Origin of the sequence: Aporhodopirellula rubra, from assembly GCF_014192335.1 — a bacterium.
Classification (GTDB): Bacteria; Planctomycetota; Planctomycetia; order Pirellulales; family Pirellulaceae; genus Rhodopirellula; species Rhodopirellula rubra.
Genome location: NZ_JACHXU010000026.1, coordinates 57,672 through 115,342, shown reverse-complemented (window position 1 = coordinate 115,342; position 57,671 = coordinate 57,672). Strand labels below are relative to the sequence as shown.

Here is a 57,671-nt window from a genome sequence, read left to right as displayed (position 1 = left end):
CGCTAAGTCCAACAGACACGACGGTGCGGTCGACGCTGATTGCTCCCGCTACCGAAACCTTCGCCGGCCACGTAGCGGGTTCTTTCCCGTGTTCAGACCGGTTTGGACCGCTCGAAGTGACGGTCTTTTCTTTCGCCAATTCGAAGGCATCTGCTTTCGCTCACGTCACACGACGTTTCTCTGCGAGCTTCCTGGATTGGGCTCCTTGGCGACAGACTCGCGATTTTCCACTCGCGTATCAGTTTGGTGCGATTGCGTCTTTGGATCCCATGGAAACCCGCTGCTTCCTCACAACGAATCGAGCTCGTTTAACGAGTTCGGAACGGCATTCGCTTTCTAGTATCCGCATCGCCTGATTCTGGGTCATTCGATGCCAAGGTGGCAGTCGGTTGCGTTCAAAGGTGGAAGTAAAAATGTTGATTCGATTATTTGCTGCGTTCATTCTGATCCCATTCGTTGAGTTAATTCTGCTATTACGTATGGCGGATGCAACGAGTTGGTTAACGACTCTCACTATCGTGATCGTGACTGGGATCATCGGCTCCATTCTGGCTCGCCGCGAAGGCCTTGCAGCGATCGCCAGGTTTCGCACCGCACTTGCCGAAGGCCGCATGCCGGGACGCGAGATCCAAGATGGCATGATGATCGCATTTGCCGCAGCATTATTGCTGACACCCGGTTTGATCACCGACTCGCTCGGCTTTCTCTTACTGACTCCCTTCGGACGACAATTCGTAGGTGGTCATCTGCGACGCCGTTACGGCGGCAGATTTCAAGTTCACGCCTCGGGGTTCGGCACCAGAACCGGTCCCGATTTAGAGCGAGACTTCGAACCATCGGGCGCGCCGCATACCCAATCCAACGGCGACCGATACACCGTGGATTCCCCAAGCTTCGGCCCTAAACAAAGCCAGCCTCATTAGGTAATCGGGCACGCGTGCCCTCGGACAGTGTGCACGCGTTGCGCTATGCCATAATCCTAGACGACATATCAGTGGGCCCCAAATCCCAGGCCACCTCACACCATCTTTCTTGGCCACTAAATCCTTGCTTGCTGAACTTACCGGAGTGCTAACGACGCTCGTTCCCAGAGCGATCGAAAGAACGCTCGGCGTTGGACGGTCTTCTGAGTCCGTAATAGGCATCTTGAGTTATCGATGTGGTTGCCTCTGCGGGTAGACACCCCCAAAGAAGCCTCGTCCTGGTGGAGCGGACGACACACACGCGGCGACGCGAATACGATAACCTTCGGTGGTGATTAACAAATACGCAAACATCACTCGATGGTCTAATACCTCGCGTTTTTCAAGACTCCTGTCCTGGACATGATCCATTGAAACCGATTTTCAAACGCCCACGTTTTGGCACCACGTCCACCGCATTTTGGGCCGCGACAATCGGCCTCCTGCTCATCATCGCAGCGGTGGCGGGTTGGCCGAATCCGGTGATCTTTGTGATGGGTGCTATTCTACTTGCAACAGGGCTATTGATTTGGCAGGAAATTACTGCCGGTTTATGGATCGGTTTAAGCGTTTTTGGACTGTTAACGGTACTACACCTCACCAGAGCAGCTACCTACTTCCAATTGAGATATCTGATCTACAGTCTCGCATTCGCGCAATTGGGATATGAATGCTGGCGTGGGCTGCAGCGGACGCGAGATGGCATCGACTCTGAAGACATCGATGACGAAAACGGTGACGGAGAAGAGGACAAACCGATGATTTCGTTGGTGCTGTTGCAACGCCAACCGAAATATCTCGAAAACATGATTCTGACCAAAGTAGTCGAATCAGCATGGGGCGGGGATTACTCAAACAGTGACGCCCAAAGCGATGACGATGCAGATGACGGCGACGGATTTGTCGTCGGCGAGAGTCCAATGTTCGTTATCAAAGCCCCTGCGGGAATGTTCTTGGTTCACAATTTCGACGTGCCATACTGGGACAACAAAGACGAAGTCGTTGAGGCAATTGGCGAACTCAGACTCCGCAACGCCGTTGAAGAACACACCGCTTGGCTCTCGGTCGACATGCTCACGCCCGGAGATGAGGAACCGGACTTGAACGAAGCCTACCTGCTCGTTGCGAAATTGCTGACCGCTCTCGCCGATGAAGATACCCTAGCGGTGGTTCGTCCCGAATCGTTGGACCTCAATGTTTGGTCGGACGATGTCGTCGCCCGCCTCCTCACGCCCGGCGCATACGAAGAGCTTTCTCTTCCAGACAATGCTCCCGTTATTCCCATCGCAGACGACGCTCCAGAGATGCGGGCAGCAATCGCGACCGCTCAACAACGATGGCCGGAATTTGCCGACGCTTTTCAGCAACGAGCCAGTCATGACAAGGCCGACGATGGACCAAGTTTTGTCGTCAAGGCAAAGATCACTGCTGGCGACTCGACCGAGTTCATTTGGGTGGACGTGATCGGACTGGAACCCAAATTCGTTCACGGTCATCTCGCCAACGATCCAGTCGCACTCGGCGATCTAAAACTCGGCAGCCAAGTCGAGTTTCCCATCGAAGATGTTTGCGATTGGTGTTATGAAAAGGACGATGAACCGGTCGGTCTATTCAGCCTCGAAGCGATCCGGCAGATCCAAGAGGCTCAGCAAACAAACGAGCAATGAGAATCGGACGTCGGCAGGCGACGTCGATTCCGCACTCATCTACCTAGCACTTCACATGGTGCCGATCATGGATTCAACAATCCTGCGGCAGTGTCACACAACGATTTTGCTTTCGCCACCGTCTCGGCTTCTGCGATCATTCGCACAATCGGTTCGGTATTACTGCCCCGAACGAGCAACCAACTGTCGTCCCATTGCAACCGCAGGCCGTCACCGGTTTGTGCCTCGGCATCACGAAAGTGTTCTTGCAACCTTTCAAAGATTGCAGGTAACTGCTCAACCGAAATTTCCGCTTTGTCCTTATGAATCGCCAGTTGAGGCAATTCATCGGCGAGCTGACTGAGCGGTTTTCCGGTTCGAGCCATCAAGTCAAGCACCTGAGCCATGCCGACGAAACTGTCACGAACGTACCCGACGGTTGGATCGATTGGCCCTCCGTTACCTTCACCTCCGTACGAAGCTTCGTTAGCAATCATCATGTCCGCGACGTTTGCTTCGCCAACAGCGCTTCGTAAGGTTTTGACGCCGTGCTGCGCGGCAACTAGCCCGCTCATCGAACTGGTGGCCCCGTTGATCACAATCGGTCCGCTGGTGCGACCGACCATCATCGCGCGAGTCACACACAACGCGAGCGTTGCCTCTTCTCCGATATAGCGACCGTTCTCATCGATCAACGCCAATCGATCCGCATCGGGGTCTTGGCAAAAACCGATCGCACATTCGCTTCCGGCAACGCGTGAGGCGATCTCAGTGAGGTTGTCGGCGGTCGGTTCAGGAACGTGTGCGAATAAACCGGTCGGCTCATCACCAACGGCTTCCACCACGCATCCGAGCGAATCGAGAAGCCGTTTCCCAAGAATGCCTCCGGCGCCGTGATTGCTGTCAATCAGCACATGAAATGCTTTCTTTCGAACGAGATCAACGTCGATGGTCGCAAGGACTTTTTCGAGGTGCCCTGCGTGGGGGTCGGCATCGCGACTCGTCGAACCGATCGCATCGAACGCGCACCATGCGGCCGTACCGTTGAGATATCCGTCACGAATTTTTGCCCCTGATTCGGCGTCGAGTACGCGTCCACTCGCACCGAACAGCTTGATCCCGTTGTAGGGCGGCGGGTTGTGACTGGCCGAAATCTGCACCGCCCCCGCGGCCGAACGTTCACGTACCATGACGCCGATCGTTGGGGTCGCGGCGACGCCCGCATCGATCACATCACGTCCACATGCATTCAAGGCTGCCATGATTGCGGCGCCGAGCATTGGCCCCGTGGTGCGTCCGTCACGCCCAACAACAATCGGGCCCGGTGGAACCGATGCAGCAAAACTGGCGACAAAGCGACACGCGACGTCCGGTGTCAACGTTTCTCCGACGACGCCGCGGAGTCCGCTGACGCTGATGATCAATTTGCTCATGAAAATCGTAATTAAAGGGCAACATTGGAAGTACTGTCGATCGCTCTTCGAGAGGTCTCGCCGCACTACCCTAATCACTCAAACTCAACGGGAAAATGAGTGGCAGGTCGTTCCCTCGAACAATACGACGTCAATCCACGGTGGCCTACTGATCCCGGTAAGATTGTGTGATAATCGCAACACAAATCCAATATTTCGCGACCACAGCTCCCACCTTCACCCCTTAGGCCCATGCTGACCCGTATCCGTGGCAGTCGCTTGATCGATCCCAAGCTGGCAGACGGTCCGAGTGCGTCACGCGAAGCCAGTGATCTATGGTTTCGGGACGAGACGATTGCGAATCCGCCCGCGACCCCCACAAAGCCCGATTTGGATATCGACGCCACCGGGTGCGTCACGATGGCGGGCGGGATCGATCTGCACACGCACATCGGTGGCGGCAAAGTCACACTCGCGCGAATGTTGCTGCAGGACCAAATGCCACCCTGGCGAGAAGCTCGTCCCGAAGGCGCATCATCGCCCGCGTTGTCTCAATTCTTGCCCGCGGCCGCGACAACCGCGTCACGATATCTTGACATGGGTTACACGACGTGCCTCGAACCGGCGATGATCCCCTGCAACGCACGATCAGCGCACGCTGAAATGGCTGACGTTCGCGGAATCGACACTGGTGGCTACTGCCTGTTGGGCAATGACGACGTGCTGTTGCAATTGATTGCGGAGAACGCCGATCAACGAATCATCAACGCCTATGTCGCGTGGATGGTCATGGCAACCCGCTGCATCGCGGTCAAAGTCGTTAACCCAGGAGGCATCAATGCATTTAAGTTCAACACCAGGTCCTTCGATGTCGACACTCCGCATCCAAAAAACGGCGTGACCCCAGGTCAAATTATCCGTGTACTCAGTCGAGCCGTTTACGAAATCGGTTTAGCTCACCCACTCCACATCCATTGCAGCAACCTTGGCGTCCCCGGCAACATCGCCTCCACGCTCGCCACCATCGAAGCCGCAGACGGATACCCGATCCATCTGACGCATGCACAGTTCCATTGCTATGGCACCGATGGTCCGTACAAGTTTTCGTCTGCCGCCTCGCAGCTAGTCGACGCCATGCGAAAACACTCAAACGTCACCATCGACGTTGGGCAAATTCAATTCGGTCAAACGGTCACGATCAGTGCCGATGCGATGCATCAGTATCAAAACATCAAACACGCAACACCTCGCAAGTCGGTGCTGGTGGATATCGAGTGCGAAGCCGGTTGCGGAGTGGTGCCGTTTCGATACCGTCGCCGTCAATTCGTCCATTCATTGCAATGGGCAATCGGGCTTGAGTTGTTCTTGATGGTTGACGACCCGTCACGTGTGTTTCTAACCACCGATCATCCCAACGGTGGCCCTTTTACCGCGTACCCTCATCTGCTCGCGCTGCTCGCGGATCGAAGCCTACGAGAAACCGCGTTGGCGGAAATCAACTCAGACGCGGCCGCCTCGAGTTCGCTCAAGGGAATCGAGCGAGAATACACACTCGATGACATCGCAACGATGACTCGCACCGCACCGGCGAATATCCTCGGACTCAGCGACCGAGGCACGCTCGCCCCTGGAAAGATCGCAGACGTCGTGGTTTACCGAACTCAAAACAATATTGAAAACATGTTTCGAATACCCGAAATGGTTTTCAAAGCGGGCAAATTGATTCGTCAAAAAGGGGGCAACGTCAACAGCATTCGTTCGATCGACCGAACGCTCGCTGCCGATTTGCAAAACACGACGATTGAGTTCGAATCCAATCAGATCGCGGATTTTCGGTCTCGCTATGCCAAAAACGGAACGTTCGCGTTGGACCGTCTGTGGATTAACGAAAACGAAATGGAAGAGGTTCTCGGCAGCCGACTGCAATCGGCCGGATTGCGTTCTACAAGTGAAGGGGCCTCTGCATGATCGACGAGGGAGCCGAACACGACAACGCAAACCACTGGATCGAGCACGCGCCGCTGCGAATTGACGGGGTGCCAATCCAAGCGACCTTTGCCGAGGCGTTCGACATGAAGATGACGCGACTGGTATTAACGGCCGCCGATCGGCAGTGGTGCCATCACGCCGCCGCAGCGATGGTTGGCTTTGGGACCAGCGTGATCGCGTGCGGTGTCGAAATTGCCGTCGAACGCGAACTCTCCGCTAAAGAAACCCCTGACGGCCGCCCGGGTGTCGCCATCCTCGCCTTTGCGGTGTCTGGCAAAGAACTCGAAAAGCAGATCCCGCGACGGGCCGGCCAATGCGTATTGACCTGCCCAACGACGGCACTCTACGCAGGCCTTGAAGGGGATCGTAATGTCTACCCCAACCGCGTCCCTCTCGGCAAAACCCTTCGGTACTTCGGGGACGGGTTTCAGATCAGCAAACAAGTCCAACATGAACGAGCCGACGGCCACTGCGAAACGATTCGATATTGGCGAGTTCCTGTCATGGACGGCGAATTCGTTTGCCAACATGACGTCGGTCGTACCGAAGCAATCGGCGGAGGTAACTTCATCCTGCTAGGGCGATCGATGCAATCGGTATCGAAAGCCTGCCGCGCCGCGATCGACGCGATCAAACCGATGCCCGGCGTGATCACACCTTTTCCCGGTGGGGCAACGCGAAGCGGTTCCAAGGTTGGGTCTCAATACGCTGCCTTGTTCGCGTCAACGAACGAAGCGTTTTGTCCTAGCCTTCGAAAAATGACCAATTCGGAATTACCTGCCGCTGCTTCCGCGGTCCTCGAAGTCGTCCTCGACGGCGCGAATTTTGAGCAGATATCCGATGCGATACGAGCCGGAATCAACGCTGCGTGCGAAAGCGTCGGCGAGGCAGGTTTGGTGGGGGTCACAGCGGGTAACTACGGTGGCAAGCTCGGCCGGCACCACTTCCATCTCGACAAGATCATGACGGAGCGTCCCTCATGAAAGAGATCACACTAACAGTACGAAGCCTCCAAATCGAACCGGTCGATGTCTCGGATCTCAAACTCGATCAGCTAATCGAAAATTCTGCCAACGAAATTGCGAAGCTTTCCGTACGATCGGCGATCTACGACTTCGAACTCGGAGATCTGTTCGACGTCGATTGCCGTTCAATCGACCACGAAACACCGAGCCTCATCTTGCGAGGCGATTGCAAATCGATTCAACGACTCGGACATCAACACTGTTTCGGCATAATCCGTGTGGAAGGTGACATTGGCGACAATTGCGGTACCTGCATGACGGGCGGCAAGATCATGATCAACGGCAACGCCGGAGACCAACTTGGCGGCCCCAGCGGTGCACGAAACATCGGTATGAACGGCGGGATAATCGCGGTGTCCGGCAGCGCCGGTCGATTCGCAGGTCACCGAATGCGTCGGGGAGAAATACGAATTGCGGGCGAGGCGGGCGACTCACTCGCCGCTTGGCAGGTCGCCGGAACGATTTTTGTCGGCGGCACGGTCGGCAACCACTTGGCGTACGGGATGCGCCGGGGCACGGTCATCCTGGGAACTCCGGCGCAACTACCGCCATCCCGCTTTAGCCTCCCCGTCACGCTCGAAAGCCCTTTCGAACAGATTCTCCTCGGCCGCGCCGAACTGAAACACGACGTTCCCCTACTCGACCGCAAGAAACGCGAGCACGACTTAGGAGAAAACCCCTGGTGCGTCAGTCGAGGCGACCGAACGATTGGTGGGATCGGAGAAATCTGGCAACCGCGTATTTGATGCAATGCGATCGCGTCGCCAATCCGATCAATTATTCAACCGAAGCATCGTCCTGCTAGCTCCTACAAGCCGGTGGCTCGCAAGACTTGCTCAGCCAATTCAGCGTCATCGTCGGATTCTTTCGTCCAATCGGTTTGTTTGACGATCTCACGAGCCTCGTTACTGATCGGGAGTCGCCATTGATCGACGAACAGTGGCGATAGATCCTGTTTCGCAGCACGGCACGCCGCCAACATCCAGGTCACGGATTGGCGTTTTGCATTGGTCGGCTTGTTTCCGCGTTCGTTCTCGCCATACTCGGGCATCTGGTGAAGCGTGTGGTAAAACCGTTTCACGAATCCATCACCCCCAAAGTCTCGCCTCAAACGCAACATCGCCGAGGCATACATCACGGGTTGATCGCACGGTCCATCATACGGACGAATGCGAGCTTGTTTCTCACTCAACGATCCAGAATGCGTCATCGCGGTGATGAAGTCGAGGTCGGATTGACTGTAGGCATCGATCGCATTTTCAATGGCCCGGCGAGTTGAACGGTCGTTGTCGATCAATTTCAACTCGTCCATGCAGCAATAACTCATGAAGACCGCGTAGCCGGTAACAAAGCAATCATGCTTCTTGCCAAAAACGTAGTAGTTACGTCCCATTTCGTAGAAGTAGTAGTGCGGCATCGCCTGAGCATTGGCCTGCACTTCTTTCCAATCCGAGGGAAACTTCCCGACCTCGATTCCTGTCCCTCCCACCATTCCACAACCCAATCCACACGTCAGACTCGCGTTCGGAACCGCCGCGATCGTCGGCTTGCCCGCGTACATCTTGTACGCTCGAGGCTGCGTGCCGGTGATCTCGTGATAGAACGCCCAACCTCGATCGAGATGACCGAGAAATGTTTCCATCGTCTCCGGTGCGTGGTTTTGCTGCGGCGTTAACAAAACAACTTCTTTACCGTGCCAGGGATACATTTCACCTGAGACGTTTTGCTGATTCCATCTCTCCGGGTAAAAGGCCATCGACTGGTAATCGACGACGTCCGTCGGAACATCCACTGCCTGGGCAGGGGCAACGGAGTAGACAGGAACCACGACAAACGCGAACAGTGTCGCGCAAATCACAAAAGCGTTTTTCATAGAAGGAGCGTTTCGTCGATTTCGGTGGATACGGCGGTAACCGTCGACACACACACCCAGCTATGCGGTGAGCTGCTCGATCAAAGCGGCGTGCAGTTGGGGCGTCGCGGCGACACAAAACTTGGGTGACCAATCGTCAAACTCGTGACCATCATAGCCACTGAGGGTCGCCCCCGCCTCGCGCGCGATCACGGTCCCGGCCGCCGAATCCCATGCGGCCACATTAGTGGCCCAGTATGCGTCCAAACGGCCGTCCGCCACATAACACATGTTCAGCGCACACGACCCGAGACGTCGCAATGACCGGCATCGTTCGAGCACTCGAACAAACCTACCCACCTCCGGCGAATCCGACGTGACACCGGCGCGGAAGCTACACGCAACCAAACTTTCGTTGAGATCAACGGCATCACTCGACTTCATCGGCCGATCGTTACACATCGCGCCTTGGCCATCGATTGCGGTAAACCATTCGTCACGGGTCGGATCATAGATCACGCCGAGACGCATTTTTCCTTTTGCATAGAGCGCGATCGAAACCGCGAAACTCTGCAAGCGATGCACATAGTTGACGGTGCCATCGAGCGGATCGACCACCCAACACGGCGGTGCATCCTCGGCGCCTTCGCGAACCGACGGGAGCGGTTCCGTTTCGCCCTCCTCTTCGCCGACAAAGGCGTAGTCGGGATAACTCGCCTCAAGGATTTTTCGGATCGCGGCTTGGGCGGCTAAGTCGGCGTCAGTAACAAGATCCTTGGGACCTTTTTCACTGACCACCCGGTTTTCATAACGGGCCATCAATTCTCGCGCGCCCGCACGGGCAGCTTCGACGGCGACGTGCAGGTGTTCGTTATCCATGAAATCAGTCGTTCTCAAGATGTCGCAGCTCTTCGAGCCAATGACGAATGTCATTGTCGTACTCCGTCGACATGTTACTGAGAGTCAACTGACGATGGAACGCCGCCGCACCACCTTGTTCCACATGTTCGGCTTCTTCGGCACTGACAAATCGTCGCGTCGGGTCCGGCGCGATCAAACCGCGAAGAAAATTCATCAACAATTGATTCCGCAAAACCTCTTCAGGCAGGATTTTGTCGAGGTTCTTCGGCAACTCCCATTTGGCTTTCAAAAAGTCCGCCAAACTGGTCAGGCCCGAACAGGGGTTCACACCCGCGAGCAACTCGATCAACACGTAACCGAGACTCGCCAAGTCGCTGCGAGGCGTTGCCGGACGGTTCTCGAGCACTTCGGGTGCAGCATAGATCGGCGTGCATTCGCGATCACTCGGCGGATTGCGGTAGTCAATTGACGATCCCATATCGATCAACTTCGCGTGCCCACTGCGTTTGAGCATGATGTTCGCGGGTTTGACGTCCCCGTGGACGATCCCCTCACGGTGCAACGCGGCCAAGGCGGCGAGACACTCTCGCACGATCGCCACGGCAACACCGGCTTTGAAGCGTGACTGCTCCACACCCTCGGTCATGATCACATCGTTGATATATCGCCATCGCTTTGGATGGACATAGTCCCGCAACAACTCGAGGCACTGCGGCATGACCAATTGCCGCAAATCGTAGCCGTCGATCCACTCCATCAACATCACGCGGATGCGATCCCGCTCGAAAAAGTTCTGCACGTCGAGCAAGTTGTCATGCTGGATCATTGCCACACGGGCTGCGATCGATGCCACACGCTGCATCGCTTCATCGTACGCTCGGGCGTCTTTAAAACGCTCCGGCGAAAAGATTTTCATCGCGACCGGAACGGTGAAACTGTCCGTGCCGCGATATTCGGTCAGATAGACCTCGCCCTGACCGCCACGACCGAGCATCCGCAACAAACGATAATGCCCAGTCCAGGAGACCTTGCGGTCGCGGGTGAGCTCATCGTAGCGGTTAACGAGCTTCGGGTCGCTCGTTTGAGATTGAGCACCGAGGTAGGTGATCGTTGGAGTTGGTTCGTAACGCGTAGTCGCTGGCATGGCTAATGGCCGATTGTGGCGGCTTCCCTGACACCTTGATTCGATATGCAACCGGTTGCAGGCTCTCCGAGGAGCGGAACAGGCGGCATATTGCGGGGAGATGATCATAATCATTAAACGCGTGCTTCCGGATCATAATCCGCAATCACTCCCCAACACAGCGAGCAGTATAGTCACACCAACCGTGTAAGACGAACCAACGTTCACGTAAGCAAATTGATCACTCGCCCCATATCGGCGGGTAAGGGTGCCGTAAACGTCATTTCCTTCTGCGTCTGAGGATTCACCAGCGTCAACTGGTGTGCATGGAGGGCCTGACGATCCAATATCACTTCATCACACCCCCCATCCAAGGAGTCTTCCTCCGACGCCACGAGCGTTTCGCCCGAGGCTCTTGCCAAGCCCGCCCGAGTCAGAACCGAATGGCCAGCATAGAGCCGGTCACACAAAATGGGGCAGCCGATGTGTGCCAGGTGCACGCGAATTTGGTGCGTCCGACCGGTCTTCGGGGAGACCTTCACTTGAGTCACTCGCCCGTGCCGGCTGATCACCTCATAGAACGTCGAAGCAGGTTTGCTCGTCTCGTGATTCTCGCGAATCGCCTGTTTGTCGCGCTGATACGGATGACGTCCGATGGGCGCGTTGATCCAATCCCGGTCCCGATCCAGTCGCCCCGCCGTTAAAGCGAGGTAAGTTTTTTGCACCTTGCGATCGTGCCACTGAGCAGACAAATGCAGGTGAACCGCGTTGTTCTTCGCGACCACAATGACGCCACTGGTGTCTCGGTCGAGACGGTGGACAATCCCGGGCCGCGTAGGGCCACCGACGTCAGACAACGACTGAAAACGAAACGCCAACGCGCTGGTCAGGGTTCCCGTCCAATTCCCGCGAGCCGGGTGAACGACCATTCCTGCTGGTTTGTTGATGACGACCATTCCGTCGTCTTCATAGAGAATGTCTAGCGGAATGTTCTCAGGAACTGTGTCGTCACTGACGACCACCGGCAATCGAAAACGAACATTCTGCCCGGCGCGAACCTTGAAGCTCGGGCGAACCACCCGGCCATCGATCTCAGCACCATCGTTCTGCACGGCGAGCCGGATTTGCGACCGGCTGTAACCGTCGCAAACCTGAGTCAAAAACAAATCGATCCGAATACCATCCGCGGTTTCCGGAACGACGAACGAGCGAACGGCCTCGCCGGTGTCTTCGAGCGGATTACTCGGCAAATGACCGTGCTGCCGAGCATCGCCATCGTCGGGTGTCGCGTTCAAGAATTTGACGGAGCGGGCGATTCATCACCCGCACCGCTTTCTTCACCGCTAGAAGGTTCGGGGGCTGATTCTTCAGTGGTCTCCGGCGATGGAGTCTCGGTTTCCGAAGACGCGCTATCCTCCGCGGGAGTCTCTTCCGCTGGCGTATCCTCTGCCGAAGCTGAGGCTTCTGTTTCCGCAGCCTCTTCGTTCATTTCCGCGGCTGGCTCCTCGGTCACGGTCTCTTCAGTCATCGTTTCCTCGGAATCGGCGTCCTCTACGGTGACTTCTTCCTCATCCATGTCAGCTTCGATTTCGGGGAACTCGAGGTCTGGCAAGTCCGGCAACATTTGGTCAGACGGCAGCGACGGTGGCAAGCTCGGGTCTGCGGGCGAGAAGTCTTGCTCACCGAACCAAGCCAAAAACTCACCAGCGGCAGGATTCGAGAGAATTTCGATCCGATTCTTAGCTTCCGTCACCATCGCATCCGATTCGCCCGCCGCCATGACAGCTTCGTAGCTGGCGATCGCCTCGTCGGTGTTACCGAGCGATTCGGCGATTCGAGCGAGCCCAAAATTGGCACGAGAGAGGATCAGCGTATCTTTGCTCAACGAAATCGCTTCCTTGTAAGCCGTAGCGGCTTCGCCGAGCAGTTCTTCCGCCTCATCGCGGCTGTTGAAGAGGGCGTTCATGCCAGCACCCATCTTCTGACTGCCTTGATACAAACGTGACCAAGCCGCCATCGGTGTGTTCGGATAGCTCGCCGCTACCGCCGCCAAGATTTCGCTGTCGCCTCGAATCGACCCTTCGATCAATTGGTACGTCGCGTCACTGCGTTTTTCGGATTGAGTGCTGGAATAGAATCCCCACCCGAGCAAGCCGATGAACCCAGCAGCGACGGCGGCAGCGATCGGTTTGGAATACGGATCGATCTTTTTGTTGATCTTATCGAGGGCGCTAGCTAGCTCGTTCTCCTGGAGTTCATGGCGTCGCTCGCTATTCATGGGTGATCGGTCCAAAGCCGTTAGGGGAAAATTCCGTTAAATCGGCGCGCGCACGACGCCGTGAGTGGTGCGGGAGTATAGAAACGTCGCGAAGTAAGCGTCAAGGCAATCATGACGGTCACGCCGATTTGTCGCGTTGCGCACGATCTGAGGCCTCGGGAGCAGACAGACCTTAAATTCACGCCCGTTACAACGGGGGCACGCTCAGTATGTGCGGCAATTTGTGATGTAGGTTTCCTGTAAGCCGATTCGTTCGATCCACTCTACACGTTCGCCAAAGCGACACGCGGGCAATCTCATGTCTCAATCTCCCACGACTCGTAACAACGACCGCAAGGATCACTTTCCTGACGGCACGATGATGACCGAGATCGTGGTGGCTGTCGTGATTCTAGGAGTAATCACCGCGATCGCTGCCCCGCGGCTCTTTGGCGCTATCCCTTTTTGATCGAGAACTCCATGCCATATTCCAACCCGCCCTCCATCCTCGTTGCCGAAGACGACCCCGTTTTCCGTCGTTTGATGCATTTCACGATCGAGCAGGCAGGATATCGAGTTTTCACCGCTCCCGACGGCGAACAGGCATGGCAACGACTCCAAGAAGGCGATATCGACCTGCTCGTTACCGACCACCAGATGCCTCGCTGCAGCGGAATTGAACTACTTCACCGAGTTCGGGATGCCGCGTCGGAAGGACAACCTCTCATTTCCACCGCTGTCCTGTGCACGGCAAAGGGATTTGAGCTCGATTGCTCCCAACTGCAGGACGAATTTGGACTGCTCGCGGTAATGGGCAAACCTTTCAGTCCAAAACAGTTGACGCGATTGATTGATGGCCATTTTACCCCCACAATGGCGGCAAACACTGATTCCCAATCACCGATCGCACATCAGTCTTGGGGGGTGTGGAACGAGACTTCTACCCTCTAAACCACCCCTTCCGGGGATCCCAACGATCCAATCGATGTCCCCAAACGGCAAACTTCGCCACTTCTGGCAATAAAAGATCAACAAACCCCCCGCCAGGGGGTGTGGCGTCGATTCTCGCGTAGCTACATTGTGACTCACGTCAATCACACCAGGCTCTCCTTCGGGGGGTTCGACATGAGTGGTGTTTTCAGGGAATCCCGGTGCCGTTTTCGGATCCGCCCTGATCGCGAGTCTCACAGGCTCGCAACACCAATCCGAACGGATCTCTTGGGTGGGAGTGATTGCGTGCGTGAGACTGGAAATCACTGATCTTTGAAAGTTGGATGTCTCCCTGATGTGCTTGCTAGCTGTTCAGTATCGTTTGGTCCCCGAAAGTCCCATTCTTGTCGCGGCCAACCGCGAGGAGTACGTCGATCGACCGAGTCAAACTCCGTCGATTCAATCGGGTAAACCTCGCGTACTTTGTGGAATCGATCAAAAGGCCGGTGGCACTTGGTTGGGTGTGAATCAAAACGGGCTGTTTGTCGGCTTGACGAATCGAGCCACGGCAACGCCTCTCTTCGGCCAACGTTCACGTGGCCAACTCGCGATGGACCTCCTGCGATGCACTTCTTCGCGGCGAGCACTCGAAAAGGCTCAAACCGAATTCGCGAAAAATCGCTACGAAGGTTGCAATATTATCATCGCTGACGCGAAAGCGGGATACGCCATCCACGCCGACGAACGCCAGGAAGTCGTGGAGTTGCAAGAGGGTCTGAACATCATCGGTGCTCGGAACCTCAACGACCCCGACGATCCACGCGTCCAACTTGCCCGTCGTTTGCTGACACTCCAGACGCTCGACTCGCCGGTCAAGTTCCTGGCCGTCGCCAGCAAAGTCTTCGCCCGTGCACCAGTCGGTCCGGGACGCCCGAGCATGGTCGTTCGCAACGGCGACTACGCAACGGTATGCAGCACTCTGATTGCACTCGGTGTCAAGCCTCGCGATGCAATCTACCAGTTCAGCAACGGTGCACCCGACCGTAACAAGTACGAAGACTACTCGCCAATGCTACGAGACATCCTCAGCCGTGGCTTGCGGGAAGCTCGCACCAAAGCGAAGGTCTCGTAACAAGACCTGGCCTTACCGACGGAACGTCAAAACTCCGTCGAATCAAGACAACGCGAAGCGGTGAGAACCCTTCGCGTCCCGACTGCACCACTTTTGCTGACTAGCCAAAACGCTTTACTGCCCCCTTTGTCTTTCGACCGGGCAGAATGCGAAAACGTATCGACATCGCTTGGCCACGATGATCACTTCTGCAGCCGCGCTTTTGCCGCCTTGAGCAAGTCTCGCTCTTCACGTTTCTTGTAAAACGGATCGAGCGGATAGCAGCCACTCACAATGCCTTCTCGCGGCGCCGTCGTGCAATCACTAAACGTGCGACACACCTTCTTTCGCTGCCAATCCCGCCCACCAATCACGTCGGCAGGTAACTCGGGATACGACAACACCATCCGCCCCAATCCGATCGAATCAGCCATTCCGCGCGCAACCACCGCTTGCCCCACGTTCGGCAGATAGTCTTGCAAGTAGGTGTACCCGGATCCGATGAATATCATCTCCGGATGCTGCTTCTTGAGCTGCTCAACAGCAGCGACTTGACGCGACACGCCAACCAATGGATCCTCCGGAGGCTGATACCCGTCGCTCGGCGGAAAGAATGCGGGGCGCTGGATATGTGGGTTGTAGTACGGACTGCCAGCGGTTGTGCAGACCATCCGAATCCCGATCTCCTGCATCAACTCGATCAACCGCGACGGCTCAGCAAGGTCCATGCCGTCGCCGGTTGAGTTGCCTCCGAATGTCTTCCGGGGCTCACTACCGGGCTCCGCGATTCCAATGCGATCTTCACCTGGACAGTAAGGAACGAAATCGAACACGCTCAGTCGAACACCGATGTTCATCTCGTTGGTAGCGGCCTTAATCCCTGCAACGATATCCCTCAAGAATCTCGTTCGGTTTTCAAAACTCCCGCCGAACCGCCCCGGTCGATCCACTCCCGCGAGTAGTTCATGGCCGAGGTACCCGTGACAATGCTTGACGTCAACAAACGTGAACCCGGCCCGCTCCGCCAAAACCGCAGCGGCGATGAAATCGTCAATCAATCGGCTCAATTCATCGTCCGTCAATATCGCGGAGTCATCCTCCACTCCGACGCGACGGTCGAGTACCACATTTCGCTGAACCACTCGTGGTTCCGGACGCTTCTTATCGTTCGGTCGCGCGTATCTCCCTGAATGCGTTAGCTGCAACCCGATCATCAGATCGCTGCTATCATCGAAGTGCTCTTCATGAGTGCTAACGAGTTCCTCGCGCAACGAAGCAATCTCGCCGCAGTTGCCTTCGTTGATCATCAACTGATTCGGATTCGCCCGGCCGTCGCGACGCACCGCAACCGCCTCTCCACCCCAAATCAGTTTTGCTCCGCTGAGCCCAAAGTTCCGCCACCGGCGACGGGTCAAATCAGTGGGCTTACCATCGGACGTCCCGTCCCATCCTTCCATAGGCAAGATACAAAAGCGGTTACCGATCGTTCGACCATGCACCTCCAACGAACGCCCCAGCGGAGATTCCGCTCCGGTTTGAACCTCCTCATCGAAGGGCAATTCAATGGACGAATCTGAAAGATGGCGACAAAACGATTCGCCGTTCTTCAAGCTGGCAACGCGCGGGTAGCTCATAGATGAGGTTCTGCAGAAGGGGAATAGCTACGTAATCAATACAGCACGAACATACCCTACTGCGTAACGCCCCTAAAGTGACCCTACCGAATTCGTCAGCAAACTGAAGCGCGTGGCCCGATGAACGCAACAACCTCTAATCGCTACCGGCGTTCTGCTCCTACTCAGCTCAACAAACACTCAGCTCATCAGACAGTGATTTCGAATCGTCAGTCGCGTCGATCGCCTCAAGAATGCGACGAGCCGCTTTCTGGCCACTATCGATACACCCCGGAACGCCAACACCGTTGAGTGCATTTCCCGCCAACGCAAGCGAGGGATAGTTCTGCAATCGCTCATCAATGCGTTCAACGCGAGCACGGTGCCCCACGTGATACTGCGGCATCGCGTGTGTCTGACGCGTGATGTGCTGCATCAGAGGCTCACCAGAGACATCGAGCAACTTCGCAACTTCCCAGCGAGCCAACTCGAGCAATTCCTTATCAGGCAATCGCAGCAAACCACCCTGGCAGGCACCGCCAATAAAGACTCGCATCAAGACGGTCCCTTCCGGCGCGCGACCTTCGTATTTCTCACTCGAGAAGCTACACGACAAGATTAAGTGATCTTCGATTTGAGGAACAACAAAACCGAACGAACCGAGAGGATGTCCAATCTGATCTCGTCGAAATGCGAGCGACACAACCGCACAACTCGCGTATTCGATCCCGCCGAGATCCTCTGCAATCGCCGCATCAACATGGGTCAACATGCTCGAGGCGTGACCGGCAGGCGCCGCAACAATAACGGCATCGGCATCAACTGATCCGACCGAAGGATCTTTCATCCGGAGACGCCATCTCTGGCCGCGACGGTGAATGGATCCGATCGCAGCGTTGAGGTGCACCGAACCTTCCGGCAAACTGTCATGCAAAGCGTTGATCAACTTGGACATGCCTCCACGCAGCGACATGAACTGACTGTATCGTGCACCGCCCGCTTTCTCCGCACGCTTACCACTCGCCTTACGTCCAGCCAACATGCCACGGATCAAACTGCCGTGTTCGCGCTCCATCTCGAGGAATCGCGGCATCGTCGCCGCCACACTCAAGCGATTCGGGTCGGCGGTATAAATCCCTCCGACGAGCGGCTGAACGAGACGCTCAAACAACTCTTTGCCAAATCGACGACACACAAACGATTTAAGTGATTCGTCCTCAGTAACCTTCTTGCGCGGCACGAAGACTTCCAATCCCGATCGAAGCTTGCCCCAGGGACTCAAAATCCGCGTCGACAACAAAGGCCAAATACGAGAAGGCGCCATCACCATAAAACCTGATGGAATCGGCTCGAGACGGCCGTTTGACAATACATCCGCACCACGCCCGTCTGGGTTGGTGCCGATCAAATCATCGGCTAGACCGAGGTCCTCGCACAATTCAATCCCTCCCGGAATGGAAGTAATGAAATTATCAGCGGCACCTTCAATCAGAAAACCATCTTTACGAACGGTTTGAATGACTCCGCCGACACGCGGGCCAGCCTCGTAGAGCTGCACATCCAATGTCGGATCTTGTTTGATAAGTTGATGTGCTGCGGCTAGACCGGATACACCGCCACCGACGATAGCTACACGACGTCGCATTTCTGTGCTCCTTGGACGGGTTTGGGGATGTAACTGCAATCTGGCTCGGCGGAAAACATGTTGCCCGTTACCGCGTAAGCACGCGCTCGCGAACCACCACAAACTTGACGAAATTCACACTGACCGCACTTGCCTTCGAGCCGCTCGGAATCTCGTAACGCGCGAAACACCGACGACTTTTGATAGATGTCAACGACGTTCTGCGCGGGGAATGTGCCGCATACCACAGGCAAGAAACCAGCCGGATAAACCACACCAGTGTGACTGACAAACATCACGCCTTTCCCGTCATTTATCCCCGCCGTGATGAACGGTGGAGGAGCGGGTGCCTTCTTGTCGACCGTTGCTGAATCGACGGCATCACGCCGATGCTGGATCATGTAGCGACGATAGTGCATCGCCTCGGTTGTCTTCACCAAGTACGGTTGCTTGCGAGACTGAGCAAACAAGCGCGCGAACGTGGCTTCGCACTCATCCGCATTAAGCCTCGACGATTCCTCAGCGCGACCAACTGGAATCAGGAAGAAAGACGACCACATCGCGATGCTATACTTCGCGAACAAGTCTCCCATCGCTTCGATCTGATGCACATTATTCGGCATGATCGTGGTATTCACTTGCGTCGGCACGCCGAGCTCTTTCGCGTCTTGGAGAATCTCCAAACAGCGGGCAAAGCTGCCCACGACTCCACGATGCCGGTCATGGGTTTCTGCATCCGCCCCGTCCACGCTCACTGCGATTCGCGATATCCCCGCATCGCGCAACCGGGCAATCGCTTCACGAGTCACCAAAGGCGTCGACGAAGGCGTGATCGAAACGGCCAAGCCTCGATCAACTGCATACTCGACCAACTCGAACAAGTCAGCTCGCTTGAAGGGGTCACCACCGGTAAGAACCAACATCGGCGGATCAGGGAACCGCGTGAGCTGATCGATCATCTGCTTCGATTCCGCAGTCTTCAACTCCGCCGGATCTCGCTTCGGCTGAGCACATGCCCGGCAGTGGAGACACACCAAATCGCACGCCCGTGTCAACTCGTAGAACACCAACATGGGGCTGTGGTCGAACGACTTTCGCGTCCGACGCGCCATTGCAGTCGCACCGCCCGGCGCTGAGGCACCTTGTGCTGCCAATCGATTGGCCCCCGCAGGAGGAACGCCAAAAGTGTCACGGTTGGCGGAAGTGATCATATCCATTCACCAGCAGTATCAACGATTCGTTTGAAACTCAGGCGGCGGACAACAGGCTCGAGGATTTGCGATCACGGGGCACGGTAATCCACCGCCGACCACACGATTGTATCGAAACATGCACTGCCGAGTATAGAATATTTCCCGCCAAAACCACCGTGTCAGATTGTCACGCCCGGCACAACAAGGACGCAACTTCACTGATCTCGCACACTTAACGAAACTACCTTCCCAAGAAATCCAACAACGCATCAAAGTGCTTTTCGAACTCGTAGCAACTTTGATATGTCTCCAACGCGTTCACCTGGTAAGTATCTCGATCTGACAAAATCGCACGAACCGCGTCTTCGATTTCCCCTACACGGTCGACCCCAATACCGCATCCACGATCTTCCAACACACGAGCGATACTCGGATTGTCCACGCTAATCACGGGAACTCCGCAACGAAGATAATGTGCAAGTTTCCCTGAGGCGCCGGCGAGCAACTGAAAATTTGGCCCCAGCGAGCTGTCATAAATCACCACACCGACATCGGCCGAGGCCATCAATCCATCCAGTTCGTCATAGGCCACTGGTTGCGTCGAGATCAACACCTGCCCATGTCCGCTCTCAACGATGTCACGATAATAGTGCGTTTGCAAATTAATCGGCGTATGGCTGTGAAAAATCAATCGACAATCACTCGGCCATGTCGCAGCTGCGGCAGCCAAATCGCTCGATCTCATTCCTTCGCAAATCGATCCAGCATGGAGAATCACACAAGCGGATTTCTCCAGATCGAACTGCCGATGAAATCGATCACGGCAAACGTCTGGACTCACTTCACCACGAGGTGAATTAGGGATGAAAATCACTGGGCATTTCCATGCACGGTTTTCATCACACAACGCTCGCTGGCGTTCGCCATCCTGAATGACAAGCAAATCAGCCGACTGGTGATAGAGTCTCTCAAGACGCTTGCTTCGTCGCCTCGCAGGCGACCAGAAATCATGCAAAAACATGATCTCAAGAGACCAAAAAACTAAGACCGCCTTCTTCTCTTTTGCCAGTTCGTACCCTGCTGCCAAACCAAGCGTATCCACACCAATCACTGCATCATATTGCCTATCGACTGCTGCTGCTTTCACATCACGCACAAAATCAGATCGAGCGTTCCACGTAGCAGGATGCAAAGCATCAAGGATCAGATCCTTCTGGCTTCGAGCTGCCTCCATTCGCTGCACAAGCCACGCTGGTAATGCATCACGCAAACGAGATTTCCACGTCACCGACGGTTTCGGCACTCCCGTATCGACACCATATTCAATCGCCCCTCTTCCGCACTCGGTGTCCGACTCTTCTTGCTGCTCTGCACCGTCGCTAGCACCAATCCCAACGTGCACAACCTCGACATGGGTTCCGAGTTCTGGAGGCTGAGCGAATTCATCAGAGGAATCTCGCATCAACACGTCGACGGCCCAACCATTTTCATCAAACAGCCTCGCCGCGTTGATGAGGCTGGGAGCACAGCCAAGGTAGGTCTCGAAGAAAACAATCGCGACTCGCTTGCGTGGGCGGTTCATTGCCATGATGGTTCGCTAAACCGACACCATGATGTCATGAACTGCTTCGGCGACGAGATCGATTTCCTCATCGCTCAACCCCAATCCTGATGGAATGTATAACCCGCGTTCGGCGAGCTTCTCTGCGACCGGATAAGTCTCGCTTTGAAACAAACCTTGCTTTTTGAAGACCGGCTGTTGATGCATTGGGAAAAAGAACGGCCGCGTACCGATTTTTTGCTCGGCAAGTCGAGTCATGATGTCGGCAGGCGAAAGTGAACAATCGTCTTTCACTAAGACACCAAACACCCAAAAAATGCTCTTCGCATGTTCAGCTTCAACCGGCGGTAACACCAAGCCAGGAGTGCGTGAGAGCCGCTCCAAATAGCGTTCTCCGATCTGGTGTTTACGAAGAACGTGCGCATCCAATTTTTCGAGCTGCGCCAGGCCCACCGCGGCCTGCATATTTGTCATTCGATAATTCCAACCAAGCTCCTCATGCACGAAACGCCGCTGTGGCTGAAAACACAAATTCCGATATCCACGGCATTTTTCTGCGATCGTCTCATCATCCGTTACCACCATTCCGCCTTCCCCGCAGGTGATATGCTTGTTGGGGTAGAAACTGAACGTGCTGATCAACCCAAAGCTGCCGCACGGCCTATCATGAACAAACTGCCCATGCATCTCAGCCGCATCTTCGATGACGATTAGATTGTGGCGACTTGCAATCTCCAGAACCTTAGTCATATCGACGGGCAAACCATAAATGTGCACGACAAGAATGGCTTTTGTCGCCGGCGTGATCCGGCTCTCGATTTGCGCAACATCCATGTTCCACGTGTCGAGCGAACTATCAACGAGCACGGGTGTTGCCCCAGCACGAACCACCGAGGCGGCGGGCGAGATAATCGTGAAAGCAGGCATCACAACCTCGTCGCCGGGTCCAATACCAGCAGCGGCAACCGCGATGTCCAATGCCCCCGATCCGTTCGCACATGCGATCGCATGTTGCCGGCTGACCGCAGCCGCGAATTGATCTTCAAAACGCTTAACGAAGGGCCCCTCGCTACTGATCCACCCCGTCTCGATGCATTCCACCAAGTACGCTTGTTCATTCCCATCGAGCAAAGGCGTGTTGACGGGAATCATGAGAAACCACCTTGCGATGAGAGGCCAATAACGACGCCAATGCAGCCAGCCGATCGCAAGCTTACGCTGAGGCGGCTTTCTTCTTTGGTTTGAAGATTTCGGTGGCGGTACCGAAGTAGACTTCGCCGGCATTCATCAGCGTTTCGCTGAGTGTTGGGTGAGGGTGCACAGACTCGGTGATGTCGGTCACTTCGCAACCCATTTCGATTGCCAGAACAGCCTCGGCGATCAACTCACCCGCACCGGTTCCAACGATACCACAACCAACAACGCGATTGGTCTCAGGATCGATCAACCATTTAGTCAGACCGTTGGTCAGGTTGAGTGCTTGAGCACGTCCGCTCGCAGCCCAAGGATAAACCTCAACGGTGACCTTACGGCCTTCACGTTTGGCTTCCTCTTCCGTGATACCTGCCCAAGCAATCTCGGGATCGGTAAAGACGACCGCAGGGATCGCGATTTTGTCAAACTCAACCTTCTTACCGGCGATGACTTCCGCAGCCACGCGGCCCTCGTGCGTTGCCTTGTGGGCGAGCATCGGATCACCCGCGACGTCACCGATCGCAAAGATATTCGGATCGGCAGTACGCTGCTGCAAATCACAAACAACGAAACCACGGTCGTCCACCACGACTTTCGTGTTTTCCAAACCGAGCCCGCGAGTCACCGGACGGCGTCCGACACTGACGAGAACACGATCGAAACGCTCATGCCCAAATTTATTGGGACCTTCGAAGGTGACTTCGATCTGATCGTCAACTTCGCAGACCGATCCGACCTTCGTGTTCAGGAAGACACGTCCTTCGCACATCGCATCGACGCGTTTGGCGAGGGGTTTGACCAAGTCACGGTCGGCACCGGGCAGCAAGCCTTCGGCCAACTCAACCACGCTTACTTTCGAACCGAGGTTCGCGTACACGGTTCCCATTTCGAGACCGATGTATCCGCCACCGATCACCAGCAACGTCTCCGGGATATCCTTCAAATTCAAGGCCCCCGTGCTGTCCATCACACGGTCGCTGCCGATGTTGAAACTCGGCGGCATCGCAGGAACGCTGCCTGTCGCCAAGATGCAATGGTCAAACGTGATCGTGCCACCCTCAGGAATCGACTCATGGTCGCCTTCGAGCTTGATCTCGTTCGAGCTAATGAACGAACCGCGAGCCTGGATGATTTTCACACCGCGACGCTTGGCAAGGTTTCCCAAACCACTCGTCAGATTGGTGATCACTTTTTCTTTCCGAGCCCGCACCGTATCGACGTTGATTTTCGGTGCGCCCTCGTATTCGATTCCCCAATCTTCCTTCAGCTCTTCGACTTCGCTGATTACTTTCGCGACGTGCAATAACGCCTTCGAAGGAATGCAACCACGCAACAGGCACGTGCCGCCCAAACGGGGTTCGGCTTCAACGATGGTGACCTCAAGGCCTTCATCGGCCGCAAGAAACGCGGCCGCATATCCGCCGGGGCCACCACCGAGAACAACTACTGGACTGTGCATGGTCAATTCAAACGGTAGACGAGATTAACGTGACAAGAATTCGACGACGCTGTTAGCGTCGACGGGGAGGCTGATATCGACGGGTCCGGGCAGGCTCAGGACGGTCGCACGCAATCCTTCGCTGTCGAACGAAACCCAATCGAGTCCGTCTGGTGGCGAGTTAGCGATCACACCACGGTAGAGGTTCTTCAAGTTCTCACGACCGCGGACTTCGATAATATCGCCCGCACGCAGCAAATAACCAGGCTTGGTGACCTTCACGCCGTTGACGCAGAAGTGACCGTGACCGATGCCCTGACGAGCTTGTGGGCGAGTTTTGGTGAACCCGACGCGGCGAACCACGTTGTCCAACCGGCTTTCGCAAAGCAGAAGCAACAATTCACCGGTGTTGCCCGACTTACGACCCACATTATCAAAGTAACGACGAAGCTGACGTTCGCCCAAACCGTAATAGTGCTTGATCTTTTGCTTTTCCATCAACGCCAAACCGTAGTTACTCGGTCGGCGACCCCGCACGTGCATCCCCGGAGGTGTGTTGCGGCGATCGAGGGCGCGGGTGGCACCTGCGGTTTCGTAAAGCAGGGTACCTAAACGACGGTTAATACGGGCTTTCGGGCCGGTGTAACGTGCCATGTTTTCTCGTTTCAGAGGATGAAAGTGGGCGGCGAGATCCGAGAGACAGGGGCAGACGGTTCGCCCCAGACGTTCTCGCCTGAATTCGGGATTGTTTCGGAAAAAGCGAGCTCTTTCGAAAATTCGAGCGGGGATTGTGAATGGACTACCCAGAATTTTCAAGGGGAAAGACGCGTTCTAAACTTTTCTTCCCACCGGATAACTGCCCAAAACCGCCACCCGCTGCGTCTGCTGCCCCAACGTCGTCAGCATGTTCGCAACAGGAGGATCTAGTTGATGGCCCGGAAACTCCACGATGAAAAAGTACTCATTCGGCCGTCCGGGCTGCGGAAATGACTCAATCCAGGTCAAATTCAGCTCGCAATCTCTAAAAATGCCCATCACATCAGCCAACGCCCCTGGCCGATGCTCAACCTCAAATAACAGGGTCGTCTTGTCGTCTCCCGTCGCATCCGGCTGGCCAGAACCCAGCACCGCGAATCGGGTCACATTATTCCGATTATCCTCAATCGACGCCTGAACCACCTCGAGCCCATAGCGGGTTCCAGCCGCCAAACTCGCCACTGCCGCGATTCCCGGGGTCGTCGAAGCAGCTTCTGCCGCCGCCGCGGTCGAGGCCGTTTCCACTAACTCAACTCCGGGCATGTGTGCGGCCAGCCAACCACGGCACTGTGACAACGCCTGCGGTTTGCTGTGTACCTGAGTGATTTTGTCGCTCGCACTGTGCGAGAGCAGGTTGTGGTGAATCGCCAACAACAGTTCGCCGGTTATGTTCACTTCGCCATCGGCCAACTTTCCGAGCGTGTCGACGATGCGTCCATCGGTACTATTCTCGATCGGAACAATTCCATACTGACAGTCGCCACGCTCCACCGCGTCAAAAACCGCACCGATGCTCGACACCGGCGTCAACTGCATGCCGTCGCCGAAATACGCTAACCCCGCCAAATGGCTGTAACTATCGACAGGCCCCAGAAACGCAACCTGCTCGGGCCGCGCCGCTTGGTAGCACGCAGAAACAATGTGCCGCAGAATGGATTGCTGTGCCGATGAACTTAGCATCGCATCTTCGCGGTCAACAATTGCCTCCGCATCCACGAGGGCCTCTTTGAGCCCGTGTGATTCACCGTTCCGATGCAACAACTCAGCAACGAGACGCTGACGCTGATTGATCAGATCGAGAATTTTCCTGTCCAGATTCGCGAGGTCAGTCGATTCATTCATGGGTGCAGATTCCTGTTGCCGGTCAAAGGCATGTGTTGTTTTCGCATCGCCAGTTTCGCATTGAACGGCCGCTGGATCGCCGTGTTGTCTTTAAAGTGATTCAACAACCAACGCCGTTACTCCGCTACCGGTTCATCGCATCCTAGAACGACTCGAAACCGTACCGAAAGAGCCCAGGAACCTGTCAAAACTGCCGAATTGACACGCCGCCTTCTTGGCCGAACACCCCGAATTCCGACGTCTGCCAGTTTGTTCCCGTAAACTTTTCTGAAGCCGCGTTGGACGCAAAACACGCGGAAAAACACGAGGTTTTAGCTGCCGTGCCGTTTTGACGCGAGCCGAAAAACTCGCTCTGGCACAGTTCTTGCCTTTCACTGCTCACGCCAGAAAAAGTCTGACATCCTCATCAACCAGCCATCCCGGATCAATCGGGCTAGCTGAAAACGAAATAAACAATCCCCAAATCACTGACAAAAACGCCCCACTTCCGGGGCCACACCCAGCGGAGAAATCATCATGGCACAAGGCGAAAGAATCATCGGTATCGACCTCGGGACCACGAACAGTGTGGTCGCGATTATGGAAGGTAGCGAACCCAAGGTCATCCCAAACCCTGAGGGCAACCGGCTCACGCCAAGCGTTGTCGCGTTCACTGACAAAGAAGAAACGATCGTCGGCGAACCCGCCCGACGTCAAGCCGTCACCAACCCGAAACGGACCGTCTACTCGGCCAAACGTTTTATGGGTCGTCGACACAACGAAGTCGAATCGGAAGAGAAGATGGTGCCCTATGGCATCACCGGTGGTCCTGGCGACTACGTGAAAATCCAAGTCGGCGATAGCGAATACACACCGCAAGAAATCTCGGCTAAGGTTCTTCGCAAACTGAAAGAGTCCGCCGAATCTTACCTCGGTCACAAAGTCAACAAAGCCGTCATCACCGTGCCGGCCTACTTCAACGACGCACAGCGTCAAGCGACCAAGGACGCCGGCCAAATCGCCGGTCTTGAAGTCGCACGGATCATCAACGAACCAACCGCAGCGGCACTCGCTTACGGTCTCGACAAGAAGAAAGATGAGAGCATCATCGTCTTCGACCTCGGTGGTGGTACGTTCGACGTTTCCGTTCTCGAAGTTGCCGACAGTGGTGATGAAGACCAAGAAAGTCGCGTCTTCCAAGTCATCTCGACTTCGGGTGACACTCACCTCGGTGGTGACGACTTCGACGAAGCGTTGATCCACTACGTCGCCGATGAGTTCAAGAAAGAGAACGGCATCGACTTGCGCAACGACGCGATGGCGCTGCAACGGCTTCAAGAAGCCTGTGAAAAGGCTAAGAAGGAACTCAGCACGCTGCCCGAAACCGACATCAACTTGCCGTTCATCACGATGGACGCCTCAGGTCCAAAACACCTGACGATGAAGATCACGCGTGCGAAGTTCGAAGAACTGATTGACAAGCTGGTCGACCGTTGCCGTGGCCCTGTTTTGCAAGCACTCAAAGACGCCGGAATGAGCCCCAGCGATATCGACGAAATCGTTCTCGTCGGTGGTAGCACCCGGGTGCCCAAGGTTCGTCAAGCAGTGAAAGAGATCTTCGGCAAGGAGCCTCACCAAGGCGTTAACCCTGACGAAGTCGTTGCAATCGGTGCCGCAATCCAAGGCAGCGTTCTGGCCGGCGACCGGACCGACGTGCTCTTGCTCGACGTGACGCCACTGACGCTCGGTATCGAAACCGAGGGCGGTGTCATGACAGCATTGGTCGAACGTAACACCACCGTTCCTGCGGAAAAGAAAAACGTGTTCAGTACGGCTGCGGATAACCAAACCGCCGTCACCGTTCGCGTGTTCCAAGGTGAACGCAAGATGGCAAACGCCAACCGCTTGCTCGCCGAGTTCAATCTCGACGACATCCCACCGGCACCACGAGGCGTCCCGCAAATCGAAGTCAAATTCGACATCGACCAAAACGGAATCCTCAGCGTATCGGCTAAAGAACTCAAGACGGGCAAAGAAGCCCATGTTGAGATCAAGGATAGTGGTGCGTTGTCCGACGACGATATCGAACAAATGCGCAAAGACGCTGAGGCAAACGCCGAAGACGACAAGCGACAATTCGAACTCGTCGAAGCACGCAACAAAGCGAACCAGCAAGTCTATCAACTCGAGAAGTTGATGACCGAGAACGCCGACAAACTCACCGATGCCGACAAGGCACCGATGAACGCAGCAATCGAGAAAGTCAAGAAAGCCGCCGAAGGCGACGACTTGGCCGCCATGAAAGCCGCATCGGACGAACTCGACGCCGCTTCGCAAGCGTTCAGCAAAGTCCTCTATGAAAAGACGGATGCCGCTGAGAAAGCCGGTGACGGTGCCGCCGCAGGTGCTGCCGCTTCCGGTGGCGATGACGACGATGCGATCGACGCAGAATTCGAAGTCAAAGAATAGAACCTCGCCTCAACAGGCGTAAATCCCTTTTAGGCGAGTCTTGCTGTGTCACGTTTGGCACCGCAAGTGCTCGCCTTTTTTTTGAAATGATCCAACCCTGATCAGCATCGTGCGAGTGCCCATTTCGCACACCAATGTTAGTAACGATCCTCTTCCTTCGGTCTCGCATCGTTGCTGCACGTTACCTCCCCACCGTTTGATGCAAAGAGCTGACTCCCATGGCCTTTCGAATCGATAAACTGACCACGCAAGCCCAAAACACCGTTGCCGAAGCGCAAGCCCAAGCAACCGCTCAAGGCAACGCTGAAATCATGCCGTTGCACCTGCTCGCGGCTGCTCTGGCGCAGTCCGGTGGTATCACGAAACCGATGCTCGAAAAGCTGAAGGTCGATACCGGCGCACTTCAATCGATGATCGCCAGCGAACTAGAGAAACTGCCACGCACCAGCGGCGGTGGCCAACCTCGCGTCAGCTCAAAACTGCAAGAGGTTTTCCAAACAGCCGACGAGGCGGCAAAGTCTCTCAAAGACGAATACATCAGCACCGAACACCTGTTGCTCGGTTTGGCAAGGATTGAAAACAAAGCCAAAAATCTTCTCTCCCTTTCCGGCGTGACCGCCGACGATCTGCTCAAAGCCGCCAGCGAAATCCGAGGCTCCGCCCGCGTGACCGATCCCAACGCCGAATCAACCTACCAAGCACTCGAGAAATACGGGATCGACCTCACCGCGCTCGCCGAAACGGGCAAGCTCGATCCCGTGATCGGCCGTGACAACGAAATCCGACGGGTCATCCAAGTCCTCTCGCGACGAACAAAGAACAATCCGGTCCTGATCGGCCAGCCTGGTGTGGGGAAAACCGCGATCGCAGAAGGTCTCGCACTTCGCATCTTCGAAGGCGACGTTCCGCAAAGCCTCAAAGGCAAACGCGTCGTGTCACTCGACATGGGTGCTCTCGTTGCCGGTGCAAAATTCCGCGGCGACTTCGAAGAACGACTCAAAGCCGTTTTGCGTGAAGTCAAAGACTCAGGCGGCGGAGTCGTCTTGTTTATCGACGAACTCCACCTCGTCGTCGGCGCAGGTAACGCCGAAGGTTCCGCCGACGCCGCGAACCTCCTCAAACCTGAACTCGCACGCGGGTCGCTGCGATGCATCAGTGCGACGACGTTGGATGAATATCGCCAGCACATTGAAAAGGACGCGGCACTCGAACGTCGCTTCCAACCCGTCTTCGTTGGCGAACCCAACATCGAGGACACTGTCGCAATCCTTCGCGGACTCAAATCACGCTACGAATCGCACCACGGGGTTCGCATCACCGACAGTGCACTCGTGGCCGCAGCCAACCTATCGAGTCGCTACATCGCCGATCGATTCCTTCCCGATAAAGCCATCGACTTGATCGATGAAGCCGCCAGCCGCTTGGCCATGGAAAAGGAATCGGTTCCTGAACCCATCGATCGTCTGCAACGACGACTCCGACAACTCGAGCTTGCTCACCGGCAACTCGTCGATGAATCCGAAGCCTCCGCGGTCGATAAACGTACCGAAGTCGAAGAAGAAATGGACGAGGTGAAAGCGGAACTCGCGAGCCTGAGAGAACAATGGGACGCGGAAAAAATGGGCCTCGACGATGTCCAGTCGATCCGTCAAGAAGCCGAAGAACTGCAACACCAGTTCGCGAAACTCGATGCCGAGGCCAAAGAGAAACAACTCCGCGGCGAAAGCCCCGAAGATCTGTATCGCGAAATGCTGCAGGTCCAAACGCGACAACGCCAACTGCAATCTCGCATCGATGAAATGGAATCATCCGAATCCAACACAGATGACTCCGGCGCAGAACATGGCACCTCTGATGAAAACGCGAAACCAGATCGTGACCAACGCCGTTTGCTGCGAAAGGAAGTGACCGAAGAGGAAATTGCAGAGGTCGTCAGCACGTGGACCGGCGTTCCCGTCTCACGCATGATGGAAACCGAACGAGCCAAGTTATTGGTGATGGAAGAACGTCTGCACCAACGCGTCATCGGACAAGACGAAGCCGTTACTGCCGTCTCCGATGCCGTCCGCCGCAGCCGAAGCGGGTTGCAAGACCCCAATCGTCCCATCGGTTCGTTCCTGTTCCTCGGCCCAACCGGGGTCGGAAAAACCGAACTTTGCAAAGCACTCGCTGAAGTCATGTTCGACGACGATTCCGCCATGGTACGAATCGACATGAGTGAATTCATGGAACGACACAGCGTCTCGCGATTGATCGGCGCCCCTCCCGGATACGTCGGCTACGAAGAAGGCGGTAAACTCACTGAAGCTATTCGGCGACGCCCCTATGCCGTGATCCTGCTCGATGAAATGGAGAAGGCTCACCCCGATGTTTTCAACATCTTGTTGCAAGTCCTCGACGATGGACGCCTGACCGACGGCCAAGGACGCACGGTCGATTTCACCAACGCTGTCATTGTGATGACCAGTAACGTTGGCAGCCAAGTGATCCAACGTGTTAACGACGAAGGTGGCGCTGAAGAAGAAATGCGTTCAGCGGTCCAGGATGCCCTCAAAGCAAGATTCTTGCCCGAATTCCTGAACCGGATCGACGACATCGTGATCTTCCATCCGCTCCAGCAAACGCAGATTCGGCGCATCGTTGAATTGCAGTTGGATGACCTGAGAAAACGCTTAGCAGCAAACGGGCTTTCGCTCGAACTGACCGAAGCCGCAGTCGATGAAATCGCCGCCGTCGGTTACGACCCTGCCTACGGTGCCCGTCCGCTCAAACGTGTCATCCAGCGAGAGGTTCAAAACCCACTTGCTTCGGCGCTGCTTAAAAACAGCTACGGCGAAGGCACCACGATCAGCATCGATTATCGCGATGGAGAATTCATCTTCGCAGGAAAGGCCTAATCCTGTTCGACGTCTTCTTTATCGACGCCTTCTAAATAAAACAACCTCTGCGAAGTGTGTTCGCAGAGGTTGCATGGAGACGACATCGGACAATTGCTACTTCGCCAACGAAGCCGCGGGCGTACCGTCGGACGACAGATTACCGGTCGCCCACAACAGTCCGCGAACGACGAGGTCCATGTACTTGTCATTAGCGACGGTTTCATTCTGGTGACCGAGTGAGGTACTGAAAATTCTTGTCTTCTTTGGACCATACTCGTTGGTCCAGGCCACTACGGCGGTGGATTCCTTCGGTGCAGCGTTCGGATCCTTCTTCAATTCTCGCTTGTTAGGCGGTGTCACTTGATTGCCGGACACCAACGCGTTTGTCCCGTCAAAGACCCGGACGTTGTTGTAAAGCTCCTCATCGATCGTTGTCCAATTCTCCAACCCCTTCGCGATCGGATGGTCCGAATTGGTGTACACGACATCGATCGGAGACTTCGCACCGTGGGCTGTCGACTGGACGCCGATCATCTTATACCAACCTGCGTTGTCCGCACCAGGCTGCACTGCCGCTCGATAATCACCCCAACGATAGCTGTGCATCGCACAGTGCAGATTCACCGCAGGTGTGCCGTTTTGATGCGCCGCAAGAATCCGATTCACGTACGGCTGCTCTGTCACATTGGCTGAACACTCATCGTGCACGACGACATCGTAACCTTCGGCCCAATCGTCCGATTGGTGAATCTCAAACGTCGCCTTCGTCGTGCTGTCATTGCTCAACACAACTGTGACGTCTGCGTTGATGCGTGCTTCGATTCCTTCTTTCAACAACTTTGACTGCGTCTGGTAATCGTGGCAACAACCGCCGGCCACCAAGAGCACCTTCAGCCCCTTGGGATTGGCGGCGGAATCGTCAGCCGAAAGGAACGATGTGTTGATGGACAACACGACTGCGAGGACGAGGCTCAATTTACAAATCGATTGGATTTTCATTCAGAGTTCACTTCGGTGAGGGATAGAGGTGGGAGGGTTGTGGGTGACTCGACGATCGCAAACATCGTGATTCGAATCGCCATCGAACTACGGGGACAGAGCGTAAATCTTGACATCATCCAAGACCGCATTCTTGGGCACCGCCAGACGCAACAACCGCTTGGTTGGATGGGCGATTCCTTCGGATTGAAACGAGCCGACCGGCGTGCCGTCGATGGAGACGCTTATCATGGCGTTCTCGATTCGCACCGCGAGATCGTACCATTTACCTGTTTCAAGCTTATTTGGGAACCGTTTGCTCTTCGATTCTAGTTCGCTCTTCATCCCCTGAGTCAACTTTTTGGCTTTCTTCAACTCATAGTACTCGTTCGCCATTCGTCCCGTCTTCAGATCATCGATCTGCACGTATTGAGTAGTGATTTTGGCCACGAATAGATGTCCAGCGTGCACTCCTTTGAACTTCAAATCAGCGAAATTCAAACCCAAACTGTCTTGCTCACCCTCCAACATGAACCGCAGCGACACCAATCCATTACGAAACTCGGCGGGATGCGTGACCGAAACAGCGTGGTCGGCCTCCGGATGGAGGCAGATGTACATAGCCCCATCTCGCAAATCGACTTGCTTGTTGCCCTTGGCACGTTTCTGACTATTTGAGTTCCATCCGTTACCGATTTCTTCGTTGTCCTCCTGTGACTCGCTACGATCAAACTGATCTTGAAAGAGCAACACACCTGTATCGCCAGCAACCACCGATCCGGCGACTGGACAGTTGAGCAGAAGAGCGATCGCGAGGATGGCAAAGATTTTCATGTGATTCACGCAATAAGTACTAAACAGTGACTACCGAACTACGAAATATAATCGATCCGTTAACTCGATCTTAATTAGCGGGACCATCCTAGAGATTTTCGTGACCGCAGTGTTGCGTCATCCGTTCTGGCTTTCCCGCATCGCATTCTCTTGTTAGCAACTGAATTTACGGATCGGCCCGAGCACGATTCCGTCGTCGCAAAGATCAACGCCCGGCTTTTTAACGTGTAAACGATCTTCTGGGCACCGCGTCAGGAACTTCAACCCACTCGGGTAATTGCTCCACCGTCCATGGAGAAACCGTGGCCAAAACATCACGGTCTCGTTCTGCCGCCTCCTGATTCCCCAATTGCTCGTTTGCCTTCATTCGCAGAAAGACGACCATCGCTTCGGGGACAGTCAGAAATTTGTTTAAGCTCTTGCTCGCATCGGTCATCGCGAGCACACGCTCATAATCTCCTTTTGCGTAGGCCAATCGAACATCCAATGCGAACGCGACATCTCCAACTGCGGAATAGGACGTCGGAAAAGATCGACTTTGCATCGCAATCTGATCGAGAGTTTGATCTGCCAGGCCATAATCCGAATTCGTGATTGCCGTATCAGCGATCTCTACCATACGAGTCGCCTTGGCGATCTTCGCAAGCGTGAACCACCAAAACGTCCACGGAATCATCATCAAAAATGTGAGCGTTAATCCTACGAAGACGTGACGTTTCCCCGACAACCAATGCTTCTTTCGACGAAGATCACGCAACGCGAGTGCAGCCAAAACAATCGTCAACAAAAACACTGGTGGCCCCCACCCTGCGGTCGCCGCCCCGGCTCCCACGCAGGCGACTGCGTAACGACTGACGCGACATGGCAACGTCGGTGTGTTGGCACGCTGTGCTTTCGCCCTTCGACAACAACACCAATTTCCCGCCGCAATCAGCGGAGGCCCAATCCCCAGTGTCAACGCCGCCAACACATAGGCACTGATACCTACGCTAATCAAACCGCTTTGAGACAGATGCGGCATCGTCAGCATGCTGAAATAGGTTGCAGTCACTGCCATGACTCCAACAAACGTCAGAAACGCTCCCGCCGGAATTGCAAGACACTCCCACCGCCATCCTGGCGCGTCGGTCACGCTTAGAAGCCGTAGATCGTTCCCTAGCTCCTCCGCGGTTTGATAACGATCCGCTGGATTCTTTTGCAGACACCGCAAAATCACTTGCTCCAACGCGACCGGTATCGACTTGTCAATTTGCCTTGGTGGGACGGGTGATTCTTCCTGAATACGACGGAACAACTCTCGCGTCCTACTTCGCCCCACCTTTTCTGACGACGCAGGCATTTGAAAAGGAAACTGGCCGGTGCAGGTCAGATAGAGAATCACACCGATGCTCCACAGGTCCGATCTCGCGTCGAGCTGTGAATCGCGTGGCCGCAACTGCTCCGGAGACATGTACAACGGTGTGCCCGCCGTGTTGGCAGGGGAATTCGAGGCGGTTGAGATTGCCAACCCGAAATCCGTAATTCGCAATCGATCGCGACCGATCAACACGTTGGCGGGTTTGAGATCTCGATGCACAAACCCCAACCGGTGAGGCTCCACGAGTGCCCCCGCGATATCACATCCGATCCGCGCGATCTCACCAACACCCAACGTCGCCATCCGAGACGTCTCCAGCGGCAACCGATCGAGTTTGTTCTGCAACGTTCCGCCGTCGACATACTCCATCACCAAAAGAATGGTGCCGTCGCTATCCTCGAGGACGTCGTGGGTGGTAACGATCCCGGGATCTCGAAGCGCCGCAACGGCACGCGCCTCGTTAAGGAAGTCGGTCACGTTGCCGCGTTCTTGCAGCCACTCTATCCGTGGGACTTTGATCGCGACGTCACGCAGCAGTTTTTCGTCGTGGCACAAAAAGACATCGCCAAAGGCGCCGCTTCCCAACAGTCGCACGACCCGATACCGCCCCTGCGGACCGAGTGATTCAGGCGTCTTCTCCTTCGGAACCACCTCCCGAGGATGATCCGCTCTCGACGGAAGCACCGTCGCAAACTCATCCGTCTGAAACGCCGACTTGCTCGCCCGCGTGTCCGACGCAGAAGCATTCGTTTCGCGATCTTGCAGTTTCGAAACTTCGGTCGCAATCTCCTCCGCGATTTCAGGATGATCAGCTTGCAAGCTTTCCAGGACTCCCACCTCGCCACTCTGGGTCCGGCGCTGCCACTGACGAACAAGCTCTGCGATTTCAGGAGATGAACTCATCCCACCAATTTAACAGTGTCTCAACCACATTGCAGCAAACAGCACCAACGCAATACGATCCTTCGCAAAACCATCCTGCACATTGCGAGATTTACAACTAACAGTCTTGGCTCTAGAAGAAGGTTGTTTGCCTACATCAAGGCGTCAGCAGTGGTAGCCAGTTGACGTACAAAAGAAGCATGGCTGTCGATATCGTAGCGAGTCCGAACAAGACCGGTCGACGCGAGGTGGTCGCTTTGGTTTTGGCAAACCATCGAAATCCGATCGTAGCGATCACGAGAATCAGAAGAACGAAATTGATCTTCATGCCACGCGTCATCGCTTCATCCACGCGGTGGTGCTCCCACAGGCAGTTTCCAATGGCTTGGCTGGACAACGCGCAAACGACAACAAGCAGAACAACACACACTTCATGAAGCCACGTCGAGGACGAATAGACTGTCAACAGAGCTCCAGAAAAAAAGAACATTACAATCACGAAACCCATCGATTTCCAAACGCTTCTCCAAACCGCATTCATACGCTCAATTCGCTTCGGATGGAGTAAATCCGGTTTGGGATCATGAATGTGCTCGACAGTGTTTTCTCGACGTTCAACTGCAGGATCACCCCAACTCATCTGCGAATTTTCGCGTACCAACTTTTGACTAGCTGATAGTTGTCTCGCATCTTCGTGTCTCTGTCGATGCAATCGTTCAGATGTTGAAAAATACGGGAACACAGTACGGCTATTGAAACTTCCAACGATGTAGGAATACGCGAAAGTGTAGAGCCATTTCGAATCTCCAGTACTATTATCAACGCATTCGACGCGTCCATCGCTGCTGCCAATCACAAGCAAATCAGATGGCCTATCAAAGGCTGCCTGTTCTATTCTTGGCTTCATCGACGAACGATGTGAGATAAGCCATCTCGCCCAGTCAGACTCCGTATGAAAAATCAAGCCAGAAACACCTTCAGGTTCAATTCGGCTTGCTTGAAACAGGGTGACTGAAGCCTTCGGTATCAAAATTGAACGCCAAACCAGAGCAGATTCGTCTTCATCCTCATCTCTTTGATCGAAACTCTTAAGACTTCGCTCTCGATTCTCGTCATTAATCAACGAGACTGATCCATACTCATCGATAAAATAGCCGTCTAGCATCACAGGGTTTGCATCACTGAACCCGGATGGGATCGGACGCTTTATTACCTCAAGGCCTTTTCGCTCACTTAACGAATCGTATGCGCGAATCCAATAATCACTCGTTGGCGAAGGCATATCACCGGCCATAAAATCGAGCCCAGACTCCCAGTCGTATTCAGCAATGGTCACCTCCGCTTCAATCAGGAAATCAGGACCAAAAAATAATTCGCTGCCACTACCAAATTCAAATTCTCCCTGACTGATCTGCTCTCCAGATTCAGCGTCAATCACAGTGACATCCACTTTCGGTGGCTGGAGCGACTGCCTCGCGACGATTATCAAATTTTCACGAACAGCGAGATGAATGACATGCTGATGTTCGTCTATCTCCCCGATCGATACCGTTTTCGATCCCGCGTCTAGCTGATCGTAGATCAGCAAATTCGCGTTTGTCGTGACTGACGAAGTAGGTGATCTGGTAATCGCCGTAATCCAGCGAGCATTCACATCGGTCTTAACCGTGTCAAAGCGTTCTTGAAGCGTGAAAGTTCTACCGTCGATTCGCTGCAGCCTAGATTGCCCGACGATGTGAACGTATTTCTCGTCGACCACCACCTCGCCATTCAAACCATCGCCGTCAGGCTGAACACGAGCTATAACGTGTCCGGACTGCAGATCTAAAACGGTGAGAGAACCGACGCTTTGAATGAAGTACACACGTCCAGATGCTATCGTGATCGGACTTGCAAGTGCCATTGGAAAGACAGTCATCGCTTGCACGGTCGCGAAATTGCAGATGACTAAGAACTGAAAAAGAATGGCATGGACGCCAATACTCCATCGAGACTGTTGTGTATTCGACTGCGGAGGCCCCATTGATTCACCCGGATTGGTGTCATTGGAGCGATCGGCATCCCGGAGATGGGAATGGAAAGATCAGCCATCAACGCCCCACGTTCGCATTGTACCGAAGTGGAATTTGCGATGCACACGAGATCGCCCCAAATGAGCTGCAATTCACAGTGTGATTTGGACGCAACGGGGCAGATGCGACGAATAAACGGACGCGTTTGGGTTTCTCGTAGCGGAACCGTTCCGTCGATACGCTGAACCTATTTCGATAGGATCGCGATCGACGCTCCATAGTACCATGCGTCGGCATCGCGGCCTTCGGTTGTCACTAGGTAGCGGCCGAAACCACTAATACGAACCCGTGGCGTCCACCAAAAGTGAATCCCCGTCTCAGGATAGATCGCCATCAACGCACCATCGAACGACTCCTCTTCCTCGCCCCACTCGTCGATATCGCCGTCGTCGTCATTGTCAATATTGTCATCGTCGGCTGATTCCGTGGTGCTCGACGCACCGGCAAACAACCCCCAGCCCACAAACGGGGCTAACCTTGTCGGCGTTTGAAAACGCATCCCCAATTCGCCACCCAGAAAGTAATCATCGTCATTGGCCGCCGCTACAAACCCCATGCGGTTAGTCATGAACGACGTCCCGTATCCGGTGTAACCAAGTTCCAGACTGCCCATCGGATTGCTCGATGTTCCGAACGCGGTCAGTCCACCAGAGAAATAACACCCTGAAGAGTCTTTCAAAAAACGTGCATCGGCGGCCTGCTTGATCTTCCCCGGCACATCGGTCTTCTCGGCACCGTCAGCGTATTTTTGTGCATAGTCGGGATCATCCATCGCCCAGCGTGATTTGGTTATCCCAGTGGGCAACTGTGCCTGCACTGGCCGCGCGAAATGCAACAGACACAACAGGGTCGCCACTCCCCAACCGAATACCACGACGATTCGATGTCGCGAACACTGAGACCGATTGAGAATCAACGAATTCATTTAAAACTTCCACCCGGCCTGCAGGAACAAACCATCGTCCAGATCCACTTCCACGTTCGCCCGTTCATACTCGACGCTCCGATTGAAAGCATATCCGCCTTCGATCAACAAACCTCGGTTGCCTTGACGAATTACCTCGTATCCGAACAGCAGCCGCAATTCTCCGATCGTCAGTTCATCATGCGAACCGTCATCGCGTGAGACCGCCCAGGTGTTCCCTCCGAGCTGGCCTCCGATATATGCCCATGCTTCGGCAACTCCGCCGTCTTTCCACAGTCGATAGCTCAACCGGGGTCGCGGCATGGTCAGATCCAATTTGCACCACGGTCGCGGTGTCCAGGTTGCACCGATCACCGGCAATACGCTGAGATCCGAGCGATCAAAATAGACTGCCCCTAATGCCACATTCCAATCCGTGCAAACCTGCCAACTGACCATTCCCAATCCGAATAGTCGAAACGCGTCTTCGCTCGTCGTAAAGTCACTCCGCACCGAAGGCGTCAGCAGGAACGTCGTGGATACGCGTTCGGTCCATTCCTTTCGCTGAAACAGCGTCACACCCGTGCTGTAGAGCGTTTCGGGAACATCAATCGACGTTGGCCCGTCGATCGAATCAACACGGAAGAAAGGACTCACTGCCAAAATGTTTTTCAAACTGCCCAGCGGCACACCAACAGCCACTCGAGCCTCAAAGAAAGTCTGATTCAATCCGCCCGCGCGATCACCTAGTCCGTGAACGTATCCCGATGAGACTTCACTGCCCTGATAGAACCCTCGCCGAAACCGCTCGACGGGCACCTCCATCGCGATCGGCGTCAGAACGGGAACATACTCATCCGCGACAATCATCTCGCCGGGTTCATACTGCTCAAAACCGCTTCCAACTTGTTCCGGCGCAACCAGCGTCTGTGCATTCGTGTGTGAAACGCCGAGCGGTGAAACTGCAATGAAGCCAATTGCAGAAAAGGAAGCGACCGCGCAGCGACGAATCCAGGCGTAAACGCCGAATCGGCTCCCGATCATCGCGGCACTAGAGAGATTCACGAATCACGTCATAGCAAAACGTAATCGCATGACGCAATCGATTTGTTTCGGCCAGAAAATGCGAGGAAAAAGCCGTCAAATCCCACTACCGCCGGCCTCCGTCACCGAACCTTCCACGAGTTTCACTACCGGCATTTCAATCGTCGACACTGCAACCCGCAGAGCGTCAATTCGTGATTAACACACCACTCGGTTACGGCCATCTCGCTTGGCTTCATACAAACGATCATCCGCGATCTTGATCAGTTCGACCGCTTTCATCATTCGATCGCCATCGTAACAGGCCACTCCAAAACTGGCGGTAATGTCGAGCGGACCGATCGCCGTCGCAAAAGGCTTTCCACCAATCACCGCTCGGCACCGTTCTGCGATCTCGATCGCCTCATCACGTTCGGTCGACGCCATCAAAAGCGAGAACTCCTCCCCGCCGTATCGTGCCAACAAATCATCTTCGCGGCACGTCGACAACAGCCGTTTCCCAAACTCGCGAAGTACTTCGTCGCCGACCAAATGCCCATGGGTATCATTGACGCTCTTAAAAAAGTCAATGTCCATCATCACCACGGCGAGCGACTGAGAGCGACGGAGCGAACGAGCCATTTCACGCTGCATGGACTCGAGCAGATACCGCTTATTCATCGTCCCGGTTAATGCGTCACGAGTGAGCGACAGATAAACCGTCTCGTGATACTGTGACTCGACACTTCCGGCGGACAAGTACTTAAAGATAAAACTGCCGATCGAGATGTTGTCACCCGAATTCAGGATATGACGACCTTGGATCGGAATTCGATTGACGAGAGTCCCGTTCGTACTACCCAAGTCTTGGAGAGCGTGTCCTTCGGGGGTTCGAATCAATTGCACATGTCGTCGCGATACACTGGCATCGTCCAACACCAGATCGCAAGCGATGTCTCGACCGATCGTCAGAAAGTCATATTCCAGCAACAGCATCCCATCGATCACGTCAGCGGGATAGATCTGCACCAGACAGGACTCATTGCCTACGGCATCGTCCGGCGTATGAAAGCCTTGTTGCTGCATCGTCGCTTCGGCTTCCATCTCACTCGCCAAATGATAAGGAGCTGGAACACGCTGAAGAACGCGGTTGATTAGATCAGTCATAAATAGATCGCAGCGGAGGTGACGAGCCCGAGGATGGGGGGCTGAAAAGGGTCAGTTGTTGGAAAACTAGGTCACGGGTTGTGACACGGGAAAAGAACGGTCACGAAGTTTATCGACTTGGACCCTGACGCAGATTGAGCATCCGGTTTTGCCGGCCCTGCGGATCATCCTGCCATTAGTAGTCCCTCATGAGTGATCAATTCGATTCGGTCGAATCCATTGATTTCAGTTCGTTGATTTTCTCACGAGCGTCGATTGCTTGCTGCGTTGCACCTCGCTGGTCGTACTCGCGGGCCGTTTCAGTAAGGACTTCCCTCCATCGCTCCGCATCACGAGGCAGCAGCATGCCGTAGTCAGTCAAGATCTCGTAACCGACATTTGCGTCGGCGAGTGCGGGCACTGCATCCGCTCCCGGTATCGACAATTGCGCGGTCGCCAACGTGAAGCTGGTTTCGCAAAACCGACGAATCCCGTCACTATTCGGATCTTCCTGAATCAAACGTCGAAGTGTTCGCAGACTATTGGTGAGATGAGTCACCGCGAGTTGACGTTCTTGTTCGCTCCCATCGGCCAACAACGTCCCCAGATTGCTCTCCGCTGCCGACAGGTTGGTTCGATAGAACCCATCCACGTCCGACAATGACCAAGCATGATTGAGTTCCTCAATCACGTGAAGGTATTCCGATCGAGCCCGATCGCGTTTTCGTGTCCGCGATAGTGCGTTCGCCAACTGAAGCCGTGCGTGTGCCAAGGATTGTTGGTAGTCAATACGATTCGGCACCAACTCGATTTGTTTCTCGAGGTTCGCGACCAATCGCTGCCAGACATCGATCGCGTCGGTATAACGATCGACGTCCAAAAGAGCCGTTGCCCAATCGGTCGTCGTCGTTTCAGCAAGTCGATGATCAGACGGGTTCCCTCGAGAAAGACGCAGCCAGTCCGCCCATTCGGATGCTCGTTCCAGGTGCGTGATGATCATCGACGAATCCATCTCTGCCGACGAAGTCCGTCCTATCACCAAGCTCATCCGGGACAGGCAAGACGCGAGTTCATACGCCCGCCGAGGCAACTCTTCCGTTGACGGTTCGCTCGGATCGGTCACGCCGTACGCCGCCAACAACGCTTCGATCTCGCGTGAGTGCGATTCCCCCGCGTTGTCCATGAGCGAAGTTGACGTTTGTTTGTTTGTCGTCGCGTCGATCAATCGTTTCCCAATCCAAACATTCGCGTTCTGCAACGTTACCTCTTCGGACGAGTCGCGATCAGGTTCCGCTCGCATTTGCAGCGAGGCCAGTACGGTTTCGGCGTTCTCGTAATGTCCACTCGCTTTGGCATCGTTTCCTCGCAACCGATAGAGGTCTCCCAATCGCAGATGAAGTTTGGACCGCTCGACGCTACGGCGCCATCGCAGCAACTCAGATGCATTTTCATCCAACCATGGCGACGGACCGGTCAAATCTCGTTTGAGCAAATCTTCATAGTGCTCGGTCGCCTGCTCGATCAACTGATTTCGAATCGGCGTCATGCCTGGATAGAACTCCAGCGATCCACTCAGGTCGATTAACCACGCGTCGGCAGCAACGCGGCTTTCGCCCAACAGTTGCAACGACTCACGGTGTGCTGCTTCGGTCGCGACCCGAGCGGCGCGTTCCTGGTTGTGCGCCTGATGAATGAAATAGCTGAAGAATGTCGATGTGATTAATAGCACGACGGACGTTCCCGCGAAACTGAACGCGACGGTACGATGCCGACGACACCAACGCGATATTCGGTCCGTCCAGTTTTCACGATCGGCGAGGACGGCGTCACCGGCGAGATATCTCCGCACCTCGTCGGCGAGCGATTCGGCGGAAGAATAACGGTCACCGGGGTCGCGTGACATTGCCCTGTCGCAGATCGCCGACAACGCCCGCGGAACATCACGGCGGACCTGCCTCGCTGAAACCCTGTCGCCTGCGCGAACGCGCCTCAAGACCGTTTCAACGTTGCAACCTTTGAACGGATGACGACCGACCAAAATTTCGTACAGGATCACACCGAGCGAATAGATATCGGATGCCGGTGTCAACGCATCCACATTTCCTAACGCCTGCTCCGGAGGCATGTAGGCCGGTGTTCCAATAATTGATCCGGCCGACGTACGAGCAGAATCCGAGTTACCGTCGGCTGCTTCCACCCAACGCGCCGCCTCGTCAAGTTCGTTTTCAACATCCGCTTCATCGCGAATCGCGGACTCCTCGTTCAATCGCTTCGCCAACCCCCAATCCACGATAATGGTCTCGCCGAAGCCACCGATCATCACGTTGGCTGGTTTCAGGTCGCGGTGCAGCACGCCTTGCTCGTGCGCATACGCGACGGCGTTACAAATGTCGATAAAGCGTTCGAGCAGCGGCAACACAGCCTCCGCGAGACGTTGAGGGCGACGCCTCAGTCCACCGTTTGAATTACGTTCTTCAGACTCAGCATCATCTGGCCTAACATCTTTCGACATTCTCGCCTTCGACGCCTCCGTCTTCACCAACTCGCCGCCCACCGAAACGGTGTCACACGCCGATCCCATCGCCGCATGGGTCTGGCGAATCAAATGATGAAGCGGTTGCCCATCGAGCAATTTCATCACATAGTACGCATTCCCCGTCTGGTCTTCACTCAGCTCGTGAACCGGTACGATACCCGGATGTTGCAACTGACTCGTAACGACCGCTTCATGTAGAAAACGATCACGCACGTTGTTCGAAGGACGTGTGGATCCGCTGATTCGCTTGATTGCGACCGGACGCCTGAGATGCTTGTCGATCGCGTTTTGGACGACGCCCCATCCGCCACGACCGAGTTCACCTAGAACTTGATATCGCGAATCCATATCGCTCGGTGCAGCCGCTGTCGTGTTGCCCTGAGCGACTCGCTGCTCGTCGACTGCATTCGCACCACGAGCACGCGAACGCTTCGACCCACGAGCATTGGTTCGCACCCGTCGCCGAGACTTTTTGGAATCATTGCTCGATTCCGAGGATGCCGAACCGGCCGAGTTATCGAGAGATCTCGACACCGGCTCTTTAGATAAGTTGCCGGTAAGCGGACCGATCGCACGAGTCTGTTCCGGCGAAGACTGATTAGATGGATCGATTGACATGACCGAGTGTACCGGTTCCCGATAGTTGGACTGTCCAATGATTGAACTGAATGCGCAGCGCTAACCGCATCGTGATGCACCTCAAGGCTAGGTCGTATATTGATGCCACGTCGGCCGCCGGACACGATTCCAATGCGGCAAAGCCCAGGCGACCGTAACCTTCGAAACAACCCCTCCATTCCGATCCACGTCCGTCAGCGAGCCTGAATTGAGTTGAGTTTGAGCACGTTGCCCCCGAGGTGGCGTCCTAACATTCCCTACACGGATTCTGCGAAATGCTGGCACTCGAGAGCAAAACGAGAACGCTAAAGCCAATCCCTTTCGGACCAGCGAAATGAAACGCGACCGTGGTTTCCTGTTCCTATTTTCAGTGTCCCGGTCTCCGTTAACGCGTTCACAACCAACGAGTTTTCTTCATGCGTATGCTCAAAGCCCTGCTCATCGTGTTGCTCGCATTTCCGATCGGCATCGTTGCTCTCCTTGTCGTTATCGCAACGATCGGGGCCGAAGCGAACTCCAAAGAATCTCAAGTGATCAACGCACAAACGGTCTCACACGCAGAGCCGAACATCACGGCCGCTGACCAACCTCGATACCAAAAGGCCAACGTCACGCTGCTCACCGACCCAACGCTGTCGAATGAAAAAGTCAAAGAGATACTCGATGTACTCACCTCTCGATGTTTGTTCGGATCCAGTAACGAGAACCATACCTTCGTACTGGCAACACCCAATGATGCGACCCAATCGCCCCAGCACGAACTAAAAATACAAGCCTCGCTACCGCTCGATCTTTGCCATCGACTCACGCCAATCTATGGGTACATGGCATCCATCCTCAGCCACGAGTGCTTTCACGGCGAACCCACGCAGTTCTGTTTCCACAGCGACGAAAGCAACACTCCCGTCATTGCCGCGTCTCGCTCCGACGTCGCGACGTGTTGGTTTGACGGAAGTCAAAGCATCTTTTTCGATACCAAACTTTCTGACGAAGACCTCAACACCGTCCTCGATGGTTTGCGATCGTTGGGGATGGTTCCCAACGCCGCCAACTACGCTCACCTTTTCATTCGCCAACGTGATCAACGAGATCGTGTTGAGATCGTCGGCAATCAAGCGATCACGTCACAAATCGATCCAATCGTACTCGCGGCCACCTTGCGTGACCGAGCGATCAATCTCAGCCTCACGCTTTTTGACGGTCGCACCACCGAGTACGTATTGATCGGATCCGATCTGAAAGAATTCAATCGCTTCACGCATCAACCACCGTTTCAACCAACTGCTTTGGCGTCGAACGGGTGCATGCTTTATCTCGCCGACGACTCCGTTGCACCTGATACGCTCGAAGCCATCGCGACTCGGTTGCCGACCATTCCTGGCCGCGAGATCACAATCGACATGTGGATTCAAAAAACCGGTGACCACGTCAAAGTACTGGTCCCCACATCACAGAAAACCCGCGAGCAGCACCTCGCACTCCAACGGAGCTTTGCAGCCACGGGTGCGGGAATCAAAGCCGAGTTCGCTCCTGAGACGCATCTTGAAATGGTGCTCTGTGACCACGAATTCACGCCACTTCATTCATTCCCAATTAACACCCGAGCAAACGCTTGCATCGCGTCTGATAACAATCGTTTGCTCTATGATGCGTCATTCGACAACGAGTTCGCGAAAGCCGCGACAGACTACTTTCAATCCATCTCGCTCTTCACTCCCAATGGTGCGATGCACGTTGAGCTTCTGCGGGACGAAGAGATCGACGTCCCTTGCGTTCAGTTGCGCGTCATCGCGTCGATGCTCACCACAGAAAGCGAAGAGCAAATGCAAGAGCTTGGACAACAAATCGTAGAAGGCCTCTTCCCAGGTCAAGCAGGCGTTTTCCAACTCGCCGACGCAATGGGCACACCGATCGACGGTTGCACTTGGCTCTATCCGACGAACACCTCCCAATAAAGATTTCACCGCAGTCACACGCGTGATCGGCAAATTGCCGGACAATCAATTTGCCGACCAATCAATTTGCCGGCCAATAGCGCGGAGAGCGACGCGAGAGATCGAAACTGAGTCTGGTTGCCCAAACGACAACGGTTTGGTTTCATTGCTGCGTTCGGTTTGCCTACGCATCACGCAGGTCAGCCGGTTATTGATCCCGCCTACCGCTGCAGTCCACCGGAATCCTCATGAGTCTTTCAGATCGTCCCGTCGCATTGGTCACGGGCGCCGCCACCGGAGTCGGACGAGCCTGTGCCTTGCAGTTCGCGCAACGAGGATTCGCGGTCATCGTGAACTACTCACGCAGCGAAACCGAAGCCAACCAAACGGCGAGCGAAATCAAAACACTCGGCACTCCGGTTTCCGTAATCCGAGCCGACGTGTCGGTGGCATCCGAGGTTCATTCGATGTTGGATCATGTTCGCAATCAATACGGACGACTCGATTGTTTGGTCAACAATGCCGCTGCGACCGAATTCGTTGAACATTCCGATTTGGACGCGATGACCGAAGACGCTTGGGATCGAATCTTGGGCGTCAACTTGAAGGGCCCCTTTTTCGTGACCCGAGCCGCTGCAAAACTGTTGGCCGAAGGAGACGGCGGCAGCGTCGTCAACGTGAGTTCCGTTGCCGGCTTCACCGGCGCCGGATCGTGTATCGCCTACTGCGCCAGCAAAGGAGGCCTCAACACCATGACCAAATCACTGGCCCGTGCCCTCGGCCCAAAAATTCGAGTCAACGCGGTTTGCCCTGGCCCCATCGACAGCCGATGGATACGCGACGGGAACCCCGACTGGGATCTTAACGAGATGGTCGCGAACTACCCCATTCCCAAACCATCGCAACCTGACGACATCGCCGACGCGGTACTCTTTTTCTCCACCGGAACGAAGCTGACGACCGGTCAGCTACTCGCCGTCGACGGCGGCCAAATGCTGACTTAGCGGGGCATGGCCACATTGACTGCCAAACCCCGCTAATACACGCGCGAGCAAGTCCTTTTTCGATGCGACGCTTCAACGACCACCCTATCGCACCCCGGCTGCTCAGTCCGAAATCGAGATCAAACTAGTTGGTGTCCCCTTACATTCGAACTTACCTTCGACGCTTTGGTCGCGGAGCGAGATCATCCAAATGCTTGAATCGCCTGGGTTTGTGATCGCGATTTGACGTCCCCTCGGCAAGAACACCGCATCGTGATGCCCAAAATGACCTTCGATCTGACTTCGCCCCACCGCGATCGGCTCGCGAGATTGTGCGTCCGCAAAATTGCCGTCTCCGTTGGGATCGAGATCAACAATCCAAAGTTGATCATTCTCGGGCGTCTCCTTTGACTCCGCGAAACACAGCGCAACGGGTTTGCCGCCGGGGCCTTTTCCAACAATCGGCGTTAGCATCGACTGGTCTGCGGACATTTCCAGCATCAACGTCTCAATCGTGAGTTCGGGTTTTGATGCGTCGATGAAACACAACCGTGATTGGTTCGCTTTACCGCTTGAGAACACCACGTGATGGCCAATGTTCTGAAAAGCTCCCGTGCGAAGTGGGTTGCCGTCTCCGTCCGTCCCAATCTGCAGATGATTCACCGTGACTGACTTCGGATCGTCGTTCACATCGAGATCCGCATTCACCCAACAAATACCATCAATCGGTGCAAAGAAAACTTTCCCGCTGTTGTAGGTCGCCCCGTGCAATCCGCCCGTTGGGCAATGTATCTGATATCTCGCTCCTGATTGATCGCCGACGCCGACCACGTCGACACGCCCTGCGTTTTCTCCTTCGCGATCAATCCACGTGCTGTACGCAACCTTTCCTTCGGCAACTGCCAAAGTAATGTGTCCTCCACCTCCGGCAATGAATTGCCCGGCCTCTTCCGGCGATTTAGATTTGCGAATGGACTCCGCCGTCAGCACCGTAAAACCATTGCGTTGATCGTTCGCCATCACGAACGTGTTGTCGTACCGATAAAGGTGAGCAGGATTGCCTTGCGACTCGTTAACATGAATCGCGTGAACGGACGGATTCGATGAGAAACGCCAGTGGAAATGGTCTCCATGTTCTTCATGGACGGCACCTGATTCGATCGCAACCCAACCGCTACCGATTTCTCCGCCCGCTTCATCGCGAATGCCGACGACGATCATTCCGTCGTCGATCTGCATTTGCACCAACGATTGGTCGTCGACATTGAGTTCCGGGAATCCCTCAAGTCGGTTTTCGTTCAGGGAATAGCCCTCGCCTGATTTCTGCAGGTTTCCCCACATCAATGTCGCGTTCTCATGGTCTTGCCAGAACAATCGTGCGATCGTTCGACCTTGGGCATGAAGACGGGATCCGCTGAGTATCGCAACAACCGCGAAGGTCATTAAAAAGTGTCGAAGTAACATGTGATTGTATTCCTGATTTCAGTGAGAAAGTGAAAGTGATTGAACCGCACGTTTGGGCAGTTCAATGATTTGGTTTGGAACTTGTGAGAAAGGTTTCAATCGCAACGAGTCGCAGAACTTCGTCATGATTCTGGAATCTAAAATCCATCCGCCGTCGCTGTTGGATTCCATGAAAACGGCGTACTGTTCGGGCTCAGGACTCGGCAAATTTTGGAACGACGCACGACCACTCCGATCAGAAATCGAACGTGTGAGCGGCACGCCAGCCTTTGATGTCTTCAAGACAATCAGAACGTTGGCGAGTGGTTCGTTCTGATAAATGACCTGCACTGACGCCTTTGAGTTGTCGACATCTGGTTGTGTTTGCGTTTCACAACCAAGAATTGCGATCACGCAGTATCCGACAACGCTCAGCCAACTCGGTTTAGCTATGGCCATTGAACGACCTCCCGCCCATTTCGCGAAAATAGTGCGTGATAGAGATCGCGGTCGATCGATTCGGTGATGAAGTGAACGCTGCCGTCGAGCATCGCGTGCATTGCCCCACCGGTGTGGTACGAGCGAGACGAATAGAACCCACGTCCGTGCATGCCCACATCGGGAAGCGTTGAATTGGGCGTCAAATAGCCATTGATCACCGTTGAGTACGGCACACCGCGAATCCAACTGGCACCCCGATTTCCCGTGTAAGAGCTGATTTTGGATGGAACGATCGAGTTAAGATCAGGATTCTGAATCAACGTCCCCGCGTCGAGAAATCCGGGGTTCGGTGCCGCGTTCGACGACGTACCGCTCCAATTGGCGATCCGGCGGTGCGGCCCATTGGGCGTCGGTTCGGCCAATCCGCTCGTTTGATCGCCCAACACCGTTTCGGCGAGTAACACGGTTTGAGTCGTGCCGTCTAAGCAATCTCGGAACTTCGCCCACGAATCGGTCCACACCATCCCATCGGTTCGATAGCGATCGTCATAGTGCGTTTCAGTTCCGCTACCGTAACTGAACATGTAACTCAGCCCTGCGGAGTAACCATCCGAACTATCGGCGAAGACGGTGGAAAACTTGGGATCACCGACATCACTCGGACACAGGAACGTGGGCACGATCGTCTCAATCGCAGCTCGCAGGCCAGGGTTGTACCGAGCCGCCCACGCGGGCCCGACGAGTAGCGGCTGTTCGTAGTCAATCAGGTCACTCAGGCTGGCCTGTTCAATGAAAGGCAGCACCCGTGCTTGAACGGAATAGCTGCTCGACCCCGTCATTGCTGGGATGCACTTGAAGGCGCTTTCGTAGTTGTGTGTCGCCAACGCGATTTGTTTCATGCGGTTGCTGCATGACATGCGACGTGCCGCTTCACGCGCCGACTGAACAGCCGGCAGCAGCAGACCGACCAAGATGCCGATGATGGCGATAACCACCAACAACTCGATCAAAGTGAACGCGGATTTGGTGAAACCACCGCGTATTCGGGAGAGATAGATTTTCATAGTGTTTGCAAGAAAGTGTTGAGTGCGCAGGAAGTCAGAAGAGCCCCGCGCGGCGCGCACATCGATCGACACAGGCTTGGTCGGACCGGGCGTCAAACGAAAGCACGCGCACACGCAGGGCAAAGTTGCAAAAGCGATATTGAGATCTGTTCGCAGTTACTTCCCAATACATCCCCCCATCCGCCGGCACACAGGGCGGCATTCGGATGTGAGCGCACCGAACAAGAACGATCAATCATTGCCATAGCACAGGAAGTCGCCCGCAATCGCGGACCGACAGCCAGTGCAATGAGTCCGATCGTCAATCCCGACTCGGTCGCACGCTCGCGTCACGTCGTACTAACAACTCAAATGAATTGCAGTATCGACGCACTAACGAACGAATAGCGCACACCGAGCGCGAAAACACCGACGGTGTGGAAAGTAAGAAGCAACAACGAATCAGACAGAGATCGCTGGCGGGCCGCGTAGAGGCGGCAGAGTGTGCGATGGCTCGACATCTGCCGAATCGCATCGGGGAAACTCAAGGACAATCGCGTTGGTAGACTCGATATGGAATCCGCCGCCGTTGACTAGTCCAACGGGACTGGCAAGCGATTGGCAAATCCAACATGCGTGCGATTCATGGGGCGATGAACCACTGTTGGGCGACAGAACAATTTCTGCCGATGCATCGTGGTCACTCGCGGATTGATGCCAATCATCGGCACCATGCGAATGACAGCAACCGGCATGATGGTGCGATTTGACGAGGGCTGATCCCCCGTGTTCGCAATCGCCGTGTCCACAAACGTGATGACCACAGACTTCATGATCACAACTAGCGACATGCAGCCACGCTGGGGCATGCCCCAACGCCAGCATCACACTGAGCACGAAAGTCGTTAATGGACGGATCGACGGAACCACGAATCACCCGATTGGGAGACAATTTTAGAATGGAATTCAGGTCCGACCAAAGACTGAGCACGCCATACGCGACATGAAATGAAACAGTTCGCGATCGGCCGCAATTTTTTTCGGATCAAAAATACAGCCGCGAAAAGCAAGTGAGCCGCGTTCAAACGATCCAACGCCTTCTCACGACGACATGCCTCAAACCAAAGTCACCCTCGACTTCAGTACCCGACTCCGATCTTCGTTGTGGCCATGACACGCGGTTGGTGAACACCGGGTCATTCTTGAACAACATCCCGTCGACCGAAACCCCACGATGAGCCGAATCGTGAAGCATCAGAGATTCGTTCTTGCGACTGGGTGTTGGTCTAACGCGGCATCCGAATCGAGCCGCCCCATTGTGTGACCTTTGGCGAGTAGACTGTCGTGACCTGCCTACCGCCTGATTATCACCCGCCATCTAAGTATGGGAATCCAGATGCTGCCGTTCACCGCGTTTGAATCACTTGTCCGTATGACGCCCCATTTGCGTGGCAGATCGCTCAATCGCCCGGTTACGCTCATCATCGCACTTATCGTGATGGCGTTGCCTCAATTGGTTGAGGCGCCTCGGCTACACGCTGAGTCCAATGAACGCCCGAACATTATTTACATCCTTGCCGATGACATGGGTTTCTCAGACATCGGTTGCTACGGCAGTGAGATCGAGACCCCGGTTCTCGATTCGTTGGCGGAAAACGGGTTACGTTTCACTCAGTTTTACAACACGGCACGATGCTGTCCGACACGGGCGAGCTTGCTAACGGGGCTGTACCCACACCAAGCGGGCGTGGGCCACATGATGGAAGACCGTGGACATGATGGCTATCGCGGCCAACTCAATCGTCGCTGTGTCACAATCGCTGAAGTGCTCCGCCCCGCAGGCTACCGGACCTACCTGTCCGGCAAATGGCACGTGACCCCTTTTAGCAATAAGGCCCCCGATGCTGACAAATCGAATTGGCCGCGACAGCGTGGTTTCGATCGCTTCTACGGGACCATTCATGGTGCGGGTAGCTTTTGGGATCCGAACTCACTGACTCGCGATAACACCCGGATTTCACCTGCGTCGGATCCGGAGTATCCGCTCGAGTCGCAGGTCGACGGCGAGTTCTACTACACCGATGCGATTACCGACCACGCGACGCGTTTCATCCAAGAACATCACGAAGAGTCTGCGGATAAACCGTTCTTTCTCTATGTCGCGTACACGGCCGCACACTGGCCGATGCATGCCCGCGAGCGAGACATTGCGAAATACGAGGGCCGATACGATGCCGGGTACGATGCGATTCGAGACTCGCGCTACCAACGGATGTTAGATCTCGGGGTGATTGACGCCGAAAGCACCGTTAACTGGCCAATCCCAGATAGCTGGAAAGTGAAGAATCATTGGGAGTGGGACAAACGCAATATGGAGGTTTATGCGGCGATGGTCGATTCGATGGATCAAGGCATCGGAAAAATCGTGCAGTCGCTCAAATCAACCGGCCAATACGACAACACGTTGATTTGTTTCTTGCAGGACAATGGTGGGTGCGCCGAATCATTCGGCCGCAACGGCAAGCACGGTCCGCGAGCCGCCGAACCGAATTTGGCACCGTTGCCAGCGGATCACTTACAGATGGACATGGCTCCTAAGCAAACTCGGGACGGGTATCCGGTACGCGGCGGCCATCAGGCAATGGCGGGTCCGGCGGACACGTACGTCGCCTACGGCCGCGGTTGGGCGACGGTATCGAACACGCCGTTTCGCGAATACAAGCACTGGGTTCACGAAGGAGGCATTTCGACCCCGTTAATCGCACATTGGCCTCGCGGAATCTCTCGCCACGGCGAGTTGGAGTCCACGCCAGGACACTTGGTCGATTTAATGGCCACGGCGGTAGATCTCTCGGGTGCTGAATATCCCCAGAAGTTTCACGGTGACAATGAAATTCATCCGATGGAAGGTCGAAGTTTGAAACCACTTTTTGAAGGACAGTCGATCGACCGCGAGGCGATATTCTGGGAACACGAGGGCAACCGGGCCGTTCGTGCGGGTGATTACAAACTCGTCGCCAAAGGTCCTAAGGGTGCGTGGGAACTGTATGACATTTCTCGCGACCGCAGCGAGCAGAACGACCTGAGTCAGGAGAAACCTGAAATCGCCGAAAAACTCATGTCGATGTGGCAAGAGTACGCTGAGCGAGCGTTCGTTTTGCCGGGAATGCGAAAATGACGAGTTTTCGGTTCACCTTGCGACCGCCGGGCCGGTTCCGGTAGCCTTCGGACCGGTCCCCTTCGCGCCGCCAGCGAAGCCGAATACGCACGTTTTGCATGGATGCTGCCCGTGTCTCCTCAACCTATCGCGTCGCGTGAGGACGGCAATTTCGCCCTCAATCGCACTCCCGACTCGCATTTTGCCTCCGGTGCCCTTTCACAGGTCGAGCGGGTGCGAATCGTTCGAGACACGATGTTTGCCGAATCCGACGCGATTCGCGCCGCAGCCTCCGTCGCGTCCACGGCTGCCGTCGAGGCGGCGACCCGCGTCGCAGAGTGCTCCGGATCGGTCGTTTTAACCGGCGTTGGCAAGGCGGGCTGGATCGCACAAAAAATCGTCGCCACCCTCGCGAGCACGGGTTCTCCATCCCATTTTTTGCATCCGAGTGAGGCGATTCACGGCGATTTGGGCCGAGTCCAGAAGAACGACATCGTCATTGCGTTCTCGAATTCGGGACGCAGCGAAGAAGTCGTCCGTGTGTGTGAATTTCTGAAAACACAAGCGGATTGTCTGATCGCGATCACCGCCGACGACGCCAACCCGTTGGCCGAAATGTCCAACCTCGTCGTGCCGATGGGGCGTCACCGCGAAGCCTGCCCGAACGGTTTGGCACCGACGTCGAGCACCTCCGTCATGCTCGCTATCGGGGACGCGATCGCCATGCTCGCATCGCAAATCCGTGGCTTCGGCCCGCAGGACTTTGCAAAGTTCCATCCCGGCGGCGCCCTCGGACGAAAACTCTCGAGCGTCGATGACGTCATGCGAGGGCTGCACGAATGCCGAATCTCCCAAGACACTTTGGCCGTTCGTGACGCGATCGCGGCAAGCTCTCCGGAACGGCGTAGCGGTGCGGTGATGTTGGTCGATGCGAATCAAAAGCTGACCGGAATTTTCACCGACAGCGACCTCGTCAAACTACTGCAACGTCGTCAAGAAAACAGCCTCGATCGGCCGATCGAAGAAGTCATGACTCGGACGCCGATCAGCATCCCGAGTGGCACCTCGCTCGGCGGCGCGGTCGCGATTTTGTCGCAGCGTCATATCAGCGAATTGCCCGTCATTGACGAACACGGACGCCCGCTCGGAATGATCGATATTACGGACTTAATCGCAGCCGGTGACATTGCCACCCAGGACACCAACTCATCGGTCATCCCGATGGTTCCTTCCACCAACGGAAAACAAACATCGTGACGTCGCACGTTTCCATTGAAAGTCGCTTGCGCAGCGATGTCGAGATTGCCGCCGAGATCAAATGCATCTTGACCGATGTCGATGGTGTGCTCACGGACGGGCGGATCACATACACCGCTGAACCGGACGAGACCTGCCGCGAAACCAAATCGTTCAACGTTCGCGATGGGTTAGGTATCAAGTTGTGGATGCGGAGCGGGTTCCATTTCGGCATCATCACCGCGAGGAAAAGTCCGCTGGTTGCTCATCGCGCTAAAGAACTCGGCGTGGAACATCTCAGCCAGGGCGTCAGCGATAAGTGGGCCGCAGCCCAAAAGATGATGGCAACGATGGGCGTCACCGCCGAACAAGTTTGCTACGTCGGCGACGACTTGCCGGACCTATGCGTGATGCGCCGTGTGGCCTTGGCTGCAGCACCCGATGACGCGGCGACCGATGCGAGAGAGTTCGCCCATTGGACGATGCGTGCCCATGGCGGCCAAGGTGTTGTGCGTGAACTGATCGAACGGTTGTTGCGTGGCGGCGATCGTTGGAACGAACATCTCACGAAAGAGGACTAATGCCCGGCTCGGTTCGCGACTACTTCATCGGACTGAGCTTCGTGCTCGTTGCGATGGGCGGTTATCAGCTAACCGCTGCGAAGTGGCTCACGCCGCCCGAGATCGAGCACGCGCCGATCGCAGTTCGCCCGCTCAGCGACAACGACGCATCACTCGCTGATCTCTATCCCGAGGACGCGTGGCAGCGTGGTCGTGCGATCCGGCTCAAAACCCAAGACGGCATGCTGCTGTTTCAAAATTGGGAACAGAACAAAGACGATGGAGACGGCGGCAAAAAATGGCGGTTGTGGCCCATCACCATGGTCATCGGTCGTGGATTATCAGCAGACGATTCGCGTGAACCGATTTTGATTGAGGCTGCCGAAGGTGCCGTAATTGAATTCAGTGCCGCGCTTGATGTCATGAGCGGCGTCGCCCCAACGATACAACGCGGACAGTTGCTGGGCGAGGTTCACATTCAACGGGTCGCCCCCAACCAAGTCGACGCCCCCGTCGGCCTCAATGATGAGTCCCCACTCAATTCAGCATATCAGGTCCGATCAAACGCGAGCGGTGTCAGCGAAGACCAAACGCTCGACATTCGAACCGCGAATGTTGGTATCGATCGTCGGAAAATCTGGACTACCGAAGCGATTGAGATGCACGTCGGTCGTGCGGTCATGGTCGGTCGCGACTTAACGCTGCACTTGGCCGCGTCCACCGGATCGGCCACGTCTAAAACGAACCTCGCTCGATCGCTCGATCGCATGGAGTTGATTTACCTGCGAGAGCTAACGCTACCGCTCGGGAAACCCAATGATCCTCAATCACCCGATGACCAAGAAGACCGTGGTGTTGTTCAAGTCCACTGTGACGGACGAATTGAATACGATTTCGCGATGGATCAACTGCTCCTCAATCGTAACGTCCGATTGGTCCATCATGCGACCGAGGGAACGGCGACCGCCAGTGGGGATGCAAACCAATTCGACCAATTCGCATGTGACACACTGCGTTTGACGCTGCGTGACCCGCTCAATTCTGATCGTGTTCGAACCACCGCCGTCGATTGGATCGATCGCATCGAAGCGACGGGACGGCCGGTTCGATTGACGGTGAGTTCGCAAGAATTTGACCTCACCGCCGGACAAGTGTTGTTTGACCCTTTGGAAGGTTGGCTCATTGCGGGGCCATTGCCGGTCGGTGCGATGCCTCCGGCGGCGAATATCGACCCGCGTTTGACCGATTTCGTGCAGCTTCGGCGAGGTGACATGCAAGCGACCTTGTCTCGCATCGTCTACCGATTCGACCCGAAGCATCCCAAACAATTGGGCACGGTCGAAGTCGATGGGAAAGGACGGATGGATTACCAATCGGCCGAATCCGTCTTCAAGTCGTTCTCGTGGCGTGACAGCCTGCGAGTCTCTCCATTGGATGTTGCTACACCGGATTCGATGAACGTTCGATTCGGCGTGTGGTGCGACGGAGACATTCGGTCGCTACTGGCCGATGGCGGCACGTTTCAAACCGATCGCATTGAAGGCGTGTTAAAACCGATTCCTCACGAGGGTCCCCCAAGTTCGAAGGCCGATTCGCTCGATCAGCGTTGGTTCCCGGATCGTTTTTCTGCTATCGGGAACGTGCGAGTGAATTCGAGCACGTTGCAGGCCAGCACGCCGCAAATGAATCTGTTCTTCGAGCAAGACACGACTCCCGGTTCGCCAACCACGCGACCCAACGAAGGATCCTCTCTACGCCAGTGGGTGAGTCAGCCGAAAGGGGACACATCGACGGCATCAGGCCGAGTCGCAAACGATCGCGAGAAACCTGCCAAGCCGCCGGCCACGATTCGCGGCAACCAGGTGACCGCGAAACTCACCTTCGGAGGCGGCGAACTAGCCGCGACGGACCTGAGTGTGGTCGGAAACGTCGAGGTGACTCACTCGTTAACGCTCCGGCAAAAAGCGTCCGGCGGCACATTTGGTAACTCGGGTACCGTTGGTTCTACTCAGACGATGCTCGCCGTGATGACAGGCGATCACCTTCGTCTGCGCGACGGCGACGGCGGCGGCGACGTCTTGCAGTTGGGAAGCCAATCCCAGGTTCCCGCACGGTTAGAACTCGGCGACGGATATTTCATCGGCCCCGAAATTCAGGTGCGTCCCGATGACAACTACATCTGGATTCCCTCGGCGGGCGAGTTTGTTGTCCCGACGGCATTCCTTCCGGCTCTCGGTGGAAATGAAATCGGTGGCGATCCGTCCAAGGTCATGCGATGGACAAAGAGTCCCCGTGGGCGGTTTGGTGGTTCGATGACATTTGACGGACGCGTTGCAACCCTCAGTGGCGGCGTACTACTCGAGGCTGCGATCGCCCAAGGCCGAGAACCGAGCGACCTAACGATGCAGGGAGACGAACTTTCATTCCTACTCGAAACTCCCGTTGATTTGCGTACGCCAGCGACATTCCAGGCTACCCGGCTAGCACAGATTTCACTCAAGCAAACGTCGCGCAATCCTGTTGAGATTCACGTTGATCGCTTCGCCGCCGACGGCATCCGATCATCCCGACACGAAATGATGGTATCCGAACTCACCTGGGTACCAGGACCTGAACCGGAGACGGTGACTGCCGCGCCTACGACGTACGCGATGGGTTCGCAACGAAAAATTTCTTCACCAATGGCTGGAGAGGTATACGCTCCGGGGCCGGGATCGTATCGGGGATGGATCCGCACCGCAGCCCAAAAGTCTGACGCCGATAAAAAACCAACAGCGCAAGATCGCAACAGTGCACGCAACAGCGACAACGCATCGGTTTACTTCGAGGGGATGATCGAAGACCAACGCGGCGTGTTTGAACGACAACCCACTGGCGGTAACAACGAACCTAGCGAGACCTTTATCACAGGCGTGCATCTGATTTTCCAAGATGGCATGCGTGGTGATCTGGTCGGACGATCGCTCACGTTTCAACGTGGGATTCGAATCGGCCGGAAAATCGTCGAGGACTTCAACACCCGCTTCAACGCAGCGGACATGAATCTGCTTTCGCAGGATGAACTGACTCTCGATTGCGATCAAATTCGATTGGCGCTCGATCCGGCATCAGAGGCTCAGCAGTCTCGATTTTCAACGAATTCAAGAGACTCGAGCCCCGCATTCGAAGTCGAAGCGTCCGGTGGCATCGTGTTTCGAAGCCGCACCGACCGGGGACTTTCGGAGGCGACGGCGGATCGTTGTGGATACACCGTGGCCAAAGATCTCGTGACGATCGAAGGCATTCCAGGTCGCCCGGCGAGATTCCAGCAAACCGATTTATCAGGACGCCCGGTCGCGAATCTCGCCATCATCAGCATGACTCTGCGACTGAAACCATTTGAACTAGTGTCATCGCAGGTCGAGAGTTTGAGCACCGGACTGCGTCCCGCCGACATCCCGAAAACCAGGTGATGCTGGCTGGCACATCGCGTTAGACGCCGCTGCCGATCTGAGTTAACAACGCTCGTTTGGCATCGCTGAATTCCTC

At 55.3% G+C, this 57,671-nt stretch carries 43 protein-coding genes (2 of these 43 cut by a window edge); 17 read left to right on the top strand and 26 right to left on the bottom strand.

Annotation, left to right across the window (positions count from 1 at the left end; genetic code table 11):
• The 3 genes from FHS27_RS26015 to FHS27_RS26005 form a co-directional block, all read left to right on the top strand.
• On the top strand, nucleotides 1-6 hold the end of the coding sequence (locus FHS27_RS26015; RefSeq protein ID WP_184308568.1) for a hypothetical protein. The gene continues 210 nt to the left of window position 1, outside the view; only the last 6 of its 216 coding nucleotides appear in the window; its start codon lies beyond the left edge, outside the window; it ends in the stop codon at nucleotides 4-6.
• Nucleotides 7-413: 407 nt separating this feature from the next.
• Complete coding sequence (locus FHS27_RS26010; protein WP_184308566.1) at nucleotides 414-923, top strand: FxsA family protein; 510 nt, start codon at nucleotides 414-416, stop codon at nucleotides 921-923.
• 410 nt (nucleotides 924-1,333) lie between these two features.
• Nucleotides 1,334-2,629, top strand: coding sequence for a DUF2314 domain-containing protein (locus FHS27_RS26005; protein ID WP_184308563.1), 1,296 nt, complete (start codon nucleotides 1,334-1,336; stop codon nucleotides 2,627-2,629).
• Nucleotides 2,630-2,694: 65 nt separating this feature from the next.
• On the opposite strand, the gene glmM is transcribed toward FHS27_RS26005, so the two are convergent.
• Nucleotides 2,695-4,041 (bottom strand): phosphoglucosamine mutase, encoded by a 1,347-nt coding sequence (gene glmM / locus FHS27_RS26000; RefSeq protein WP_184308561.1) that lies wholly within the window; start codon nucleotides 4,039-4,041, stop codon nucleotides 2,695-2,697.
• A gap of 231 nt (nucleotides 4,042-4,272) precedes the next feature.
• Here glmM and FHS27_RS25995 point away from each other — a divergent pair, with 231 nt between their 5' ends.
• Genes FHS27_RS25995 through FHS27_RS25985 form a run of 3 tightly spaced genes read left to right on the top strand, consistent with a single transcriptional unit; the run spans nucleotide 4,273 to nucleotide 7,780 of the window.
• Nucleotides 4,273-5,988, top strand: a complete 1,716-nt coding sequence (locus tag FHS27_RS25995; protein WP_184308559.1) for a formylmethanofuran dehydrogenase subunit A — start codon at nucleotides 4,273-4,275, stop codon at nucleotides 5,986-5,988.
• Nucleotides 5,985-6,992, top strand: coding sequence for a formylmethanofuran--tetrahydromethanopterin N-formyltransferase (fhcD, locus tag FHS27_RS25990; RefSeq protein WP_261363969.1), 1,008 nt, complete (start codon nucleotides 5,985-5,987; stop codon nucleotides 6,990-6,992). The genes FHS27_RS25995 and fhcD overlap by 4 nt, the downstream gene beginning before the upstream one ends.
• On the top strand, nucleotides 6,989-7,780 hold the full coding sequence (locus FHS27_RS25985) for a formylmethanofuran dehydrogenase subunit C (protein WP_184308557.1): 792 nt from the start codon (nucleotides 6,989-6,991) through the stop codon (nucleotides 7,778-7,780). The genes fhcD and FHS27_RS25985 overlap by 4 nt, the downstream gene beginning before the upstream one ends.
• A 62-nt stretch (nucleotides 7,781-7,842) precedes the next feature.
• On the opposite strand, the gene FHS27_RS25980 is transcribed toward FHS27_RS25985, so the two are convergent.
• The 5 genes from FHS27_RS25980 to FHS27_RS25960 form a co-directional block, all read right to left on the bottom strand.
• On the bottom strand, nucleotides 7,843-8,907 hold the full coding sequence (locus tag FHS27_RS25980; protein WP_184308555.1) for a calcium-binding protein: 1,065 nt from the start codon (nucleotides 8,905-8,907) through the stop codon (nucleotides 7,843-7,845).
• 60 nt (nucleotides 8,908-8,967) lie between these two features.
• Complete coding sequence (locus tag FHS27_RS25975) at nucleotides 8,968-9,765, bottom strand: inositol monophosphatase family protein (protein WP_009094546.1); 798 nt, start codon at nucleotides 9,763-9,765, stop codon at nucleotides 8,968-8,970.
• Between the two features lie 4 nt (nucleotides 9,766-9,769).
• Nucleotides 9,770-10,891 (bottom strand): serine/threonine-protein kinase, encoded by a 1,122-nt coding sequence (locus tag FHS27_RS25970; protein WP_009094545.1) that lies wholly within the window; start codon nucleotides 10,889-10,891, stop codon nucleotides 9,770-9,772.
• Nucleotides 10,892-11,094: 203 nt separating this feature from the next.
• Nucleotides 11,095-12,120 (bottom strand): RluA family pseudouridine synthase, encoded by a 1,026-nt coding sequence (locus tag FHS27_RS25965; RefSeq protein WP_184308605.1) that lies wholly within the window; start codon nucleotides 12,118-12,120, stop codon nucleotides 11,095-11,097.
• 41 nt (nucleotides 12,121-12,161) lie between these two features.
• Nucleotides 12,162-13,148 (bottom strand): tetratricopeptide repeat protein, encoded by a 987-nt coding sequence (locus FHS27_RS25960; RefSeq protein ID WP_184308553.1) that lies wholly within the window; start codon nucleotides 13,146-13,148, stop codon nucleotides 12,162-12,164.
• A gap of 298 nt (nucleotides 13,149-13,446) precedes the next feature.
• Between FHS27_RS25960 and FHS27_RS25955 the strand changes: the two genes are divergently transcribed.
• From FHS27_RS25955 to FHS27_RS25945, 3 genes are all read left to right on the top strand, one after another.
• Nucleotides 13,447-13,596: a hypothetical protein gene (locus FHS27_RS25955; RefSeq protein WP_009094542.1), complete on the top strand. Its 150-nt coding sequence runs from the start codon at nucleotides 13,447-13,449 to the stop codon at nucleotides 13,594-13,596.
• A gap of 11 nt (nucleotides 13,597-13,607) precedes the next feature.
• Complete coding sequence (locus FHS27_RS25950) at nucleotides 13,608-14,078, top strand: response regulator (RefSeq protein ID WP_184308551.1); 471 nt, start codon at nucleotides 13,608-13,610, stop codon at nucleotides 14,076-14,078.
• A 334-nt stretch (nucleotides 14,079-14,412) separates the two neighbouring features.
• On the top strand, nucleotides 14,413-15,189 hold the full coding sequence (locus FHS27_RS25945) for an NRDE family protein (RefSeq protein ID WP_009094539.1): 777 nt from the start codon (nucleotides 14,413-14,415) through the stop codon (nucleotides 15,187-15,189).
• Between the two features lie 182 nt (nucleotides 15,190-15,371).
• On the opposite strand, the gene FHS27_RS25940 is transcribed toward FHS27_RS25945, so the two are convergent.
• From FHS27_RS25940 to pheA, 8 genes are all read right to left on the bottom strand, one after another.
• Nucleotides 15,372-16,802 carry an oxidoreductase gene (locus FHS27_RS25940; protein WP_184308549.1) on the bottom strand — a complete coding sequence of 477 codons (1,431 nt, stop codon included), beginning with the start codon at nucleotides 16,800-16,802 and terminating at the stop codon, nucleotides 15,372-15,374.
• Nucleotides 16,803-16,971: 169 nt separating this feature from the next.
• On the bottom strand, nucleotides 16,972-18,426 hold the full coding sequence (hemG, locus tag FHS27_RS25935) for a protoporphyrinogen oxidase (protein WP_184308547.1): 1,455 nt from the start codon (nucleotides 18,424-18,426) through the stop codon (nucleotides 16,972-16,974).
• A complete protein-coding gene (locus FHS27_RS25930) occupies nucleotides 18,411-19,616 on the bottom strand; it encodes a TIGR04053 family radical SAM/SPASM domain-containing protein (protein ID WP_184308603.1) in 1,206 nt (401 codons plus the stop codon). Before FHS27_RS25930 ends, hemG begins: the two co-directional genes overlap by 16 nt.
• A 223-nt stretch (nucleotides 19,617-19,839) precedes the next feature.
• On the bottom strand, nucleotides 19,840-21,180 hold the full coding sequence (locus FHS27_RS25925) for a hypothetical protein (protein ID WP_221225397.1): 1,341 nt from the start codon (nucleotides 21,178-21,180) through the stop codon (nucleotides 19,840-19,842).
• A 15-nt stretch (nucleotides 21,181-21,195) separates the two neighbouring features.
• Nucleotides 21,196-22,311 (bottom strand): DegT/DnrJ/EryC1/StrS family aminotransferase, encoded by a 1,116-nt coding sequence (locus tag FHS27_RS25920; RefSeq protein WP_184308543.1) that lies wholly within the window; start codon nucleotides 22,309-22,311, stop codon nucleotides 21,196-21,198.
• Nucleotides 22,312-22,372: 61 nt separating this feature from the next.
• A complete protein-coding gene (gene lpdA / locus FHS27_RS25915) occupies nucleotides 22,373-23,812 on the bottom strand; it encodes a dihydrolipoyl dehydrogenase (RefSeq protein WP_184308541.1) in 1,440 nt (479 codons plus the stop codon).
• A gap of 24 nt (nucleotides 23,813-23,836) precedes the next feature.
• Nucleotides 23,837-24,445, bottom strand: coding sequence for a 30S ribosomal protein S4 (gene rpsD / locus FHS27_RS25910; RefSeq protein ID WP_173405294.1), 609 nt, complete (start codon nucleotides 24,443-24,445; stop codon nucleotides 23,837-23,839).
• Between the two features lie 177 nt (nucleotides 24,446-24,622).
• Nucleotides 24,623-25,669, bottom strand: coding sequence for a prephenate dehydratase (gene pheA, locus FHS27_RS25905; RefSeq protein WP_184308539.1), 1,047 nt, complete (start codon nucleotides 25,667-25,669; stop codon nucleotides 24,623-24,625).
• Nucleotides 25,670-26,185: 516 nt separating this feature from the next.
• On the opposite strand from pheA, the gene dnaK reads away from it, so the two are divergent.
• Together dnaK and clpB are read left to right on the top strand one after the other, a co-directional pair.
• Nucleotides 26,186-28,117: a molecular chaperone DnaK gene (gene dnaK, locus FHS27_RS25900; RefSeq protein ID WP_184308537.1), complete on the top strand. Its 1,932-nt coding sequence runs from the start codon at nucleotides 26,186-26,188 to the stop codon at nucleotides 28,115-28,117.
• Nucleotides 28,118-28,335: 218 nt separating this feature from the next.
• Nucleotides 28,336-31,014 (top strand): ATP-dependent chaperone ClpB, encoded by a 2,679-nt coding sequence (gene clpB / locus FHS27_RS25895; RefSeq protein WP_184308535.1) that lies wholly within the window; start codon nucleotides 28,336-28,338, stop codon nucleotides 31,012-31,014.
• A gap of 96 nt (nucleotides 31,015-31,110) precedes the next feature.
• On the opposite strand, the gene FHS27_RS25890 is transcribed toward clpB, so the two are convergent.
• The 8 genes from FHS27_RS25890 to FHS27_RS25855 form a co-directional block, all read right to left on the bottom strand.
• Nucleotides 31,111-31,995, bottom strand: a complete 885-nt coding sequence (locus tag FHS27_RS25890; protein WP_184308533.1) for a ThuA domain-containing protein — start codon at nucleotides 31,993-31,995, stop codon at nucleotides 31,111-31,113.
• An 87-nt stretch (nucleotides 31,996-32,082) separates the two neighbouring features.
• Entirely contained in the window at nucleotides 32,083-32,808 is a 726-nt protein-coding gene (locus FHS27_RS25885) for a LamG domain-containing protein (protein WP_246420963.1), read from the bottom strand.
• Between the two features lie 220 nt (nucleotides 32,809-33,028).
• Nucleotides 33,029-35,068, bottom strand: a complete 2,040-nt coding sequence (locus FHS27_RS25880; RefSeq protein ID WP_184308529.1) for a serine/threonine-protein kinase — start codon at nucleotides 35,066-35,068, stop codon at nucleotides 33,029-33,031.
• 136 nt (nucleotides 35,069-35,204) lie between these two features.
• Entirely contained in the window at nucleotides 35,205-36,965 is a 1,761-nt protein-coding gene (locus tag FHS27_RS25875; RefSeq protein WP_184308527.1) for a hypothetical protein, read from the bottom strand.
• Nucleotides 36,966-37,306: 341 nt separating this feature from the next.
• Nucleotides 37,307-38,044, bottom strand: coding sequence for a hypothetical protein (locus tag FHS27_RS25870; protein ID WP_184308525.1), 738 nt, complete (start codon nucleotides 38,042-38,044; stop codon nucleotides 37,307-37,309).
• Nucleotides 38,045-39,088 (bottom strand): hypothetical protein, encoded by a 1,044-nt coding sequence (locus tag FHS27_RS25865; RefSeq protein ID WP_184308523.1) that lies wholly within the window; start codon nucleotides 39,086-39,088, stop codon nucleotides 38,045-38,047.
• 177 nt (nucleotides 39,089-39,265) lie between these two features.
• The gene (locus FHS27_RS25860; protein WP_184308521.1) at nucleotides 39,266-40,213 is read right to left on the bottom strand and encodes a diguanylate cyclase; all 948 of its coding nucleotides are present in this window, start codon (nucleotides 40,211-40,213) and stop codon (nucleotides 39,266-39,268) included.
• 196 nt (nucleotides 40,214-40,409) lie between these two features.
• Entirely contained in the window at nucleotides 40,410-43,346 is a 2,937-nt protein-coding gene (locus FHS27_RS25855; RefSeq protein WP_184308519.1) for a serine/threonine-protein kinase, read from the bottom strand.
• Between the two features lie 416 nt (nucleotides 43,347-43,762).
• Here FHS27_RS25855 and FHS27_RS25850 point away from each other — a divergent pair, with 416 nt between their 5' ends.
• Both FHS27_RS25850 and FHS27_RS25845 read left to right on the top strand, forming a co-directional pair.
• Nucleotides 43,763-45,301 carry a hypothetical protein gene (locus FHS27_RS25850; protein ID WP_184308517.1) on the top strand — a complete coding sequence of 513 codons (1,539 nt, stop codon included), beginning with the start codon at nucleotides 43,763-43,765 and terminating at the stop codon, nucleotides 45,299-45,301.
• Nucleotides 45,302-45,528: 227 nt separating this feature from the next.
• Nucleotides 45,529-46,284, top strand: a complete 756-nt coding sequence (locus FHS27_RS25845) for an SDR family NAD(P)-dependent oxidoreductase (protein ID WP_184308515.1) — start codon at nucleotides 45,529-45,531, stop codon at nucleotides 46,282-46,284.
• Nucleotides 46,285-46,386: 102 nt separating this feature from the next.
• Here the strand turns inward: FHS27_RS25845 and FHS27_RS25840 are convergent, their stop codons facing one another.
• From FHS27_RS25840 to FHS27_RS25830, 3 genes are read right to left on the bottom strand one after another with little or no spacing between them, the layout of a single operon-like run.
• Complete coding sequence (locus FHS27_RS25840) at nucleotides 46,387-47,727, bottom strand: hypothetical protein (RefSeq protein ID WP_184308513.1); 1,341 nt, start codon at nucleotides 47,725-47,727, stop codon at nucleotides 46,387-46,389.
• A gap of 18 nt (nucleotides 47,728-47,745) precedes the next feature.
• Nucleotides 47,746-48,165 carry a hypothetical protein gene (locus tag FHS27_RS25835; protein ID WP_184308511.1) on the bottom strand — a complete coding sequence of 140 codons (420 nt, stop codon included), beginning with the start codon at nucleotides 48,163-48,165 and terminating at the stop codon, nucleotides 47,746-47,748.
• Entirely contained in the window at nucleotides 48,156-49,211 is a 1,056-nt protein-coding gene (locus tag FHS27_RS25830; protein ID WP_184308509.1) for a DUF1559 domain-containing protein, read from the bottom strand. The genes FHS27_RS25835 and FHS27_RS25830 overlap by 10 nt, the downstream gene beginning before the upstream one ends.
• Before the next feature lie 1,375 nt (nucleotides 49,212-50,586).
• On the opposite strand from FHS27_RS25830, the gene FHS27_RS25825 reads away from it, so the two are divergent.
• The 4 genes from FHS27_RS25825 to FHS27_RS25810 all read left to right on the top strand — a co-directional run bounded on the left by FHS27_RS25825 (nucleotide 50,587) and on the right by FHS27_RS25810 (nucleotide 57,595).
• On the top strand, nucleotides 50,587-52,368 hold the full coding sequence (locus FHS27_RS25825; protein ID WP_246420951.1) for an arylsulfatase: 1,782 nt from the start codon (nucleotides 50,587-50,589) through the stop codon (nucleotides 52,366-52,368).
• 102 nt (nucleotides 52,369-52,470) lie between these two features.
• Entirely contained in the window at nucleotides 52,471-53,604 is a 1,134-nt protein-coding gene (locus tag FHS27_RS25820; RefSeq protein WP_184308505.1) for a KpsF/GutQ family sugar-phosphate isomerase, read from the top strand.
• Nucleotides 53,601-54,164: a KdsC family phosphatase gene (locus FHS27_RS25815; protein ID WP_009094505.1), complete on the top strand. Its 564-nt coding sequence runs from the start codon at nucleotides 53,601-53,603 to the stop codon at nucleotides 54,162-54,164. The genes FHS27_RS25820 and FHS27_RS25815 overlap by 4 nt, the downstream gene beginning before the upstream one ends.
• Nucleotides 54,164-57,595, top strand: a complete 3,432-nt coding sequence (locus FHS27_RS25810; protein ID WP_184308503.1) for a hypothetical protein — start codon at nucleotides 54,164-54,166, stop codon at nucleotides 57,593-57,595. The genes FHS27_RS25815 and FHS27_RS25810 overlap by 1 nt, the downstream gene beginning before the upstream one ends.
• 19 nt (nucleotides 57,596-57,614) lie before the next feature.
• On the opposite strand, the gene FHS27_RS25805 is transcribed toward FHS27_RS25810, so the two are convergent.
• Nucleotides 57,615-57,671: the end of an SHOCT domain-containing protein gene (locus FHS27_RS25805; protein ID WP_184308501.1), read on the bottom strand. The gene runs 822 nt beyond the window's last position; only the last 57 of its 879 coding nucleotides appear in the window; its start codon lies beyond the right edge, outside the window — the gene reads right to left on this strand; the stop codon is at nucleotides 57,615-57,617.

Excerpts from the sequence above, each read along its gene's own strand:
- pheA (WP_184308539.1), bottom strand. The coding sequence starts at position 25,669 with ATGAATGAATCGACTGACCTCGCGAATCTGGACAGGAAAATTCTCGAT.
- lpdA (WP_184308541.1), bottom strand. The coding sequence starts at position 23,812 with ATGCACAGTCCAGTAGTTGTTCTCGGTGGTGGCCCCGGCGGATATGCG.
- FHS27_RS25925 (WP_221225397.1), bottom strand. The coding sequence starts at position 21,180 with ATGAACCGCCCACGCAAGCGAGTCGCGATTGTTTTCTTCGAGACCTAC.
- FHS27_RS25940 (WP_184308549.1), bottom strand. The coding sequence starts at position 16,802 with ATGAGCTACCCGCGCGTTGCCAGCTTGAAGAACGGCGAATCGTTTTGT.
- FHS27_RS25920 (WP_184308543.1), bottom strand. The coding sequence starts at position 22,311 with ATGATTCCCGTCAACACGCCTTTGCTCGATGGGAATGAACAAGCGTAC.
- FHS27_RS25870 (WP_184308525.1), bottom strand. The coding sequence starts at position 38,044 with ATGAATTCGTTGATTCTCAATCGGTCTCAGTGTTCGCGACATCGAATC.
- FHS27_RS25890 (WP_184308533.1), bottom strand. The coding sequence starts at position 31,995 with ATGAAAATCCAATCGATTTGTAAATTGAGCCTCGTCCTCGCAGTCGTG.
- glmM (WP_184308561.1), bottom strand. The coding sequence starts at position 4,041 with ATGAGCAAATTGATCATCAGCGTCAGCGGACTCCGCGGCGTCGTCGGA.
- FHS27_RS26010 (WP_184308566.1), top strand. The coding sequence starts at position 414 with ATGTTGATTCGATTATTTGCTGCGTTCATTCTGATCCCATTCGTTGAG.
- rpsD (WP_173405294.1), bottom strand. The coding sequence starts at position 24,445 with ATGGCACGTTACACCGGCCCGAAAGCCCGTATTAACCGTCGTTTAGGT.
- FHS27_RS25955 (WP_009094542.1), top strand. The coding sequence starts at position 13,447 with ATGTCTCAATCTCCCACGACTCGTAACAACGACCGCAAGGATCACTTT.
- hemG (WP_184308547.1), bottom strand. The coding sequence starts at position 18,426 with ATGCGACGTCGTGTAGCTATCGTCGGTGGCGGTGTATCCGGTCTAGCC.
- fhcD (WP_261363969.1), top strand. The coding sequence starts at position 5,985 with ATGATCGACGAGGGAGCCGAACACGACAACGCAAACCACTGGATCGAG.
- FHS27_RS25835 (WP_184308511.1), bottom strand. The coding sequence starts at position 48,165 with ATGGCCATAGCTAAACCGAGTTGGCTGAGCGTTGTCGGATACTGCGTG.
- FHS27_RS25860 (WP_184308521.1), bottom strand. The coding sequence starts at position 40,213 with ATGACTGATCTAATCAACCGCGTTCTTCAGCGTGTTCCAGCTCCTTAT.
- FHS27_RS25845 (WP_184308515.1), top strand. The coding sequence starts at position 45,529 with ATGAGTCTTTCAGATCGTCCCGTCGCATTGGTCACGGGCGCCGCCACC.
- FHS27_RS25855 (WP_184308519.1), bottom strand. The coding sequence starts at position 43,346 with ATGTCAATCGATCCATCTAATCAGTCTTCGCCGGAACAGACTCGTGCG.
- FHS27_RS25985 (WP_184308557.1), top strand. The coding sequence starts at position 6,989 with ATGAAAGAGATCACACTAACAGTACGAAGCCTCCAAATCGAACCGGTC.
- dnaK (WP_184308537.1), top strand. The coding sequence starts at position 26,186 with ATGGCACAAGGCGAAAGAATCATCGGTATCGACCTCGGGACCACGAAC.
- FHS27_RS25970 (WP_009094545.1), bottom strand. The coding sequence starts at position 10,891 with ATGCCAGCGACTACGCGTTACGAACCAACTCCAACGATCACCTACCTC.
- FHS27_RS25930 (WP_184308603.1), bottom strand. The coding sequence starts at position 19,616 with ATGATCACTTCCGCCAACCGTGACACTTTTGGCGTTCCTCCTGCGGGG.
- FHS27_RS25945 (WP_009094539.1), top strand. The coding sequence starts at position 14,413 with ATGTGCTTGCTAGCTGTTCAGTATCGTTTGGTCCCCGAAAGTCCCATT.
- FHS27_RS25885 (WP_246420963.1), bottom strand. The coding sequence starts at position 32,808 with ATGAAAATCTTTGCCATCCTCGCGATCGCTCTTCTGCTCAACTGTCCA.
- FHS27_RS25820 (WP_184308505.1), top strand. The coding sequence starts at position 52,471 with ATGCTGCCCGTGTCTCCTCAACCTATCGCGTCGCGTGAGGACGGCAAT.
- FHS27_RS25830 (WP_184308509.1), bottom strand. The coding sequence starts at position 49,211 with ATGAAAATCTATCTCTCCCGAATACGCGGTGGTTTCACCAAATCCGCG.
- FHS27_RS25840 (WP_184308513.1), bottom strand. The coding sequence starts at position 47,727 with ATGTTACTTCGACACTTTTTAATGACCTTCGCGGTTGTTGCGATACTC.
- FHS27_RS25975 (WP_009094546.1), bottom strand. The coding sequence starts at position 9,765 with ATGGATAACGAACACCTGCACGTCGCCGTCGAAGCTGCCCGTGCGGGC.
- FHS27_RS25850 (WP_184308517.1), top strand. The coding sequence starts at position 43,763 with ATGCGTATGCTCAAAGCCCTGCTCATCGTGTTGCTCGCATTTCCGATC.
- FHS27_RS25875 (WP_184308527.1), bottom strand. The coding sequence starts at position 36,965 with ATGACTGTCTTTCCAATGGCACTTGCAAGTCCGATCACGATAGCATCT.
- clpB (WP_184308535.1), top strand. The coding sequence starts at position 28,336 with ATGGCCTTTCGAATCGATAAACTGACCACGCAAGCCCAAAACACCGTT.
- FHS27_RS25825 (WP_246420951.1), top strand. The coding sequence starts at position 50,587 with ATGCTGCCGTTCACCGCGTTTGAATCACTTGTCCGTATGACGCCCCAT.
- FHS27_RS25995 (WP_184308559.1), top strand. The coding sequence starts at position 4,273 with ATGCTGACCCGTATCCGTGGCAGTCGCTTGATCGATCCCAAGCTGGCA.
- FHS27_RS25950 (WP_184308551.1), top strand. The coding sequence starts at position 13,608 with ATGCCATATTCCAACCCGCCCTCCATCCTCGTTGCCGAAGACGACCCC.
- FHS27_RS25810 (WP_184308503.1), top strand. The coding sequence starts at position 54,164 with ATGCCCGGCTCGGTTCGCGACTACTTCATCGGACTGAGCTTCGTGCTC.
- FHS27_RS25960 (WP_184308553.1), bottom strand. The coding sequence starts at position 13,148 with ATGAATAGCGAGCGACGCCATGAACTCCAGGAGAACGAGCTAGCTAGC.
- FHS27_RS25880 (WP_184308529.1), bottom strand. The coding sequence starts at position 35,068 with ATGAGTTCATCTCCTGAAATCGCAGAGCTTGTTCGTCAGTGGCAGCGC.
- FHS27_RS25980 (WP_184308555.1), bottom strand. The coding sequence starts at position 8,907 with ATGAAAAACGCTTTTGTGATTTGCGCGACACTGTTCGCGTTTGTCGTG.